The following is a 56,873-nucleotide window of genomic DNA, read 5'->3' on the forward strand; positions in this document are numbered from 1 at the left end:
GTCGTCAGACGCTGGTCGGTGCTGAGGTCGTCGGCCGCGTGCAGCGGCGCATAGTCGAAGACGAAGAACGGGTCGATGTCGCCCGTGGGGTGCGGGGTGTGCACGAGGTGCTCCTGGGAGGAAGAGGGGGGTGGGGCGGGTGCCCCGGGGCGCGGTCGGACATCGCTGGCCCCCTTCCTCTCAGGTGAGCACGCCCGGCGCGTGCTCGTGGTGCTCCGGAGTCTGCCGCGCCCGGGTCGGGCGCAGCAACGGGTTTTCGTCCCCCGGTCAGGACAGCGAGCGCTCCGCCTGCTCCTCCTCCGGGATCTCGTCCTCGAGCCGCTGCAGGACGGTCTTGCCGAGGATCGCGACGACGACCAGCCCGACGAGCACGGCGACGAAACCGAGCCAGCCGCTGCCGGTCGCGGCGAAGACGACGTAGCCGAGCAGCGCGATGACGGCGCCGGAGATGGCATACGGCAGCTGGGTCATGACGTGGGTGATGACGTTGCAGCTCGCGCCGGTGCTGGACAGGATCGTCGTGTCGCTGATCGGGGAGCAGTGGTCGCCCCAGACCGCGCCGGCGAGGACCGCGCCGAAGGCCGCGAGGAGCAGCTCATCGCCCCCGCTGACGTTGACCATGATGTCGCCCGCGATCGGGAGCAGGATCCCGAAGGACCCCCACGAGGTGCCGGTGGAGAAAGCCATCGCGCCGGCGAGGACGAACATCACCGGGATCAGCCACTGCGGCGCCATGTTGGCGCTCTCGACGAGACCACCGAGGTATTCGCCGGTGCCGAGCTGACCGATGAGGTCACCGAGGATCCACGCGAGCAGCAGGATGTAGACCGCCGGGAGCATGGACTGAATCCCGCTCCAGACGCCGCGTCCCAGGGTGCTGGTGGAGAACTTGGGGTTGGAGGAGGTGTAGCGCACGTAGTAGTAGAAGGCCGACGCGAGCCCGAGCACGGCGCCGTAGATGAGCGCCTGGGTGACGTCGGTCGAGGCCATGATGTCCAGGACGCCGACGCCGCTGCCGGCGACGTAGTCCTCGGCGGTGACCGTGCCGCGGTAGCCGGTCCAGACGATGCCGCCCAGCACCCCGGCGACCAGCAGCAGGAACGGGATGACCAGCGCGCGCTTGTGGCCGGGGGAGTGGACCGGGAGGTCCTCCGCGATCTCGCCGGGGATCTCCTCGCTGTCGTCGTAGGTCTCGCCCTCGGTGATCGCACGCCGCTCCTGGCCGCGCATCGGGCCGAAGTCGATCCCGAAGACCACGACGATCCACACGAGCAGCACCGCCGCGATCGCGTAGTAGTTCATCCCGGCGGCACCGAGGAAGGCGCCGACGTCGCTCACGGTGAGCGACGAGGCGGCGACCAGCGGGGCCATGATGCCGATGATGCTCGCGCCCCAGCTGGAGAAGGGGACGAGCACCGCCACCGGCGCGGAGGTGGAGTCGATGAGGTAGGCCAGCTTGGCGCGGGCGACGTGGTGCCGGTCGGTGACCGGGCGCGCGACCTGTCCGACGGCGAGGGCGTTGAAGTAGTCGTCGATGAAGATCGCGACGCCGAGCCCGGCGCCCAGCGCCTGCGCACCACGGCGGGTCCGGATGCGCTGGATCGCCCAGTCCGAGAAGGCCTGGCTGCCGCCGGACATGAGGATGAGCGAGGCGATGACGCCCAGCGCCAGGGTGAAGACGAGGATGTAGACGTAGTAGGTGTTGACCGCGCCCTCGGCCCAGAAGATGCCGGCGACGCCGGTCCACACCAGGCGCAGCGTCTCCAGCGGGTTGAAGTTCGCGACGAGCAGCGCGCTGGCGAGCACGCCCGCACCAAGGCTCAGCAGCACCTTCTTGGTCGCGATGACCAGCGCGATCGCGATGATCGGCGGCAGCAGCGTCAGGATCGGCAGGTCCTCGGTCATGGTGCCTCCTCGACGGCGGTGGTGCCCAGGGTAGACCCGGTCTAGACGTCGGCGCCGCGTCGACCACGGAGTTTCGCGCGGACGGTGACGGCGAGCACGACGGCGAGGATGCCGTAGAGCACCCAGGTGATCCAGCTGCTCACCAGCACCGCGTAGTCCCCGTTGGAGGACAGCAGCGCCTCGCGCAGCGAGCTCTCGGCGAGCGGCCCGAGCACCATGCCGATCATCAGCGGCGCGAGCGGCACGTCGTAGCGGCGCATGACGAAACCGACGACGCCGATGAGGAGCAGCAGGTAGAGGTCGAACTGGGCGGCGGAGAGGGCATACACCCCGAGCCCGCAGAAGACGGTGATGCCGCCGTAGAGGTAGGGCGCGGGGATGAGCAGCAGCCTGGCCCACAGCTGGGCGAACGGCAGGTTGATGACGAGCAGCACCACGAGCGCCACGAAGAAGCTCGCGAGCAGCGACCACACCAGGTCCGGTGCCCGGTCGAAGAGCAGGGGACCGGGCTGCAGGCCGTACTGCTTGAAGGCCGCGAGCATGATCGCCGCGGTCGCGAGACGGGCAGTCCCAGGGCGAGCAGCGCTCCCATCGCGGTGCCGGTGGTCGCGTTGCCGGCGGCCTCCGGTGCGGCGAGCCCACGGATCGCGCCCTTGCCGAACATCGGCCGCGGGCGCTTGCGGTCGATCCGTCGCTCGACGTCGTAGGCCATGAACGTGGGCACCTCGGAGCCGCCCACCGGGATGATGCCGAAGGGGAGGCCGATCGCCGTGCCGCGGGCCCAGGCGGGGGCGGCCTCGCGGAACTCGGCGCGCGAGAGCCACGCCCGCCCGCTGGTCTTCATCGCCACCGTCTTGGGGTCGCGGCGCACCCGCGAGGCGATGTGGAAGACCTCGCCGAGCGCGAGGACCGCGACCGTGACCGTGACGATGGAGATCCCGTCGAAGAGCTCGGGTATGCCCAGGGTCGCGCGCTCGGTCGCCGAGACGGGGTCCATGCCGACGGTCGAGATTCCCAGCCCGACGACCAGCGCGGAGATGCCCTTCACGGCGGAGTCACCCACGATGGAGGAGGTCGCCACGAAGGCGAAGAGCGCCAGCGCGAAGTACTCCGCCGCCCCGAAGCCGGCCGCGAAGTCGGCGAGGGACGGGGCGAGGAAGACCACCACGACCGCGGCGCAGAAGCCGCCGACGAAGGCCCCGAGCGCTGCGGTGGCGAGGGCCTGCGGTGCTCGCCCGTCCTTGGCCATCCGATGGCCCTCGAAGGTCGAGGCGATGGCCGAGGCCTGACCGGGGGTGTTCATGAGGATGGCCATCGTGGAGTCGCCGAAGAGGCCGCCGAAGTAGACGCCGGCGAACATGATGAAGGCCGCGGTCGGCTCCAGCGCGAAGGTCATCGGCAGCAGCAGGGCGACGGCCATCGAGCTGCCCAGGCCGGGCATGACGCCGACCGCGGTGCCGAGCAGGCAGCCGAGCACGACCCAGAGCATGTTCATGGGGGTGAGGGCCCCGGCGAAGCCGTCCATGAGCAGCGACAACGACTCCATGTCACATCCCTCCGAGCAGGAAGCCGGCCGGGAGGTTGAGCCCCAGGCCCTGGGCGAAGGCCAGGTAGATCGCCGAGGAGACGACGAGCGCGAGCGTGGCGTCGAAGAGCGCCCGGGTCGAGCCGATCCCGCGCGCCACGCACCAGAAGAGCACCGCGGCCGCGACGATCCAGCCGAGGACCTCGATCGTCAGGGCGAAGACGAGGAAACCGCCGACGCACCACGCCACCGCCCGCCAGTCGGTGAAGGTGCGCCATCGCGCGGTCCCGGGGTCCGTGGGGTCCCCGTGGTCGGTGTCCACCGGCTCGGGAGAGCGCAGGTAGTGCAGCACGAGCAGCGCGCAGAGCGCGTAGCCCGCGACGATGAGGATGTTGGGGAAGAAGCGCGGTCCGGGGAAGTCGGTGCCCTCGGGCACCTCCATCGTGAGGACCCCGACGAGCAGGTAGGTCGTCCACGCGGCCAGCAGGGCCGGGACGACGAGGCCGGAACGGCCGTGCCAGAAGCCGCGCTCGGTCACAGGCCCAGCTCCTCGATCAGCGCCTCGTTCTGGCGCGTGTCCTCCTCGATGAAGTCCACGAGCTCAGGCCCGGTGAGGAAGACGTCGGTCCACCTGTTGCGCTCCATCGCCTCCTGCCACTCCGGGCTCTGCGCGGTCTCGGTGACGATGGCCTCCAGCTCGGCGAACTCCTCGTCGGTGATGCCCGCGGGGGCGAGGAAGCCGCGCCAGTTGGTCATCGACACGTCGTAGCCCTGCTCGATGAGGGTCGGGAGGTCGATGCCCTCGATCCGCTCCGGGGAGACGACGGCAAGGCCGCGCATCCGTCCCGCCTCGATCTGGTCGGCGAACTCGTTGTAGCCGGACACCGCCGCCCGCGCGTCCCCGGAGGAGAGCACCTGGATGGCCTCGCCGCCGCCGGACTGCGGCAGGTAGGTGATCTGCGTCGGGTCGATACCGGCCCGGATGGCGAGGTCGGCGACGATGAGGTGGTCCAGGCCGCCGGCCGAGCCACCGGTGAAGGGGAAGCCGCCCGGGTCCTGCTCCCAGTCGACGATGAGGTCGTCGATGGTCTCGTAGGGGGAGTCCGCGGGGACGACGATGATGTCGTACTCCTCGCTGACCCGGGCCAGCGGGCGCACGTCGGTCAAGGCCACCGGGGAGTCGTTGAGGGCGATGGCGCCGGTCATCACGGTCCCGGTCGTGAGCAGGTTGCTCGCCTGCCCGTCCAGCGTCGAGAACTTGCCCAGCCCGATGGTGCCTCCCGCGCCCGGGATGTTGAGCACGGTGGCGTTGTTGACGATGCCGTCGGCCCGCATCGCGGCCTGCTGCTCGCGGGTGAAGGTGTCCCACCCCCCGCCGGCGCCGGCGGGGGCGATGAGGGTCAGGGTCGAGCGCAGGTCGGAGTCACCGTCCTGGGCGGACTGCGCCGACAGGGTGAACGCCGAACCGATCACCAGGGCCGCCACGACGGCATACACCAGCATCGGCCACCGTGGTCGTCCGCCGCTGCGCACCTGTTCCCCGCTCATCCTGCTCCTTCGCTGGTCAGCGCCTCAAACTACTATCACTGACGCAGCGTCAACTGACAAGCAACAGGACGGGGAGCCGCCATGACCGTAGTGCTCGCGTGGACCACGACGCCGGAGGGACAGGCCGCGCAGGAGACCGCGGTCGCCGAGGCGCGACGGCGCTCACTGGACCTCGTGGTCGTGCCGATGCAGGAGGGGAGCCCCGAGGTGGCGGCCGAGGGCGTCGAGGTGCGCGTGCACGCCCCCGACGAGCGCGACCGCGACGTCGTTGGGGACTTCCTCGACATCGCCGCGGAGGAGGACGCCTCCCTCATCGTGATCGGCGTCAAGCACCGCTCGGCGATCGGCAAGCTCATCCTCGGCTCCTCCGCCCAGCAGATCCTGCTCGAGGCGGCCGCCCCCGTGCTCGCGGTGAAGGCGCCGCGCTGAGAGGACCGCTCTGGCTCGGGGTCCTGGTCGCCGCCGGGGTGCTGGCGCAGGGCTCGGTCAACCTGCTGCGACCGGTCACGTCGTACAAGCTGCTGGCCCTCGGCGCCGACGGCCTGACGGTCGGTCTCGTCACCGCGGTCTATGCCCTGGTCCCGCTCGTGGCGGCGCTCGCGCTGGCGCGCCGGGCCGATCGCACCAGGCGGCTGCTGCGGGCGGCGGGCGCGGCGACCGTGGTGCTCGGCACCGGTGGCGCCCTGCTCGCCCTGGCGGACGGTGTCCTCCTGGTGGTGGCCGGGACGATGGTCCTGGGGGTGGGCCACCTGCTGTTCACCCTCGCGGGGCAGGCCGCCATCGCGCGCTACTCGCGCGACAGCGAGCTCGACCTCGGCTTCGGGTGGTTCACCGCGTCCTACTCGCTGGGCCAGGCGTTGGGGCCGCTGCTCGGGGGCGCGCTGGTGGGCCCGGCAGCCGGAAGTGCGGGGGACCGGCTGGCCCGGGTGGACCTGGCCCTCTGGGTGGGCACCGGGGTGGCCCTGCTCGCGCTCCCGCTGCTCACCGGGTGGCTGTCCCGCACGAGCTGGGTCCTGGTGTCGCTCGTGGGCGCCGCGCTCGCGCTCGCGCTGCCGCCGCTGGTCCTCGACCGCTCGCTGCTCGCCGCCGCGTGCCTGGCGGTCGGCGGCCTCTTCCTGGGCCTGGGCCAACCACTGACGATGACGCTGATCTCGACCGGCGTGCCGACGCAGTGGCGGTCCCAGGCGCTGGCGGTGCGCCTCGTCGGCAACCGGGTCGGCCAGGTCGCCGTGCCGCTCCTCGCCGGCCTCGTGGCCGCGCCGCTCGGCCCCGCGGCGGCCATCTGGCTGAGCTGTGCGCTGCTGGGTGGTTCTGGCGCCTACCTCGAGCTCGCGCACCGACACCGGTGAGGCTCGGCTGACCGCGCGTGCTCACCTACCGGTGAGTCGTGACACAGTGGACCGGTGGCCGCGCTGACGACGGATGCCGTCCTGACCCTGCTCCAGGAGGTGGCGGACGAGGCCATCACGCCGCGCTTCCGTGCGCTCGCCGACGACGAGATCGGCTCCAAGAGCCACCCCGGTGACCTGGTCACGGTCGCCGACCGGGAGGCGGAGGTGCTCATCACCCGGGAGCTGCGGGCCGCCTACCCGGACGCCGTCGTCCTCGGCGAGGAGGCCTTCGCCGACGACCCGGCCAGCATGGACGCCTTCCGTGGCGCCGAGCACGCCTTCACGGTGGACCCGGTCGACGGCACCCGCAACTTTGTCCACGGCTCACCGGACCACGCGGTCATGGTCGCCGAGACCCGGGCCGGCACGACGGTCCGGGCCTGGATCTGGCAGCCGCAGCACCGCCTGGCCTACGTCGCCGAGCGGGGCGCGGGGGCGACCCGCAACGGCGAGCGGCTCCCGCCGCTGCGACCCGGCACCGACCCGGCCCGCTGGCGGGTGCACACCTCCGCCCGGCGGCAGGTCGGCGAGTCGCTCGGCGGCACCGCGCCCATGGCGCTCACCTGGGTGAGTTGCGGCATCGACTACCCGAAGCTCGCGGAGGGGGCCTGCGACGCGCTCGTCTACCACGGGACGCGTGCGTGGGACCACGTGCCCGGCGCGCTGCTCGTCCACGAGGTGGGTGGTCTGGTCGCGACCGACGAGGGCGAGGCATATACCCCGCGCAGCGACCCGCGCGGGATCTTCGCGACCGCCGGCCAGGCGGTGCTGGACCGGCTGCGTCAGGTCTCCTGAGAGCGTGGCGGTTCATGCTGGGCTGTGTCGTGCTCGGTGGTGTCGTGCACGGCTGCCCGCAGCGCGAGCTCCCGCGCCAGCGTCGTCACCTGCTGCTCCAGCTGGCGCATACGGCGGTAGGAGGCCGCGACATATCCCAGGAAGACGACGGTGAGGCCGTAGAGCAGCAGGTCCGCGCCCCGGCCTACCCCGAGCAGCTGGGCCACCTGGGTGAGGACGCGGGGGAAGAGGATCGCCACCGCCGCGAGCACGACGAAGGCCACGAGCAGCAGCCGCCGCACCGCCTGGTGCCGCACCCCGGCGGTCGAGCGGGTGAGCATCGCGGTCACGACGACGACGCTGACCAGCAGCACCAGCTTGATCACGGGTTGGTCGAGCACGTCAGCGCCTCGCTCTCGTCGGTGTCACGGTCGTGGGCGTCACTGCGGTCCATGTCAACGCGGTCGATGTCACTTCAGGATGGTGTCGACGAGGATGTTGACCGAGTTCATCAGCGACTGCCCTTGGCCCGGCTGTAGTCGGTGTAGAGCACGTGCACCGGGTGCTCGGCCCACGGCAGCCGGGTGCGACCGAGCTGCAGGACGATCTCGGTGGCGTGGGCCATGCGGTTCTGGCGCAGGTCGAGCCGGGTGGCGGCGTCGCGGCGGATGACCCGCAGCCCGTTGTGCGCGTCGGTCAGCTTCATCCCGGTCTGCTGGTTGGTCAGCCAGACCGCAGCCTTGAGCACGAGCTTCTTGAGCACCCCCGGGCGGGTGCGGTCGTCGAGGAAGCGGGAGCCGAAGACGATCGCGAGGTCCTCGTCCCGGGCACGCTGCACCATCTGCGCCGCGTCGGCCGGCCGGTGCTGCCCGTCGGCGTCGAAGGTGACGAGGTATGCCGCGTCCGTCGCGTCGAGGACGTAGCGCATCCCGGTCTGCAGCGCGGCCCCTGGCCGAGGTTGAACGGGTGCTGCACGACCACGGCACCGGCCTCCCGGGCGCGCTCGGCGGAGGCGTCGTGGGAGGCGTCGTCGACGCAGACGACGTGGGGGAACAACGCCCGTGCCTCGCGTAGGACCTCCTCGACCACCTGCGCCTCGTCGAACAGGGGGATCACCAGCCAGGCGTCCTCCTGCACGGGCGATAGAGTCATGGCTGCATTGTCCCCCACCGCTACCCCTGGGAGTCCCGTGACGACACGCATCGTCGACAGCGCCGATGTCGCGGACAGCGCGAGCATCGGTGACGACAGCTCGGTCTGGCACCTCGCGCAGGTGCGCGAGGACGCCGTCGTCGGCGCCGGGTGCATCGTGGGGCGGGGGGCCTACGTCGGCACCGGCGTGCACCTCGGGGACCACTGCAAGCTGCAGAACTACGCGCTGGTCTACGAGCCGGCCAGGCTGGGCCACGGGGTCTTCGTCGGTCCCGCGGCCGTGCTGACCAACGACACCTTCCCCCGCGCGGTCAACCCGGACGGCTCACGCAAGGACGCGAGCGACTGGGACGCCGTGGGCGTCACCGTGGGCGACGGGGCCTCGATCGGGGCCCGCGCCGTCTGCATCGCCCCGGTCGAGATCGGCCCGTGGGCCACCGTCGCCGCGGGGGCGGTCGTCGCCAAGGACGTGCCCGCCCACGCCCTGGTCGTCGGCGTCCCGGCCCGGCAGGTCGGGTGGGTGGGACACGCCGGCCGCCCGCTCGAGCCGAGCGGCACCCCGGGGCAGTGGCGCTGCCCGCAGACGGGGACGACATACCTCGAGAGCGACGGTGCCCTGCGCCGCGCCGGGACCGATGAGGAGACCACATGACCGAGCAGCCCATGATCCCCGCGGCCAAGCCGCTGATCGGGGAGGACGAGCGCGCGGCGGTGGACCGGGTGCTGCGCTCGGGGATGGTGGCCCAGGGGCCCGAGGTCGCGGCCTTCGAGGGGGAGTTCGGCGACCAGCTCGTCGCGGGGCGCACCTGCGTCGCGGTCAACTCCGGCACCTCCGGGCTGCACCTGGGGCTGCTCGCCTGCGGGATCGGCGCCGGCGACGAGGTGATCGTGCCCAGCTTCACCTTCGCGGCGACCGCCAACGCGGTGGCGCTGACGGGGGCGACTCCGGTCTTCGCCGACATCAGCCCGGACACCTTCAACCTCGACCCGGAGTCGGTGCGGGCCGCGCTGACCGACCGGACCGCCGCGGTCATGCCGGTGCACCTCTACGGCCACCCGGCGGACATGGACGCCTTGCGCGCGGTGACCGCCGAGCACGGCGTCCAGCTCTTCGAGGACGCGGCGCAGGCGCACGGGGCGACCTACCACGGCACGCCGGTCGGCCGGTTCGGTTCGTTCGCGATGTTCAGCCTCTACCCGACGAAGAACATGACCTCGGGCGAGGGCGGGATGGTCGCCTGTGCCGACGAGGAGATCGCGCGGGGGGTGCGGCTGCTGCGCAACCAGGGGATGGAGAAGCAGTACGCCAACGAGGTCATCGGGCTCAACAACCGGATGACCGACATCCACGCGGCCATCGGGCGGGTGCAGCTGACCAAGGTCGGCGCGTGGACGGAGGCGCGGCAGGCCAACGCGCGCTGGCTCGACGAGCACCTCGCCGGGGTGGACGGGGTCGTGGTGCCGCCGGTGCGGGAGGGGTGCACGCACGTCTACCACCAGTACACCGTCCGGATCGACGGGGCCACGGGCGAGCAGCGGGACGAGGTGGTCGCGGCGCTGCGCGAGGAGCACCACGTGGGGTGCGGGGTCTACTACCCGACGCCGAACCACGAGCTGGTGTCCCTGGCACGCTTCGCGCCGGCCGGGGAGCTGCCGGAGACGGCGCGGGCGGCCGCCGAGGTGATCAGCCTGCCGGTGCACCCCTCGCTCACCGAGCAGGACCTGGAGCGGGTCGCCGACGCGGTCGGGGCCGTCGTCCGCGCGGGCGCGGGAGCCGGCGCGTGATGGAGGACGGCACGACGATCCGGATGGGGCTCATCGGGCTGGGCTCGATGGGGCGGCACCATGCGCGGGTGATCCGTGAGGTCGAGGGGATGGACCTGGTCGCGGTGGCCGATCCCTACGGCGACAAGCACGGGGTGGCCGGGCCGCTGCCGGTGCTGCCCGATGTCGAGGCGCTCATCGGCGAGGGCATCGACGCCGCGATGGTGGCGGTGCCGACCTATCTGCACGAGGAGGTCGCACTGGCGCTGGCCGAGGCCGGTGTCCACACGATGGTGGAGAAGCCGATCGCCGCGACCGCGGAGTCGGGGGAGCGCGTGGCCCGCGCGTCGAGGAGGCCGGGCTGGTCGGGGCGGTGGGTTATGTCGAGCGGTGCAACCCGGCGCTCCGGGAGATGCGGCGGCGGATCGAGGCGGGTGAGTTGGGCGAGGTCTACCAGATCACGACGTCCAGACAGGGCCCGTTCCCCGCGCGGATCGCCGACGTAGGCGTGGTCAAGGACCTCGCGACGCACGACATCGACCTCACGGCGTGGATCGCGCAGTCGCCCTACGTCAGCGTCGCCGGCCAGGTGACGCACCGGTCCGGTCGCGAGCACGAGGACATGGTGGTGGCGACCGGTCAGCTCGAGAGCGGCATCATCGTGTCGCACATCGTCAACTGGCTCTCACCCCGCAAGGTGCGCGAGACGGTCGCCACGGGGGAGAACGGGTCGTTCGTCGCCAACACCCTCTCCGGCGACCTGACCTTCGTCGCCAACGGCGACGTGCGCAGCGAGTGGGACGGCGTCTCGGTCTTCCGCGGGGTCTCCGAGGGCGACTCGATCCGGTATGCCATCGCTCGCCGGGAGCCGCTGCGCGTGGAGCAGGAAGGCTTCCGGGACGCCCTCTGGGGCCGCGACTCCGACATCGTGTCGATGGCCGACGGGGTGCACACCCTCAGGGTCGTGGAAGCGGTGCTGGAGTCCGCCGCGACCAACCGCACCATCGCTCTGTGACCACCCCACCCCTCATCCCACCGGGCGTCGCGCATGGTTGCTCCAGACCCGACCGGACGTCGCCGATGGTTGCCCGACGCGCCTTTCTGGACAGAGGATTCTGGGGTCCGTTCCCCAGGAACCTCTGTCCACTTCCTGTGTCCTCCGGCGACTGTGAGTGGTTGAACCGTGCGTGAGCGCAAGCCTCTCGTCGTCCTGGCGTCGCGGATCTACGCCCCCGAGGCGGCGGCCGCGACCTTCCGGCTGTCGGCGTTGGTGCGTGCCCTCACCGATCGCGCCCGGGTCCGCGTCCTGACCACGACGCCGCCCCCGGCTCTGCGCCCACCACGGTCGACGCTCGGTGGGGTCCAGGGCAACCCGGCGCGACGCGCGGTGGGGGGTGAGGGCCAGCAGGAGGAGGGGCGCGCCAGCGCGGAAGGGGTGGAGGTGTCGCGGTGGCCGGTGCTGCGCGACGCGACCGGGTATGTCCGTGGCTACCTGCCCTACCTGTCCTTCGACCTGCCGCTCGCCCTCCGGCTGTTCACCGGTCCACGCCCCGACGTGGTCGTCGTGGAGCCGCCGCCGACGACGGGCGCGGTGACTCGGGTCGCGCTAGCGCTCCGAGGCGGGATCCACGGGCGAGGGATCCCCTACGTCTACTACGCAGCCGACGTGTGGTCCGACGCGACGGCCTCGATGGGTGCACCTGCGCCCGTGGTCGGGCTGATGCGTGCGGTGGAGCGCTACGCTCTGCGCGGGGCGGCGCACGTCGTCGCGGTGAGCGACGGGGTCGCCGAGCGCGTGCGGGCCCTGGCCGGACCCGGGGCGCCGGTGACGGTCGTGCCCAACGGGATCGACACCGACGTCTTCACCCCGGACGGCGAGGTCCACGCGGACGCGCCTGAGACGGCATACCTCGTGTATGCCGGGACCGCCTCGGAGTGGCAGGGCGCGGAGGTCTTCGCCGAGGCGATGCGCGAGGTCGTGCGCGCCGTCCCGGGCGCGCGGCTGGTCTTCCTGGGGCAGGGCTCGTCCTGGCCCACGCTGGAGCGGATCGCCGCCGAGCTGCCGCCCGGGACGATCGAGCTGCGTCCGCTCGTGCCCCCGGAAGAGGCCGCCGCCTGGCTGCGCGGGGCCGCCGCGGCGCTGGTGAGCGTCCGACCAGGGGTGGGATACGACTTCGCCTATCCGACGAAGGTGGTCGCGGCGCTGGCGTGCGGGGCGCCCGTGGTCTTCGCCGGGCCGGGACCGGCCGCGGCGGACGTGCGCGACCACGGGCTCGGGGCGGCCGTCGAGCACGAGCCAGGGGCCGTGGCCGCAGCGATGGTGGCTGCCCTGCGCGCCTCGCCGGACGAGCAGGAGCGCGCCCGCCGGGTGGAGTGGGTCCGGGAGCACCGGAGCCTCTCGGCGACCGGTGAGGGCGCGGCCAGGATCGTGCTGGAGGCAGGTCTGTCAGGCCCGGGTGGCAGGCTCCCCCCATGGGACAGGTCGACGACGAGCTGAGTGGTTTCGCCCTCGGGATGCCCGGGGCGTGGCGGGACTCGCCGTGGGACGACGGCGACGTCGCGAAGGTCGGCCCGGGGGAGCGGGGCAAGATCTTCGCCTTCCTCGGTCCGGGCCGGCTGGGGGTGAAGTGCGGGCTGTCGCGGGAGGAGGCCGACGAGTGGCTCGACCGCTTCCCCGACGACGCGACCGTCATGGCCTACATCGGTCGCAGCGGGTGGAACGACCTGCGGACGGACGGGGCCATCCCGGTCGAGGAGTTGAAGGAGGCGATCGAGGACTCCTATGACATGGTGGTCAGCAGGATGCCGAGGAAGGACCGACCATGACCAGGTGGGGCAAGGAAGGCGAGCGGCCCGGTGCGCCGAAGGCCGAGGACCAGCTGACCGACCAGGGCGTGACGAAGCGGCGTCCGTCGGCGGCGACCACGGCCCGCGCGGTCCAGAGCTGGGTCGACCAGACGATCGACCAGGCGCAGCGGCAGGGCACCTTCGACGATCTGCCGGGAGCCGGCAAGCCGCTGCGCGACGTCGACACGCGCAACGATCCCGACTGGTGGGTCAAGAGCCTGATCCAACGGGAGCAGCTCGACCTCTCCGGCGCGATGCCCGGTGTGATGCAGCTGCGTCGGGAGAAGGCGGCCTATCCCGAGGCGCTGTTGCCGCTGCCGGACGAGGCGGCCGTCCGCGCGGCGGTCGAGGACTTCAACGCGCGGGTGCTCGCCGACCGCCGACGCCCGCACGCCGGGCCGACGTCGCCGCCGGTGGTGGGACGGCTCGACGTCGAGGAGATGGTGCAGGCCTGGCGGGAGGCCCGCACCGCAGGCTGAGGGCGTCCGCGCTTGGCTGGTCCTCTCCGGTGACCCGGGTGCAGACACACCGAGCGCATCGCGGGGCACCCGGTGGCGCTGGGGAGGGGATTGCTAACCTGAGCGGCACGCCACGCGGGGTGCCCACTGGGCTGAGAGGGAGACGATCCCGACCCGTCGAACCTGATCTCGATCATGCGAGCGGAGGGATCGTGGCCGTGCCGGCGATGGCACCCCTTTGTGTCTCGCGGAGGATGCCATGAGCTTCGCCGCCGAGCAGCGCGAGCGCTGCGACCACCTGTTCCAGGCCTTCTACGACCATCCCTACCTGCGCTCGCTCGCCGACGGCGGCGCCAGCCGGGAGAGTGTGCTGCACTACGTGGCTCAGGACCACGCATACCTCACCGCCTTCATGCGCGGCTATGGGCAGGGCATCGCGCTGAGCCCCGACCGGGAGTGGGTGGCTTGGTTCCGTGACCAGATCACCTTCCTGCTCGAGGATGAGACACATCCCCACCACGTGCTGTGCGCGGCCTTCGACGTCGACTACGCGTCCGTCACCGCCGCCCGGATGGCGCCGACCGCCCAGGCCTACATCAACCACATGATGCTGGCCGGGCGTGACAGCCTGGGGGTGCTCATGGCGGCACTCGCACCCTGCCCGTGGACCTACATCTGGGCAGCCCAGCGTCAGCAGGCGGAGGCTCCCGTGGCGGCGGACAACCCGTTCCGGGGGTGGTGGGAGTTCTACGCCGACGCGGGGGAGATCCTGCAGGACTTCACCGACCGCCTGGACCGGCTCGCCGAAGAGGCCGGCCCGGCTGAGCGGGCGAGGATGGCCCAGGCATTCGAGGACAGCTGCCACCTGGAGATCAGATTCTGGCAGATGGCCTGGACCCAGGAGACCTGGGAGGACTCGCTGAGCCTCGGGCGGGCGGTCGCTCTGACCTGACCGGCGCTCATCGGGGAGGGACGCGCCGACTGGCCGGCGCATACCGTGCGGCCGGTTGGCGCATACCGTGTTGCCGGTCGGCGCATACCGTGCGGCCGGTCCGTCAGGGGTTGTGGTGCTGTCGCCAGGCGTGGTGCACGGGGCCGGGGCCGTGGCCGATGGCGAGGTCCCGGCCGCGCTCCAGCGCGCCGGTGAGCCAGTCCTTGGCGTCGGTCACGGCCTCGATCCAGGTGTCGCGCACGGGGACCAGCGCGGTGATCGCCGAGGAGAGGGTGCAGCCGGTCCCGTGGGTGTGGGGGGTGTCGACGCGCGGGGTGCGCAGCTCGGTCAGGCCGTCGGCGTCGGCCCAGACGTCCACCGCGTCCCCGTCGGCCAGGTGGCCGCCCTTGAGCAGCACCCGTTCGGCGCCGAGGTCGCGCAGCGCGAGCGCCTGGTCGCGCATCGTCGCCACGTCACCCGCCTGGGCCTCCGGGTCGAGGCCGAGGAGCACGGCCGCCTCGGGGAGGTTCGGGGTGATCGCGGCCACGTGCGGCAGCATCGAGCGCACCTCCTCGATCGCGTCCTCGTCGAGCAGACGGGAGCCCGCGGTCGAGACCATGACCGGGTCGAGCACCACGCGCGGCAACGAACCCGACCGGCACAGGTCGCCCACGGTGCGCGCCACCTCCGCGGTGCCGAGCATGCCGATCTTGGTCGCAGCGACGTCCAGGTCCGCCACCAGGGTCTCCACCTGCTCCTGCACGAAGGCGGCCGGCACGGGGAGCACCCCGGTCACGCCCTGCGTGCTCTGCGCGGTGAGCGAGGTCAGGACCGCGCAGCCGTAGGCCCCCAGCGCCGCGAAGGTCTTGAGGTCGGCCTGGATGCCCGCGCCACCGGAGGGGTCCGACCCGGCCACGGTCAGCACGATCGTCGTCATCGCGCGGCTCCCACCTGGTCTGCCAGGTCGCGGGCAGCCACCTGCGGGTCGTCGGCCGAGCAGATCCCGCTGACCACCGCCAACCCGTCCACCCCGGTCGCCAGGACCGCCGCGGCCCGGGCGGGGTCGATGCCGCCGATGGCCACGGACGGCAGCGTCGCGGCGGCCACCAGCTCGGCGAGGCCGTCGACCCCGACCGGCGTGGCGTGGTCGACCTTGCTGGGCGTCGCCCACACCGGTCCCAGCCCGAGGTAGTCCACCGTGCCCGCCGGCAGCTCGGCGGCGGCCCGCACCTGCTCCGCGGACGTGCACGACAGCCCGAGGTATGCCGTGTCGCCGAGCATCGCGCGCGCCGCCTCGGGAGCGAGGTCGGACTGGCCGACGTGGGCACCGTCGGCGCCGATGCGCTCCGCGAGGTGGACGCGGTCGTTGACGATGAGGGGGGCGGCAGACCTCGCGCCGTCGAGCGCGCGGCGGGCGAGCAGCCCGAGCGCGAGGAACTCCTCGTCCGAGGCGTCCGGGTCGCGCAGCTGGACCACCGTCGCGCCACCCGCCACGGCGGCCCGGATGGTCGTGGAGAGGCCGTGGCGCCGCGTCATACCCGTGTCGGTCACGAGGTAGAGGCTGAGGTCGAGCGGGGCGCGGCTCATGCCAGCCGCACCCGCTCAGCCAGCGTGTCCGCCTCGAGCACGGCGAGTTCGTCCAGCAGCGCCACCGCGAAGCTCCCCGGCCCGGCCGACGCGGCGGCGGCACCGTCCGCGGCCACCGTCAGCGCTGCCGTGGCGGTCGTCGCCGCGAGCAGCGGGTCTGGCTCGACCGCCGCCGCGGCCGCCATGAGGGCGCCGAGCGCGCAGCCGACCCCGGTGACCCGGGTCAGGAGCGGGTGGCCGTTGTGGACCTCGACGCATCGAGTCCCGTCCGTGAGCCGATCCACCGGGCCGCTCACGGCCACCGCGCACCCGTGGGTCCCGGCCAGGGAACGGGCCGTGGCGAGACTGTCCTCGGTGCTGTGGGTCGCGTCCACACCGCGGCCTGCGGACCCACCGCCGAGCGCGAGGATCTCCGAGGCGTTGCCGCGGATGATCGCCGGTGCCGTGGTCCCGAGCAGCTCGTGGGCGATGCTGGTGCGCCAGCCGAGCCCCGCGGCGACCGGGTCCAGCACCCACGGGGTGCTCGCCGCGTCGGCGGCGGCGACGGCGAGGCGCATCCCGTCGGCGGTGCCCTCCGAGGGAGTCCCGAGGTTGACCAGGAGGCCCTCAGCCAGGGCGGCGAAGTCGGCGGCCTCGTGCGGGTTGTCGACCATCGCCGGAGCCGCACCGGCGGCGAGCAGCAGGTTGGCGCTCAGCGGCGCGGCCACGATGTTCGTGAGGCACTGGGTGAGCGGTGAGGCCTCGCGCAACGAGGCCCAGCAGGCGGCGAGACGGTCGGGGCGGACGGGTTCGGACGTCATCGACGTTCCCTTCGCTAGTACGAGCTAGATCAGGTTCGACGGGTGTGATCTCAGCCGCACAGCGGCACCCCGCGTCGGGACTCAGGCTACCGCGGCGACACCGGGACCGGCTCTCCGGGCCCCACCCGCCACCGGCTCGGTTCAGCGCGACAGCAGCGTCTGATCGAGCACGGCGGCGGCGCGGCGGCCGTCGTGGTGGCGGCGCGCCCAGGCGGGACCGTGCGCAGCCAGCCGGGTATGCCCGTCCCGGTCGGACAGGACGCCCCGCAGCGCCTGCTCGAGTGACCCGGCGTCGGCCTCGACCACCGGCACCACCCCGTCGCCGCCCAGGTCACGGTCGGCGCGGGCCATGCGCTCCTGCACCCCGGGCGCAGGTGCGCGACCGCGAGCCGCCCGGCGGCGAGCGTCTCGGCGAGGAGCACGCCGGGGTTGCCCAGCACCACCTGGTCGACCACGACGTCGGCGTCGGCGACGAAGGCCGCCATCTGCTCGTGCGGCACCCCGGAGAGCCGGCGGTACTCCACCAGGCCGGCCGACTGCAGCCCCTCCAGCACCTCCTCGACCACCTCGGTGCCCTTGAGCCGCGGGTTCGACGGCGCGTGCAACACGACTGGCCGCTGCCGCTCCAGCACCGGCCGCGACCCCGCCCCGGCGAACCGGTCGACGTCGACCACCAAGGGCAGCCAGGTCGCCTCCGGGAGCACGTCGAGCAGGTCGGGGGTCGAGACGAGCACCGGCCCGTCGTAGGACGCGAGGTCGCGGGTGTTGCGCTCGACCACGGCCTGCAGCGTGCGCAGGTAGTCGTCCCAGTCACCGTCGAACGGGCTGTGCGGGTAGGCCTCGGCGTGCTGGCGCAGGTCGCGGATCTCGCTGCCGTGGTAGACCACCGCGTGCCGGACTCCGGCCGCGTCCAGCGCCGCCGCGTCGTGGAGCATCGACCCCGCGTGCAGGTCGCCGAGCACCGGTCGCCCGGACTCGAAGAGCACGTGCGTGGCCTCCCGCAGCACCCGCTCGCCGTGGATAGCGCGGACGTGCCCGCGCTGCGCGAGCACCGACAGCTCGTGGTCGGCCGGGAAGCGGAAGGACGACGCCGTCAGAGATCTGGCCGCCACGAGGTTCTGCGCCGCCACGTCCGGAAGATGGTCGGCGGCTGCGCGGGCCCAGGCATACCCCTGGCCGGCGGTGTTCCACGGCCCGACGTAGAGGCGGCGCGCCGCGGCGGGCATCGGCACGAGCCCGCGCAGCTCGGCGTCGGCGCGCCGGCGCACCGGGAGGGTGGCGAGCTCGCGCACCGGGCGGGGCGTCGCAGCGAGCGCGCGCCAGGCGAGCCGCCGCAGGTTGACGGGTGGGTCCACGCCCGCAGCCTACGATGGAGCCCATGACCAGGCTGCCCGCATGATCCGGTTGCTGCGGGCGCTGCGTCGCCTGCTGCCGCTGCTGCCGCCGAGCACCCGCTGGTTCCTCATCGGCTTCGCGGTCGCCTCCAGCGTGCTCGCCGTGGTCGACATCCTCGCGCTCTCGCTGCTGGCGCTCACCCTCGCTCCGATGATCCAGGGCAACCCGGTGCAGCTGCCGCTGCTCGGGGCGGTGCCGCCGGAGCGGTATGCCTGGCTGCTCGGCTCGATCTGCGCGCTCGTCGTCGCCAAGGGGCTGGCGACGATGGCCCTGCAGTGGGTCGTGGCGAAGCGGCTGGCCGCCTACGACCTCGTCATCGGCGACCGGCTCTTCGGCGCCTACATCCGCGCGCCGTGGACCGAGCGGCTGCGGCGCAACACCTCCCAGCTGGTGCGGCTCGCCGACGTCGGCATCGCCAACACCACGACCGGGCTGCTGCTGCCGGCCGCCTCGCTGCCGGCCGAGGTGGCCACCTTCGGCGCGGTGCTCGTCGTGCTGCTCGTCGCCCAGCCGCTCACCGCGCTGGTCACCTTCGCCTACCTCGGCGGACTCGCCGTGCTCATGTACCTCGTCATCTCCCCGCGGGCGGTCGTGGCCGGGCGCGTCGGCCGGGACTACTCCTTCAAGGTCGCCGGGCTGATGACCGAGATGATGGGCGCGCTCAAGGAGGTCACGCTGCGCGGCAAGGCGCAGGAGGTGGCCGACGAGGTGCACGCCCACCGGGTGCACGCGACCCGGGCACGCTCGCACCTGATGTTCCTCAACACCGTCCCGAAGTTCGTGACCGACACCGGGCTGGTGCTCGGCTTCGCGGTGGTCGGGGGAGCGGCCTACCTCCTCGGCGGCGCGGACCAGGCCTTCGAGGCGGTCGCGCTCTTCGCGGTGGCCGGCATGCGGATGATCCCCAGCGTCAACCGCTTCCAGTCGATCATCACCCAGACCGCCTCGACGCTGCCGCACGCCGAGGCGGTCATCACCGACATCCAGGACGCCCAGGGCTATGTCAAGCGGCCGAGCGGCTCGGCACCGAGCCGCTGCCGGAGGAGCCGCGGCTGCTCGCCCTGCGCGAGGTCGCCTTCACCTACCCCGGCTCCGCCGAGCCCGCGCTGCGCGATGTCGACCTGGACGTCCCGCTGGGCTCCTCGGTCGCGCTCGTCGGGGCCAGCGGGGCCGGGAAGTCGACGCTGGTGGACGTCCTGCTCGGCCTCCTCACGCCCTCGGCGGGGGAGATCCGGGTGGACGACGCGCCGCTGCCCGAGGTGCTCGGCGCGTGGCGGGCGCGGGTGGCTACGTGCCGCAGGAGGTCAACCTCTTCGACGGCACCATCGCCCAGAACGTCGCGCTGACCTGGGGCGACGACATCGACGAGGGCGCGGTGACCCGCGCGCTGGAGCGGGCCCAGCTCCTGGACGTGGTGACCGAGCGCGGTGGCCTGGGGGTCCGGGTCGCGGAACGGGGGCTGGCACTCTCCGGCGGGCAGCGGCAGCGGCTCGGCATCGCGCGCGCTGTATGCCGACCCGCTCGTCCTCGTGCTCGACGAGGCGACCTCGGCGCTGGACACCGCGACCGAGGACGCGGTCGCCACCGCGATCCGCGAGCTGCACGGGGAGGTCACCGTCATCGCGGTCGCCCACCGGCTCTCCACGGTCCGGCACAGCGACCAGGTGTGCTTCATGAAGAACGGCACCATCGTGGCGCGCGGCGACTTCGACCACGTCGTCGCCGCGCACCCGGAGTTCGCCACCCAGGCGCGGTTGTCGGGGCTGGCATGAGCGGGACGGGCACGAGCGGGGCCGACACCCCCGGGGCGGGCACGAGCGGCACCGACCTGGCTGATGCGCGCGGCTGGCTGCCGTCGGTGGACGTCGACGTCGTCGTCGCGGTCCACGACCTGGCCCGTCCCGTGTGGCGGGTGGTCCACTCCGCGCTGCACGGCGCCGACCTGCGGGGCATCGTCGACGGCGGGCCGCGGGTCAGGGTGACCGTGGTCTGCCACGAGGTGGACGAGCACGCGGTGCGCCGCGCGGTGGAGGAGGGGCTCGCCGGGCAGGGCGAGGAGGCCGCCGAGCTCGCCGCGCACGTGCGCTACCTCGCGGTGCGGGACGGCCTGCGCAGCCCCGCCGGGCCGTTCAACGCCGGCCTCCTGGCCGCCGACGGGCGCTACGTCAGCATCATCGGCTCCGACGACCGGTATGCCTCCGGCGCACTGCCGGCATGGGTGCGGCTCGCCGACGAGGTGGGCTCCGCGTGGCTCATGGCCCGACTGGAGACCGAGGACGGCGAGCAGGTCCGCACGCCGCGCACCCGCCCCGGCCGCAGCCGGGACCTCGACCTCGTGGCCGACCGGCTGGCCTACCGCACCGCGCCGCTGGGGCTGCTGCGGCGGGAGACGCTCGACGGGCTCGGCCTGCTCGACGGCGACGGCCCGCTCACGCCCGGCCTGCAGACGGGCGAGGACGTCGAGCTCTCGCTGCGCCTGTCGGCCTCGGGCGAGCGCATCGACCTGGCGCGCGAGGCGCCCGCCTACGTCATCGGCACCCGCGGCGAGGGCCGCACCACTGCCGCGAGACGTCCTGTCGCCGACGAGCTGGCGGCGCACGCGCGGCTGCTCGACCTGCGCTGGGTGCGGGCGCTGCCCGAGCCCGCCCGCGAGGCGATCGCCGTCAAGACCCTGCGCATCCACGTCCTGGGCGCCGTGCGCCGCCGCCCTGCCCCGCTGGACTGGGCACCCGGGGAGGCGGCCCTCGTCCGCGGACTGACCCGCGACCTGCTGGCGATGGCGCCCGGCACGCCGCGTGCCCTGCACCGCGCGGACCGGGCACTCCTCGACGCGGTGCTCGTGGCCCGCGACACCGACGCCCTCGCGGCCGCCGCCGCGGCCCGCGGCGAGGCTTCGCGCTGGGACATCCTGCTGACACCGGACCCGCGCGACAACCTCGCCCCGGAGTCGACGGTCCGGGCCCACGCCGAGGCCGCGGTCGACGACGCGGTGGCGCGCGTCCGCGCCGGGCTGGGCCGTCGGCATACCCTCCACGACGCGCAGCGACCGCGGGTGCTCGTGCTCTCCTTCAGCCCGATCGCCCGCGACGCCCGGGTGCTCAAGCAGGTGCGCCACCTGTCCCGCGAGTTCGACGTCGTCACCTGCGGCTACGGCCCGGCACCGGAGGGGGTGCTCGGGCACGTCGAGGTGCCGGCCGACCGGCAGAACACCCTGGACGGCCGGCTCATCACCGTGCACAGCTACCGCGCCGCCTACGCAGCGCAGGCAGGGGTGCGGTGGGCGCTGCGGCACCTGCCCCGGGGCGCGGCCGACGTCGTGCTCGCCAACGACCTCGACGCGGTGCCGCTCGCGCTGTGGCTCGCGCCACGCGCCGGTGTCCACGCCGACCTGCACGAGTTCTTCCCGCTGCTGCACGAGGAGGACGAGGCGTGGCTTCGGCGCATCTCGCCCTACCAGGAGTGGCTGTGCCGGACCTACCTGCCGCGGTGCGCCTCGGTCACCACGGTGAGCGGGCGGATCGCGCAGGAGTATGCCGACCGTTTCGGCGTGGACGTCGGCGTGGTCACCAACGCCACCCCCTACGCCGACCTCGCCCCGACCCCCGTCGGGTCGCCGGTGCGGCTGGTCCACTCCGGCGCGTGCCTGCGCAACCGGCACCTGGCGGTCATGACCGAGGCGGTCGTCGCTGCCGCGGCGCAGGGTGCCCCGGTGACCCTCGACCTCTACCTCACCCCCAACGACCCGGGGCACCTCGACGAGCTGCGCGCGGCGGCCCAGGCCAGCGGCGGGGTCGTCCGGGTGCACGACCCGGTGCCCTACGCCGACCTGCTGGCGGTCCTCAACCGGCACGACGTGGGGATCCACGTGCTGCCGCCGCTGTCGTTCAACAACAGGCACGCGCTGCCCAACAAGATCTTCGACTACGTCCAGGCGCGGCTCGGCATGGTCGTCGGCCCCAGCCCAGACATGGCGCACATGGTGACCGCACACGGGGTGGGGGTGGTCGCCGACGGCTTCGACGTGGCCTCGGTCACCGACGCGATCAGCCAGGTGGAGGCCGGCCGGGTCGCGCGCTGGAAGAACGCCGCGACCCGGGCCGCGCGGGAGCTCTCGGACGAGCGTCAGTCCCCGGCCTGGGTGCGCGCGGTCCGGGCGGTCGCCGACGCGGCGGGGAGCGGCCGTGCCGGCTGACCCTCGGCCCCGGCTCCTGATCATGGCCTGGAGCACGCTGCGCTCGGACGCCCGGGTGCTGCGCCAGATCAGGCTCTTCTCGTCCCGGTATTCCGTGACGACCCTCGGCTACGGCGAGCGCCCGACGGCGTCGTGGAGCACCTGCGCCTGCCCGACCACGTCGTCCACTGGCACAAGGACCGCCGGCTCCTCGCGTTGCGGCGGTTCGAGACGGCATACCGCGGCGCGCCGGTGACCGTCGCGGCGGCCACGTTGCTCGCCGACCAGGCGAAGTTCGACGTCGTGCTCGCCAACGACGCCGACACCCTGCCGCTCGCGCTCGAGCTGGCGCCCTACGGCGGGGTGCACCTGGATCTGCACGAATACGCGCCCCGCCAGAGCGAGGAGTCGTGGCGCTGGCGGCTCTTCGTCGCGCCGTACTACCGCTGGTTGCTGCGTCGCCACGGGCGCGAGGCCGACTCGGCGAGCACGGTGGGGCGCTGGCTGGCGCGGGAGTACCGTCGCGAGTTCGGCCTCACCTGCGCGGTGGTGCCCAACGCCGCGCCGTATGCTGACCGCACGCCGACACCGGTCGGCGCTCCGCTGCGGCTGGTGCACTCCGGGCTCGCGCGTCGGGGCCGCAGCCTGCACGTCATGGTCGACGCGGTGCGCTCCTGCCAGCGCGACGTCACCCTCGACCTCTACCTCATGCCCAACGACCCGACCTATCTGGAGCAGCTGCGGGCCTCGTGCGCCGACCTGCCGCAGATCCGCTTCCACGACCCGGTGCCGCCGGAGCAGCTGGGCGACGCGCTCGCCGCTGCTGACCTGGGCGTCTTCGTGCTGCCGCCGGTCAACTTCAACTACAGGTTCACCCTGCCCAACAAGTTCTTCGACTTCGTCCAGGCACGGTTGGGGATCGTCGTCGGGCCGAGCCCGGAGATGGCCGATCTGGTGCGGCACCACCGGCTGGGGGTGGTGCTCGACGACTTCACCGGCGAGGCGCTCGCCGCCGCGCTCGACGCGCTGAGCGACGCGCAGGTCGCGGACTTCAAGGCGGCCTCAGACACGGCCGCGCGGGAGCTCTCCGCGCAGGAGCAGGTCCGCGGCTGGGTGCGGGCGGTCGACACGCTCGCGGCGCGCGTCGGGGGGTAGCGCAACACGCCAGGGACGACCGGCGGCGGCCCAGGAGCGCCGGCCGGGTGGTGTGCGGATCAGCCCTCGAGAGCCGCGGCGAGGGCCGTGGCGTCGACCGGCTGCCCGTCGAAGGCCGATCCCGTGGTCCGCGCCTCCCACCTCTGCTCGGCGAGATCCGCGACCTCGTCGGAGAGCGGGTAGAAGTAGACGAGCGGCAGCACCTGGTCCAGATGCTCCAGGTAGTAGTCCACGAACTCGCCGACCTCCGCGTCCTGCTCCAGCGCGGAGGTGGAGACGTAGAGGAACAGCGGTCGGGTGAACGGCGCGTAGTCTCCGGACTGGGCGTTCTCCAGCGTCGGGGCGACGCCGTCGATGCTGACGTTGGTGATCTGGTCGCGCTGCTCCCCGTCGGCGGCGAGGTAGTTGCCGACGCCGAGGAAGGCCAACGCCTGCGGGTCGTCGGCGACCCAGCCGGTCAGCTCGGCCATGTCGTCGGTGGCCTCGTAGTCGCCGCGGATAGCGCCCGCCTCACCGCTCGTGCGATACGTGAAGTAGTCGAAGGTGCCGGACCCCTCCGGGCGACCGTAGAGCCCGATCTCCTGCTCCGGCCAGTCGTCGCGCACGTCGCGCCACGTGCGGACCTGCGAGTCCGGCTCCCAGATGGCCCGGAGCTCGTCCGTCGTGAGGTCGGTCGCGAAGGTGTTGTCCTCGTGCCGGATGACGGTCAGCGCGTCCAGGGCGATCGGCACCTCGACGAAGTCGACTCCCTCGTCCTCGCAGGCCGCGATCTGCTCGGTGGTGATCGCGGTCGACGCGTCGTTGATCACCGTCTCACCCGCGCAGAAACGGTCGAAGCCGTCACCGGTGCCCTCCGCGGCGACCTGGATCTCGAAGCGCCCCAGGTCGGCCATCTCCTCAGTGATGGGCGCCACGGTGGAGGAACCAGACACCTGGATGGTGCCGTCGGCGGGCGTGGCAGCGCCGCCATCACCGCTGCAGGCCGCCAGAGAGGCCAGCAGCACGGCCCCAGCCGCGGCGAGGGTCGAACTGCGCCAGTGGGTGTGTGTCGTGCCGCGGCTCATCGGGTCGGGTCCTCGTCCGTCATGGACCCCTCGGGCTCCGGTGCCTGCGGGCCAGGGTCGGAACCCGGCGTGACGTCGGTCGCCGTCGCGCTGCTGCGGTCGGCGCCCCAGCCGAGCTCGCGCAGCGCCTCCTCGAGGAAGGCTCTCACCTCGTCCCAGCGGATCCGGCTGTTGCGCAGGTGCTCCTCGAGCCGGTCGACCTCGAGGTGCTGCAGGGTGTGCAGGCCTTCCTCCTCCCGACGGGCACGGTAGGCCGCGAGCTCGGCGCGCAGGCGGCCGGCCGTCTCCTCGGCCTCGACCAGCATCGCCTCCAGCTCGCGGCCGAGGGCGTCGCTGTCGCGGGGGGTGGATCCGTCGGTGGCGGGCTGCGGGCTGGGGTCGGCGGTCATGGGTCCTCCGTCGGGTGGGCGGGGCGGTCGGGGGTCGCGTGCGCCGCGCGGCGGGCGCGACGCCGGGGCGGGTCAGAAGACCCAGGTGGTGAGGGCGATGAGGAGCAGCGGGAGCACCAGGAAGACGCCGAAGGTCCAGACGACGGCATACATCTTGCGCTCTGCGGAGCGGTCGGCGAGGATCGTCGCCCCGATCCGTGGCAGCGGGCGCAGGAAGGGGAGCCCGAAGATGATGAGCGTCGCCAGCACGTTGAAGAGCAGGTGCACGAAGCTCGCCTGCAGCGCCTTCTCGCCCTCGATGCCGGTGAAGGCGAAGGCCGCGATGAGGGCGGTGATGGTCGTGCCGATGTTGGCGCCGATCGTGAAGGGATAGATCTGCTTCAGCGAGAACGCGCCGGACCCGGCGAGAGGGACCGCTAAGCTCGTCGTGGTCGACGACGACTGGACCATCATCGTGACCATCGCCCCCGAGGCGATGCCGGTGACGGGGCCCCGGCCGATCGCGGCGTGGAGCACCTCCTTGGCCCGGCCGACCATGAGCACCTTCAGCAGCTGGCCGATCTTGTTGATGACGAGCAGGATGAGGCTGATCCCCAGGACGATCAGCACGAGCCCGGTGACGACGTCGGGCAGGCCCGGTAGCTCGACCAGGGCGACGACGAGCGCCGCCAGCGGTTCGATGACGGCAGAGATGGTGTCGCCGATGAAGGTGAAGACCGTGCTCACGATCCCGCCGTCGCCGCCGGCGCTGGCCCCGGCCAACCAGCCCGAGAGCCGGTCGAGCAGACCGAACATCAGCTCCAGGGGCAGCAGGATCGCGACCGCGAGCAGGTTGAAGAAGTCGTGGACCGTCGCGGCTGCGAAGGCGCGGCGGAAGACGTCTTTCTGCCGCGCCATCCCCAGGCTGACGATGGTGTTGGTCATCGTCGTGCCCATGTTGGCGCCCATGAGCATCGGGATGGCGACCTCCATGGGGAGCCACCGGCGACCAGCCCGACGACGACCGAGGTCGTCGTCGACGAGGACTGGGTGAGCGCCGTCGCCAGCAGGCCGATCATCAGGGCGATGAGCGGGTTGTCGGCGAAGGCGAAGAGCTCCTCGGCGCGGTCCCCGGTCGCGGTCTTGAAACCGTCGCCGATGAGACTCACCGCCGTGATGAGCAGGTAGACACCCAGGGCTACCCCGATCCAGTCGCGCCGCTGGGCCGCAGCGCCGGACAGCGGGATGAAGTCGAGTGGACTGCGCGCGGGCAGATCCTCGGACGGTTGCTGCTCGATTCGCTGATCGAGGTGCTCCTCGACGGCGGTCGTCCCGGTGTGGTCGGACATCGTTACCCTCCATGCACGGTGGCCTGGTCCCAGCCGACCGCCCCGCCGCAGACGGGAGGGACACGGCGGGCAAGAGGGTGATGAACGACCGGTGAATGTTGGTGTCAGGGGTGCAGCCGGGCGCCCTCGAGGACCTTGTCGACGCCGTTCTCCGGGCCGTGCACGGCCAGCCCCATCAGGTCCAGGTCGGTCCCCGCGACTGCCTCGACGACCGCGCGGTGGCGGCATCGTGTCCCGTGGCGAATATGTCGTCCAAGTAGACGGCGAGCGGGAGACCACGCCGCACCGCGCGCTCCCGAGCGGCGCGCAGCGTGTGCGCGGACGCCTCGAAGACGAGCACCGGCATACCGAGGATGGCGAGGTAGGTCTGCCCGTCGGCGTCGACATCGTCCTGTCCCACGAGCTCGGGGCAGGCCGCGGCGACGCCTGGCGAACGGCGGCGAGAGCAGGTCGTCGGTCATGCATCCAGGGTGTGAGGGTTGGGTCGGGCCGTCTTGCACGTCCTTGATCCCGGCCGCGCGGTCTCAGCGGTGGGAGCGCTGGTAGCGCAGGGTGCGGAAGTGCCGCGTGAAGTGGGCCTGGTCGGAGAAGCCGGCGTCGACCGCGACCTGCCCGGCGGGCAGACCGGTGAGCAGCAGCCGGCGTGCGTGGTCGCGGCGACCGTGCACATACCGGTGCGGTGGTATGCCGTAGCTCGCCGAGAAGGAGCGCACGAGGTGCGGGACGCTCACCTGTAGCTCGGTCGCCACGGTGGTCAGCAGGTCAGGACCGAGCGGGTCCGCGCGAGGCAGCTCTCGGCGTCGACGAGGTCGTGCCGCAGGAGTGCGTGGTCGAGCCAGGAGATCCCCGACCGGAGGACTGGGTCGCCGAGGAAGGGGCGTCGACCGCGCCCGACCAGCTCCGGGGCGAGCTGGTCCTCGGCGAGGTAGAGCACCCGTTTGGCGAAGCGCCCTCGGTGAGAGCCCGACCGTCGTGGGGGACGTGCGGTGGCAGGACAGTCACTCCCGCGCGCGGCTGCGCCTGGCCCGCACGCCGGTCGAGGGCGTAGCCGATGGCGCCCCGGTCCACGACCAGGACGGTCCACGTGTCGTGGGTGTGCGTCGGGTAGGCGTGGTCCTTCCAGGCGGCGTGGAAGACCTCCTCCGCCCCGCGCAGCCCGGGCCGAAAGGCCCGCACGCGGTCCGGGGCTGGCTCCATCGCTCGATCCTCGGGGCAGCTCAGCAGCCAGCCGCCCGGCCACCATCCAGTGCGTCCAGCACCGCTGCTGCGGCGTGCCCATCGCCGTAGGGCGCGGCCTCGGTGGGCGCGGGGCCCGGGCGGGAGGCAGCCTCGCGCACGGCGGGGCCGGGCTCGGCGAGGACGTTCCAGCCGAGCTGGACCGTCTCGACCCACTCGGTCTCGGTGCGGACGGTCGTGCAGGGGGTGCGCAGGGCGAAGGCCTCCTTCTGCAGGCCGCCGGAGTCGGTGATGACCCCGCGGGCCTGGCTGACCGCGCCGACCAGCTGCGGGTAGGGCAGCGGGTCGCGGGTGGTGAGTGCGCCCCCGTCGAGGTCGAGCCCCTGCTCGGTGGCGCAGGCCCGCAGCCGCGGGTGGGCGAGCAGCATCACCGGGTGATCCACCTGCTGCAGCGCCTCGACGATCGCGCGGAGGCGAGCCGGGTCGTCGGTGTTCTCCGCCCGGTGGATCGTCGCGACGGAGAAGCCGGCCGGCGGCATACCGAGCATGTCGAGGACGGCACCGGTGTCGGTGAGCTCGTCGCGGACCCGCAGCAGGACGTCGATCATGACGTCGCCCACGACGACGGTGCGCATCGCGAGACCCTCGGCCGCGAGGTGGTCGCGCGCACCGCGGTGGGGGCGAGCAGCAGGTCGGCGGCGTGGTCGGTCAGCACCCGGTTGTGCTCCTCCGGCATCCGGCGGTTGAAGGAGCGCAGCCCGGCCTCCAGGTGCGCGATCGGCAGGTGCAGCTTCACCGCCGAGAGCGCCCCGGCGAGCGTGGAGTTGGTGTCGCCGTAGACGAGGACCCAGTCGGGACGGTGCTCCAGCAGCACCTCGTCCAGCGCGGCGAGGATCGCGCCGGTCTGGGCCCCATGCCCGCCCGAGCCGACGCCGAGATGCACGTCGGGGTCGGGGATGCCCAGGTCGGAGAAGAAGACGTCGGAGAGCATCGGGTCGTAGTGCTGACCGGTGTGGACGATGACGTGCTCGACGTCGCGCGCTGCGCACTCACGGGCGATCGGCGCGAGCTTGACGAACTGCGGCCGAGCACCGACGACGGAAAGGACCCTCACCTGAGCGACTCCAGCCACCCTGCGATGGCACGCCGGAAGTCATCCATCACCCGGGGAGCAGCTGCGGCAGCTTCTGCGACGATGGCGATGTCGACGGACTGGCTCACGATCCGTTCCGTGGCCAGCCGGGCTACCGGATCGGCGGGGAGCGACGGATGACCCATGCCATCACCGAGCAGGCCCAGCAGGTCGCTGGTCAGGCCGACGAGGTCACCGCGCGTGCTCCCGGTATCCCAGGCGACGGCGAGATCCACGTCACCGGGGGAGTTGTCGGTGGGCTCCGCGGCGCTGCCGAACAGCACGACCAGAGCGAGCCCGTGCCGCTGAGCAGCGTCGGCGAGCGAGCCGTCAGTGAGCGCCCGACGCAGTCGTGCCAGAGCTGCAGCCCCGTCGCGCGTGTGCGTCATCGACATGGCTGCCAGCCTAGAGCCTGCCCTCGAGGCGTCGCGATAGCGTGGCCCGCGTGCGGGTCCTGGTGGTGACGACGTGGTGGCCGACCTCGTCGTCACCGGCGACCGGCGTCTTCGTCGCGCGTGACGTCGCCGCGCTCGCGACGCGGCACGACGTGCGGGTGCTGCACCTCGTCGCTCCCGGGCTGGCGGGACGACCAGATGCTCGCCCGGACGGCGAGCTCGCGGGGATGGTGCTGACGGAGTCGGTCGTGCCGGTGGAGCAACTGGTCATGGACGTCAAGCGGCCGGATCACGTGCTGCGGGCGGCGCGGCGGGTGCGGGAGCTGTCCAGGGGCGCTGACCTGCTGCACACGATGGCCATCTCGTCGCTGCTGCCGCTGGCGGGCTGGCGGCCCTCGGTGCCGTGGGTGCACACCGAGCACTGGTCCGGGCTGCTGGCTCCGGAGACCTTGACCCCGGCCCTGCGCGTGGCCCGCCGCGCCGTGCGACCGATGCTCGCGCGGCCCGACGTCGTGGCCGTCGTGGGCGAGGAGCTCGCGGCGGGGATGCGCCGCCTGCGCTCCGGCCCCGTCGAGGTGGTCCCCAACATCGTCACCGTGCCGGCCGAGCTGGCTCCCCGGAGACGACCCGACGCCGACCTCGCCGGGCGCGGGGTGCTCGAGATCGTCGGCGTGGGCGGCCTCATACCTCGCAAGGACCCAGTGCGCGCGGTCGAGACGGTCGCCGCCCTGCGGACCCGGGGGATCGCCGCGCGGCTCACCTGGATCGGCGAGGGCCCGCTGCGCGGGGAGGTCGAGCTGCGGGCGGATGCGCTCTACGTGCCGGTGCGGCTGCCCGGCGGGGTCCAACCGGAGGAGGTGCCGGGGCTGCTGGGGGAGAGCGACGTCTTCCTGCTGCCGACGCGCGCGGAGACGTTCTGCCTGGCCGCGGCTGAGGCGCTGGCGGCGGGTCGCCCCGTCGTGGTCGGTGACACCGGCGGGCCGCGGGAGTTCGTCGGTCCGCCCAGTGGGGCGCTGGTCCGCCCCGGTGCGGCGCCGGAGGCGTGGGCCGACGCGGTGGAGCAGGTATGGCGTGACTCCCGAGGCCTCAGTGCTGAGGAGATCTCTGGTCCGGTGGCGCGGCGCTACGGCCCGGAAGGCTATGCCCAGCGGGTGGACGGGATCTATCGGCGGCTCGTGGGGAAGGGCGGAGCGGTGGCCGGTCGTGGGTCAGGCGAGTGCCCTCCCGCTCAGGGCACCCGGGAGCAGCCCCTCGTCGACCTGGTGATCGCGCTGCACTCGGCCGATCGGCAGGTCGGCCGCGCGGTGCGCTCGGTGCTCGACGGCTCACCTGGCGTCGACGTGCGGGTCAGCGTGGTGGCCCACAACCTGGCGTTGAAGGACGCCCGCGCCGCGCTCGGAGGCCTGGCCGACGACTCCCGGGTGCGGGTGCTCGAGCTGGCCGACGGCATACCGAGCCCGAGCGGACCCTTCACCCTCGGTCTGGACGCCGCCACCGCACCCTGGACGGCGATCATGGGGTCCGACGACACGCTGGCCCCGGGGGCGCTCGCCGGGTGGCTGGCGGCGGCCGATGGCCTCGACCCTCAGACGCCGGTCGTCGTCGTGCCGCCGCTGCGTCTGGCGGGGCGACGCGTGCCGACGCCGCCGGTGCGTCCGGTGCGGCGTCTGCGGCCTGGGGGGCTGGATCTCGTGCGCGACCGGCTCAGCTATCGCTCGGCACCGCTCGGGCTGCTCTCGCGCGGCGCGCTCGCGTTGCCGGGCGCGCGGCTGCTCCCTGGTGCGTTCGTCGGGGGCGACGTGCCGATGGTGACCGCGCTGTGGTCGCAGGCGGAGGTCAGGTATGCCGCAGCCGCCCCCGCCTACGAGATCCACGAGGACGCCGGTGACCGGGTGACCTACGACCCGCGGCCGATGGCGCAGCAGCTGGCCAGCGTCGATGCGTTGTGGGACCTGCTTGTCGGCCAGCAGTTGACGGCGACGCAGCGGCGTGCCGTGGCGACGAAGGTGCTGCGGATCCACGTCTTCGGCGCGATCCTCACCCGCGCCGACCCAACCTGGTGGACGCCCGCGGAGCGCGAGGAGCTGGCCCGGGTGACCCGGCGGGTGCTCGCCGAGGCACCCGGCTGCGCCGACCCGCTCAGTGTGGCTGACCACGACCTGCTGGCCGCGATCCTGGACGTCTCGGTGCCGGCGGATCGGATGATCGAGCTGGCCCGGGCCCGGCGCCGGCACGGGCATCCGCGGACGCTGCTGCCGTCGTCGTGGCGGCACGCGCTGCACCCGGAGGCCCCGCTGCGCTTCATGGCTGCCTCGCTGATCGCCTCGCGTCGGTGAGTCACGCCCGCGCTTGAGCGTCGCCTCCACCTGAGTCTCGTCACGCTCGTGCGCCTGGTGGGGACACAGGCGTGGGCGGGAGAACGCCTGTGTCACCAGCAGAGGCACAGGCATAACGCATCGGCCGTCCCGATCGGCGCAGCCCCGGCCAGTGAGGGCATATCGCGCGGCCGGTCACGGCATTCCGCGCGGCCGGTCACGGCATTCCGCGCGGCCGGTCCCGACACCGCGCGGCCGGTCGGTCAGGGGGCCGAGGTGGCGGAGGCGGGGAAACGCTCGTCGAGCCAGGCCACCAGCTCGGTCTCCACCTCGTCGCGGTTGACCTCGTGCAGCACCTCGTGGCGGGCGTCCGGCCAGATCCGGGTGGTCACGTCCTGCAGGCCGACGTCGCGGAACATCGCGGCGACCTCCTCGGTCCCGGCCGCGCCGCCCACGGGGTCGACCTCGCCCGCGACCAGGTGCACCGGCAGGTCCCGCGACATCTGCGCGGCCACCGACGGCTGGCTCACCCACCGCAGCCCGGTGAGCAGGTCGCGGTAGAAGCCGGCGCTCGCGGTCGCCCCGGACAGCGGGTCGGCCTCGTAGGCGTCGACCTGCGCGGTGTCGCGCGACAGCCAGTCCGAGCGGGTGCGGTTGGGGCGGAACTGCGCGTTGTAGGGCCCCATCGTCAGCGCCGTCATGAGGTGGCTCGCCGCGCGCGGCCCGCGCAGCCGCGCCTCGAGCGAGGCGACGGTGAGGCCGAGGTTCCCCAGGAGGCCGGGGGCACCGGCGGTGCCGGAGAGGACCAGCGCGGCGAGCCGCTCGCCGTAGCGTGCGGCGTAGGCGCGGGCCAGGAGCGAGCCCATGCTGTGCCCGAGCAGCACGATGGGCACGCCCGGGAGGTCGGCCTCGATGCGGTCGGTCAGCGCGAGCAGGTCGTCGACGACCGCGGCGAAGCCGCCCTCGTCCGCCAGGTGCCCGAGCACCCCGCGCTCACCCCGCCCCGACACGGTATGCCCGTGGCCCCGGTGGTCGGGCGCGTAGACGGCGTACCCGTGGTCGGTGAGGCGCTGGGCGAGGTGGTCGTAGCGCGCGGCGTGCTCGACCATCCCGTGGGCGATGAGCACGACCGCACGCGGCGCCTCCTCGGGCAGCCAGGTGGTGACGTGCACCGGGGTGCCGTCGGGGGTGCGCAGGACGAAGGAGGAGGCATCGGGCATACCCCCATGATCCCCGATGAGCGGGCGCCGAGCACGGCGGGGAGGCAGCACGCCGGACCCGTATCCTGGGCCGGCAGGGATCGCCGACCAGGACGGGACGCAGGTATGAAGATCGCGGTTGTCGCGATGGGCAAGATCGGGCTGCCGCTCGCGGTGCAGTTCGCCGACGCCGACCCCGCCCACGAGGTGGTGGGGATCGACGTCAACCCCGACACGGTCGCGGCCATCAACGCGGGCCGCGAGCCCTTCCCCGGGGAGGCGCACCTGGCCGACAAGCTCGCGACCCTGGTGCCTGCCGGGCGCCTGCGCGCCACGACCGACTACGCCGACGGCATCCCCGGCGCGGACGCCGTGGTGGTGGTCGTGCCGCTCTTCGTCGACGACGTCACCGGCGCCCCCGACTTCGGCTGGATGGACTCCGCGACACAGAGCCTGGCGCAGCACCTGACCCCAGGCACGCTCATCTCCTACGAGACCACGCTCCCGGTCGGCACCACGCGTGGCCGGTGGAAGCCGATGATCGAGCAGATCAGCGGGCTGACCGAGGGCGACGACGGTGGCTTTCATCTCGTCTTCAGCCCCGAGCGCGTCCTCACCGGCCGCGTCTTCGCCGACCTGCGGCGCTATCCCAAGCTGGTCGGCGGACTCACCGAGGAGGGCACCCGGCGCGCGGTCGACTTCTACGAGGCGGTGCTCACCTTCGACGAGCGCGACGACCTGCCCCGCCCCAACGGCGTCTGGGACATGGGCAGCGCCGAGGCGGCCGAGATGGCCAAGCTCGCCGAGACCACCTATCGCGACGTCAACATCGGCCTCGCCAACCAGTTCGCCCGGTTCGCGGACAGCGCCGGCATCGACGTCCACCGGGTCATCGAGGCGTGCAACTCCCAGCCCTACAGCCACATCCACACACCCGGCATCGCGTCGGCGGCCACTGCATCCCGGTCTACCCACGGCTCTACCTCTCCACCGACGCGGACGCGACCGTCGTCCGCAGCGCCCGCGAGGCCAACGCCGCGATGCCGGAGTATGCCGTCGCCCGCACCGAGGCGCTGCTCGGCTCGCTGGAGGGCCTGCGCGTCCTCGTGCTCGGCGCGTCCTACCGCGGCCGCGTCAAGGAGACCGCCTTCTCCGGGGTCTTCGCCACCGTCGAGGCGTTGCGGGGACGCGGCGCGCAGGTGCTCGTCCACGACCCGATGTATGCCGCTGACGAGCTCGCGGCCCTCGGTTGGGAGCCCTACGCCTGGGTGCCGGGCGAGGCCGGCGACCCGGTGGACGTCGCGATCGTGCAGGCCGACCACCCGGAGTACGCCCAGCTGTCTGCCGCCGACCTTCCCGGGCTTCGGGTGCTGCTCGATGGCCGCCGCGCCACCGACCCCGCCAGGTTCACCGGGGTGCCCCGCCTGACCATCGGCGGGGGCGAGCCGGTCGCGGGATGACGCGCCGTCCCGGGGGCCGGTCGTGGGCGCGCCGCCGATGAGCGAGGGTGTCGGCTGGCTGACGGTGCTGCCGGGGACGCTCGCCCTGGCGGTCCTCTGGGTGCTGCCGGGGTATGCCGTGCTGCGGGCCCTCGGTGCCCGCGGTCTGCTCGCGCTGGGCGCCGCCCCGGCGGTGACGACCGGGATCGCCGGGGTGCTCGCGATCGGCTACGACCTGCTCGGCGTGCCCTGGACGCTGTGGACCTCCGCGCTCGGCGCCCTGCTCGCCGCGGTCGTCGCCGGGCTCGTCGGTGCCGCGCTCGGCACGACGCGCGACCCCAGCGGGGTGACGGTCGCGGGCGAACGGGCGCTGCGGCATACCGACCGCGGCTGGCTCGCCCTCACCTGGCTGCTCGGCGGCGGCGTCCTCGCGGCCACGATGACGACCGGGATGGGCCGGGCGGACCAGCCGCCGCAGGCGTGGGACGCGGTCTTCCACCTCAACGCGCTGTGGTTCGTCCGGGAGACCGGCAACGCGAGCTCGCTGGGCGGGCTGGCGCCGATGTATGCCGAGCAGGCGGCGCCGTTCTACCCAGCCGTGTGGCACGCGCTGGTGGCGATCGCGCCGGGCTTCGCCGGGGTCACCGAGGCGGCCAACGCCTCCTCGCTCGTCCTCGGGTCGGTGATCTGGATCGCCGGCCTCGTGGCCCTGGCGCGGGTGGTCTGGCCGGCCCGCGCCCTGCCGACCGTCCTGACCCCGGTGCTCGCCGCGACCTTCGTGACCTTCCCGGCCGTCGCCGTCTCCATGCTCGCGGTGTGGCCCTTCGCGCTGTCGACCGCGTGCCTTCCGGGCACGATCGCACTGCTCATCGCGACCCTGCGCGGCGTCCTGACCTGGCGGATGCACCTCTCGCTGGCGCTGGGCCTGGCCTGGGCCGTCGCCGGGGTGGTCCTCGCCCACCCCTCCGGCCTGTTCTCGCTGGCGCTGCTGGCCCTCCCGCTCCTGGCGGTCCTGCTCGTGCGTCAGCTGCGGCGGCAGTTCCGCCTCGGGCGGCGGGCGGTCGCGATCGGCGTGGGCGTCGGCGGCGCGCTGGGGGTGCTGGGCGTCGCCGCCTTCCTGCTGACCTTCCCGCCGGTGCTCTCGATCATGGACTACCAGCGCGGCGGGCAGGAGTCCTACCTCCCGGGGATGGGGTCGCTGGCCATCGACCACCCGCTGGTCTACGTCTACAAGATCACCTCGGTCAACCTCGTCGTCACCCTGCTCGTCTGGCTCGGGATCGCCCTCTCGGTGCGGTGGCGCCATGCGCGCTGGCTCGTCGTCTCCCTCGTCGCGGCGGTGGTGCTCACGCTGCTCGCGGCCGGGCCGCCGGAGCAGCCGCTGCGGGTGCTCGCCGGGTTCTGGTACACCCAGGCCTCCCGGATCAACCAGCTCGTGCTCATCCCCGCGATCATGCTGGCCGCGGGCGCGGCGGGTGGCTCTGCGGCCGGCTGACGCGGGTCCTCCGGGTGCGGGTGGAGTGGGTCGCCGCCGGGCTCGTGGTGGCGCTCGTCGTGCTCACCTCGGGGCTGCGCTGGACCAGCCAGGTGCAGGTCATGGCCTCGACCTACACGGCATACCCCATCGCCTGGGGGACGATGCTGGAGCCGGAGGAGATCGCGATGATCGACCGGGCCGCCGACACGCTGCCGCAGGACGCGGTGGTCCTCGGGGAGCCGGTGGCGGGCTCGCCCTACCTGCTGCACCGCGCCGGCGTCGACGTCGTCTTCCCCCAGCTCAGCCCGATCCCCGACAGCCCGGCCCGGACGGTCCTGGAGGAGCGTTTCGATGAGTGGGCGCGCGACCCGGCCGTCTGCGCGGCGGTGCGCGAGCTCGGGGTCACCCACGTGTATGCCGACTCGCTCGACTACTACGACGACCTCAACGCGAAGTACGAGAGCCGCACCCAGGGGCTCTACCTGCTGGACCCCGACGGCGGCAGGGGCAGCGGCGGCGCCGACGAGGCGGGCGCCTGGACGCTCCTGGACGAGGGCGGCCGTGCCTCGATCTGGGAGTTCAGCGGCTGCTCGTGACCATGGCGAGGACCGCCCGCACCTGTGGGTCCTCGTCCTGCGCCAACCTGTCCCGCGCCTGCGCCGGGGTGTTCGGGTGCACCGCCACCCACCGGCGCACCACGGCGACGGCGTCCCCGGCGAGCCGGTCCAGCAGATCCGGGCCGGCCCAGGCGTTGCGCGCCAGGGCGACCCGGACCCGGGTGTCCTCGTCCTCGGCGAGGGCGTGCAGCAGCTCGGCCGGCGCGTGCCGGTGCGCCGCCGCACTGGCCCGGATCCCCGGTCGAGGGTCGCGTGCCAGCGCGGCGAGGCGGCGCACCGTGGACCCGGTCACCTCCGGCGAGCGGAAGGTCGACACCGGCGCCCCGTCGAGGGCGGCCACGTGCAACCGCCGGCGCTGCTCGTCGGTGAGGAAGGTGACGCAGGACATCCCCGCTCCTCAGGAGTCGGCGCGGGTGTTGACCTCGTAGGAGGTGTTGATCGACTCGAAGAAGTTGACCAGCTGCAGGGTGTCGTTGGCCGCGGCCATCCACTTGGCCGGGTTGGCGACGCCGTACTCCGGCTCGAAGCCCAGCTCCTCCAGCCGCCGGTCCGCGAGGTAGCGGACGTAGGTGTTGATGTAGTCGGCGTTGAGCCCGAGGATGCCGTTGGGCAGCATGTCCCGGTTGTAGGCCTCCTCCATCTCCACCGCGTGCAGGATCATCCCGCGGATCTCGTCGGCGAACTCCGGCGTCGCGACGTCCGGGTTCTCCTCGAGCACGGTGAGGATGAGGTTGATGCCGAACTTCAGGTGCAGGCTCTCGTCGCGGACGATCCAGTCGATGAGGGACCCGAAGTTGCGCAGCAGGTTGCGCTGCCGGAAGCTCAGCGCCACCATGAAGCCGGAGTAGAACCAGATGCCCTCGAGGATGACGTTGTAGGCGACCAGGTTGCGGACGAAGTCCTGCTTGCCCTCCGTCGTGGAGATGTCCAGCGTCTGCTCGGTCATCCGCTTGATGAAGCGGACCTCGAACTCCTCCTTCGCGGCCATCGATGGCACGTCGACGTGCGAGTTGTATGCCGCCTCCCGGTCGATGGGGAAGGTCTCCAGCACGTACTCGAAGCTCATGCAGTGGTTGGCCTCCTCCCACATCTGCTTGGCGAGGTAGAGGTGGCACTCGGCCGCGTTGACGTAGGGGTAGACGCCGAAGGCCAGCGCCTTGTTGACCAGCAGCTCGTTGGGGTTGAAGTAGCTCATGAGGAAGGTGAGCGCGTGCCGCTCGTCCTCGCTCATCCGCTCGAAGTCGCCGAGGTCCTCGCCCAGCTGCACCTCGTTGGGGAACCAGGTGTTGGCGACGGCCTGGTCGTAGAGCTCCATGGCCCACGGGTAGGTGACGGGCTTGAGCAGCAGGCCCTCGCGGATGCCGGTGCCGAGGATGCCGTTGCCGGCCTCGGTGCCGTTGCCGGTGGTGGTCGTGTCGAGGGTGTCGGTCATGGGGTCGTCTCCTCCGGGAGGTCTGGTCGGCGGGTGGTCACTGGCAGGAGTCGCACTGCAGGCGCTCCATCGGGTCGATCGGGCACTGCTGGCCGTCGACCTCGTCGACGACAGGCAGCTGCTCGACCTGCGGCGGCGCTCGACGACGGGGGCCGGGGTCGGGGTCGCCGAGGGGCGGGCGGCCGCACCGAAGCCGGAGCGGGCGGGCGCGCTGCCGCTCGCGCCGAAGCCGCGCCGGGCACCGCCACCCCCTCCGCCGGTGGTCGGCTGGGCCGCCTTGTTGACCTTCACCGTCGACTGCTCGGCAGTGTGCCGGGGCATCATGTGCAGGTAGTAGGTCGTCTTGACGCCCATCCGCCACGCGGCGGAGTAGAGCTCGGCCATCGAGCCGACGTCGCGGCTCGCGAGGTAGATGTTGCGGCTGATCGCCTGGTCGATCCATTTCTGGGCGCGGGCGGCCACGTGCAGGAAGGCGTAGGGCGAGAGCTGGAAGCTGGTGCGGTAGATCTCGGTCAGCTCGGCCGGGACCCCCTCCACCTTGGACAGGTCGCCCTGGTGCCGCAGCAGGTCCTCGCGCACCTGCTCCCACAGGCCGAGCTCGCGCAGGTCCTCGACGAGGTTGCGGTTGACCTCGAGGAACTTGCCGGCGCTGGTGGCCCGGCTGAAGATCTGGCTGAACTGCGGGTCCAGCCCCGGCGTGGTGCCCGCGACCAGGCCGATCGAGGCGGTCGGGGCGATGGCCATGAGGGTGGAGTTGCGCATCCCGCCGCGCACCTTCTCGCGCAGCACGTCCCAGTCCATGGTGCTGCTGCGGTCGACCTCGACGGTCAGGCCACGGTCGGCCTCCATGAGCCCGATGGTGTCGACAGGCACCAGGCCCTCGCTCCAGCGCGACCCCTCGAAGGTCGGGTATGCCCCGCGCTCACGGGCGAGGTCGGCGCTGGCGTCGATGGCGTGCCAGGAGACGAACTCCACGAGCCGGTCGATGAGGTCGTAGGCCTCCGTCGAGTCGTAGGACATCCCGAGGCGCTCCACCACGTCGGTGAAGCCCATCACGCCCAGACCGAGCGCCCGGTTGAGCTCGTTGGACCGCTCGGACTCGGGGACCGAGCTGATGGTGATGTCGATGAGGTTGTCCAGCTGGCGGACGGCGAGGCGGGCCGAGTGGGCCAGCCGGTCCCAGTCGATGCTGACCTCGCCCTCGCTGCGCCGTCCGTGGACGTGCCGCGAGAGGTTGATCGAGGCGAGGTTGCAGACCGAGACGTTGTCACGGTCCTGCGGCAGCGTGATCTCGGTGCACAGGTTGGAGGAGTGGATCGTCCCGGTGTTGTTGTTGAGCGCCCGGGTGTTGATCGAGTCCTTCCAGGTCAGCCAGGGGTGGCTGGTGGTCTGCAACGAGACGAGGATGGCCTTCCACTGCTCCCGCGCCCGCAGCTTCTTGTGCCGCAGCGTCCCCGCCTTGGCCTGTGCGACGTAGCCGGCATACCGGGCGGAGAAGTCGGCACCGGTGGCCTCGACCAGGTCCGGGGTCTCCAGCGGGTCGAAGAGGAACCACTCGTCGTCGGCGGCGACCCGCTTCATGAACTCGTCGCTCAGCCACACCGCGGTGTTCGCGGTGCGGGTCCGGCGGTAGGGGTCGCCGGAGTTCTGGCGCAGATCCAGGAAGGCCGGGAAGTCCAGGTGCCAGTTCTCCAGGTAGAAGCACAGCGCGCCGAACTTCTTGCCGCCGCGGCTCACCGCGCGCAGGGTCGAGTCGATGGTGTGCATGAAGGGGATCGGCCCGGTCGAGGAGGTGTTGTTGGAGCGGATCGGGCTGCCCTCGCAGCGCAGCTTGGAGACCGACATCCCGATGCCGCCGGTGCCCTTGGTGAGCCACATGACGTCGCGCACGCTCTTGGCGATGTGCTCGATGTCGTCCTCCATCTGCATGACGAAGCAGTTGGAGAGCTGGCTGTAAGCAGTCCCGGCGTTGACGAGCGTCGACCCGGCAGCGAGGTACTCCAGCCGGGACATCGCGTCGTAGAACTGCAGCGCGGCGGTCGTGGGGTCGGCCTCGTTGAGGGCCAGGCCCATCGCGACGCGCATCCAGAAGAACTGCGGCGTCTCGAGCACGGTCTTCGCCGGGTCGGAGTCGTTGAGGGCATACCGGGTGCGCAGCGTCTGGGCCCCGATGTAGCGCAGCAGGTCATCGCGCGAGGGGTCGAGCGCGTCGGCCAGCACCTCGAGGTCGAAGAGCTCGGTCAGCCGGGGGTCGAGCAGGCCGGTCCGGACGCACGGGCGATGGTCCCGGGGAAGTACTGCCGGTGCTTGGCGGCGATGACCTCGGGGTCGTCCTCGCCGAGCAGGTCGCGGGTGTCGCCGAAGACCGCCTTGTACATCGTCTTGACCAGCAGGCGGGAGGCGATGGTGTCGAATGCCGGGTCGTCCTTGACGTTCTGCAGCGCGACCTGGATGACCGCCTCGTCCAGCTGCTCGCTGGTGATGCCGTCGAAGAGGGTGATCTCCAGCTCGGACTGCAGCTGGGTGGCCCGGACGACCGCGTCGTCCAGGCCGCGGGCCGCCGCCTCGATGGAGCGGGCGATCTCGTGCCCGTCGTAGGGAACTCGGGTGCCGTCGCGCTTGACGACGGTGGTGGTGCTGGCCATCGGTTCACCCCTCGTGAACTCGGTCCTGCTGCGAGAGGCGCCCGCGCCGGAGGAGGGGGAGGGGTATGCCGTGGGTCCCGCGGTCCTCGCGGGTCGCCACTGCCAGCCCCAGACCGTCCCTCGCGGTCACGAGCCACGCGCGCCATCGGGGCGCCCGTGCACTGGCAGGTCTTCGGACTCACGGGCGCCCGGTCGGCTCTCGCCTCCCGGTCCTACTGGTCGCGGCTTCCCACGCCCCCTCAGGGGCGCAGTGCCTGGATGCGACGGTCGTTCCCGTTCACCGCTGCGGGGCAGTCCCGGGTTCTCACCGGGTTCCCTCTTGCGACGACCACGACCCACGGGAGCCCCGTAGACCGCAGCCGAACCAGCTGCGTGCGCCACTATATACAGAAGAATGACACGGATGTAACCCCACATCTTGTGAATCCCACCGAGCGGCGCGTGTGGTGGCCCTCTGCCCACCGAGCGCTGCTGGTGGTGGCCCGCGGCACGCCTGACACACTGACCTGCGTGGAGTTCTACAGCGCCTACGACCAGGGCTTCGCCCGCATCGCCGCCTGCACCCTGCCGGTGGCGCTGGCCGACCCGGCCACCAACGCCGAGCGCACCGTCGCCCAGCTGCGCGAGTGCGACGCCGAGGGGGTCGCCGTCGCGGTCTTCCCCGAGCTCGGGCTGACCGGGTATGCCATCGACGACCTGCTCCTGCAGGACGCCGTCCTGGACGCCACGGTCGACGCGCTGTGGTCGGTGGTCGAGGCGAGCCGCGACCTGCTGCCGGTCGTGGTGGTCGGGGCGCCGCTGCGGCACCGCAACCGGCTCTACAACTGCGCGGTGGTGATCCACCGTGGTGCCATCCTCGGCGTGGCGCCGAAGTCCTACCTGCCGAACTACCGCGAGTTCTACGAGAAGCGGCACTTCGCTGCGGGAGCCGGGACCGACGGCCAGACTATTCGGCTGCCGCGCGCGAGCCACGCGGACGCGGTGGAGGTGCCCTTCGGCCCGGACCTCCTCTTCCGGGCGGTGGACCTGCCCGGGCTGGTCCTGCACGCCGAGGTCTGCGAGGACCTCTGGGTGCCGGTCGCCCCGTCCTCCGAGGCCGCGCTCGCCGGCGCGACGGTGGTCGCCAACCTCTCGGGCAGCCCGATCACGGTCGGCAAGTCGGCGGAGCGGCACGCGCTCGCGGCGCAGGCCAGCTCCCGCCTGCTCTGCGCCTACGCCTACGCGGCGGCGGGGGAGGGGGAGTCCTCGACCGACCTGTCCTGGGACGGGCAGACGATGGTGCACGAGCTGGGCCGGCTGCTCGTGGAGTCCGAGCGCTTCGCGCAGGGCCCGCACCGCAGCGTCGCCGACGTCGACCTCGTGCGGATCCGGGCCGACCGGGCCCGGCAGGGCAGCTTCGACGACAACGCGCTCGCCCTCGGCGACCGGGTCACCCGCTTCCGCACCGTCGACCTCGTGCTCGACCCGCCGCGGACCGACATCGGCCTGCGCCGCACCGTCGACCGCTTCCCCTTCGTCCCGGACGACCCCGCCGACCTCGCGCAGGACTGCTACGAGACCTTCAGCATCCAGGTCACCGCGCTGGCGCAACGCCTCGGCGCCATCGGCGACCCGAAGGTCGTCATCGGGGTCTCCGGCGGCCTGGACTCCACCCACGCCCTCATCGTCGCGGCCCGGGCGATGGACCGAGCCGGGCGCCCGCGCAGCGACATCCTGGCCTTCACGATGCCCGGCTTCGCGACGAGCGACCACACCAAGGACAACGCGACCGAGCTCGCGACCTCGCTCGGCGTGACCTTCGAGGAGATCGACATCCGGCCGATGGCGCGCCAGATGCTCGAGGACCTCGGCCACCCCTTCGCCGACGGCGAGCCGGTCTACGACGTCACCTTCGAGAACGTCCAGGCGGGCCTGCGCACCGACTTCCTCTTCCGCGCGGCCAACCAGCGCGGCGGCATCGTGCTCGGCACCGGCGACCTCTCCGAGCTCGCGCTCGCTGGTGCACCTACGGCGTCGGCGACCAGATGTCGCACTACACCGTCAACTCCGGGCTCGCCAAGACGCTCATCCAGCACGTCATCCGCTGGGTCGTCGAGGAGCAGATGTTCGACGAGGTGACCGGGCGCGTGCTCACCTCGATCCTCGACACCGAGATCACCCCCGAGCTCGTGCCCGCCGGCGAGGACGGGGCGGTCCAGTCCACGCAGGAGAAGATCGGGCCCTACGAGCTGCAGGACTTCACCCTGCACCACGTCATCCGGTTCGGTATGCCGCCCAGCCGGATCGCCTTCCTCGCCTGGCACGCCTGGCGCGACGTGGAGCGCGGCCCGTGGCCGCCCGGCTTCCCGGCGGAGGGCCGCAACGCCTACGACCTGCCCACCATCCGGCGCTGGCTGGTCCTCTTCGTCGAGCGGTTCTTCGCGTTCAGCCAGTTCAAGCGCTCGGCGCTGCCCAACGGGCCCAAGGTGTCCTCGGCGGGCGCGCTCTCGCCCCGGGGCGACTGGCGCGCCCCGTCCGACGCGAACGCCCGGGTCTGGCTGGAGGAGCTCGAGCGGCACGTCCCGCGCGGCTGACGTGCGCCCAGCAGGATCCCTCCGCACGCACCGTTCGTGCCCGCATACCGTGCGGCCGCCGGTCGGTATGCCCGCAGCCGCGCCGGTCGGGCGTGGCGGTTTGACGCATCGTCCATGCCGGGGAATAAGGTTAGGCATAATCCTCGCTTATCGATGAGCAGGCACACCGACCGGGTGCCTGCTCGCATCGTGACCCGACCGAAAGCCGCGCACCCCATGCCGCAGAGCCAGCAGGACGCCCCGCTGATCGTCGAGGGGCCGCTGTCCGACAACGAGCGCCTCAAGCGCGAGAGCGACTACCTCCGCGGCACGATCGCGGAGGACCTGCGCGACCAGATCACCGGTGGCTTCGGGCCGGACAACTTCCAGCTCATCCGGTTCCACGGGATGTACCAGCAGGACGACCGTGACCTGCGGTCCGAGCGATCGCAGCAGAAGCTCGAACCGCTGATCAACGTCATGCTCCGGGCCCGGATGCCCGGCGGGGTCATCACCCCCGAGCAGTGGCTCGTCGTCGAGGACTGGGCGCAGCAGCACACGATGTACGGCTCGGTGCGGCTGACCACGCGGCAGACGTTCCAGTACCACGGCGTGCTCAAGCCGGACATCAAGGACACCCACCAGGCGATCAACGCCGCGGGCATCGACTCGATCGCCACCGCCGGCGACGTCAACCGCAACGTCCTGTGCTCCAGCAACCCGCTGGAGTCCGCGCTGCACGCGGAGGTCTACGACTGGGCCGCGCGCATCTCCGAGCACCTGCTGCCGCGCACCCGGGCCTACATGGAGATCTTCCTCGACGGGGAGAAGGCGAAGAGCACCGAGGAGCCGATCCTCGGGAGCACCTACCTGCCGCGCAAGTTCAAGACCACCGTCTCGCTGCCCCCCAACAACGAGGTCGACGTCCACGCCAACGACCTCAACTTCGTCGGGATCGTCGAGGACGGCGAGCTCGTCGGGTGGAACGTCCTGGTCGGTGGCGGGCTGGCGATGACCCACGGGGACACCGCGACCTACCCGCGCAAGGCCGACGACCTGGGCTTCGTCCCGCTGGAGCACACCCTCGCGGTCGCCGAGCACGTCGTCACCGTCCAGCGCGACTGGGGCAACCGCACCGACCGCAAGAACGCCAAGACGAAGTACACCCTCGACCGCGTCGGGACCGACGTCTTCAAGGCCGAGGTCGAGCGCCGCGCCGGCGTCACCTTCGAGCCCTCCCGGCCGTACGAGTTCACCTCCCGCGGCGACCGCTTCGGCTGGGTCAAGGGACACGACGGCAACTGGCACCTGACGGTCTTCATCCTCAACGGCCGCATCAAGGACCGTCCCGAGGCCCCGATCAAGACCGGGCTGCGACGGATCGCCGAGGTCCATCAGGGCCACTTCCGGCTGACCGCCCACCAGAACCTCATCATCGCCGGCGTGCCCCCGCGGCAGAAGCGCGTGATCGACCGCCTCGCCCGCGAGCACGGCCTCGTCGACGACACCACCACCCCGCAGATGCGCAGCTCGATGGCCTGCGTGTCCTTCCCCACCTGCCCGCTGGCCATGGCGGAGTCCGAGCGCTTCCTGCCCGGCTTCGTGCGGCAGGTCGAGGGGCTCCTGAACAAGCACGGCATACCCGAGGACCACATCGTGCTCCGGGTCTCCGGCTGCCCCAACGGCTGCTCCCGCGCCATGCTCGCCGAGGTGGGTCTGGTCGGCAAGGGCCCGGGGAAGTACAACCTGCACCTCGGCGGCAACCGGATCGGGACCCGGGTGCCCAAGCTCTACCGCGAGAACATCAGCGCCGAGGCCATCCTCGACGAGCTCGACCACCTCATCGGGTCCTGGGTCTCCGGGCGCGAGGAGGGCGAGGGCTTCGGCGACTTCCTCATCCGCACGGGCGTCGTGGCCGAGGTCATCGTCTCCCGCACCGACTTCCATGCATGACCAGCCGAGAGGACGAATCATGACGGCTCTGGCCAGGAACGACGACTGCTGCGCCCCCGCCCCGCTCATGCCGCACGACCTGGACGCCGCGGCGCTCCGGCTCGGCGGCCGCAGCGCCCAGCAGCGCGTCGACTGGGCGATGGACCACCTCCCCGGCGGGTATGCCGTCACCTCCAGCTTCGGCGTCCAGTCCGCGGTCATGCTCCACCTCGTGACCCGCCGGGTCCCGGACATCCCGGTCCTGCTCTTCGACACCGGCTACCTCTTCCCGGAGACCTACCGCTTCGTCGACGAGCTGACCGACCGTCTGGGCCTCAACCTGCACGTCTACCGCTCCCCGATGTCGCCCGCGTGGCAGGAGGCGAGGTTCGGCCGGCTCTGGGAGCAGGGCGTCGACGGGATCACGGAGTACAACCGGATCAACAAGGTCGAGCCGATGCAGCGCGCCATGAACGAGCTCGGCATCAACACCTGGTTCAGCGGGCTGCGCCGCGAGCAGTCCGACGGCCGGGCCGACCGGCAGACCGTCGAGCTGCAGAACGGCCGGGCCAAGGTGCACCCCATCGTCGACTGGAGCAGCCGCGACGTGCACCGCTACCTCACCGAGCACGACCTGCCCTACCACCCCCTCTTCCACGAGGGCTACCTCAGCATCGGCGACACGCACACCACCCGCCGGGCGCAGGACGAGCTGGATGAGGAGGGCACCCGCTTCTTCGGGCTCGTCCGCGAGTGCGGTCTGCACGTGGAGCAGGGCTGACATGACGATCACCAGCACCGTCCCCCAGGGCGCGAGCCCGCTCTCGCCCGACCAGCACCAGCGGTTCTTCGAGCTCGCGGCCTCGCTGTCGCCCATGCAGAAGGTCTGGCTCAGTGGCTACCTCGCCGGCAGCGCCGAGACCGGGGCCCCGGCCGGGGCCGCCCCGGCCGCCGCCGCCGAGCCGGCCACCCTCACCGTGCTCTACGGCTCGCAGACCGGCAACGCCAAGCACGTCGCGGCAGAGATGGCCTCGGCGGCCTCGGCCCGCGGCCTCACCGTCGCGCTGACCGACATGGCCGACTTCAAGCCCACCCAGCTCAAGCACGAGAAGTTCCTCACCGTCGTGGTGTCGACCCAGGGCGAGGGGGATCCCCCGGAGACGGCGGAGAAGATGCACGCCTTCCTGGCCTCCAAGAAGCGCCCGACCTCACCGGACCCGGGTCAGCGTGCTCGGTCTCGGCGACTCCAGCTACGAGTTCTACTGCCAGGCCGCGGTGGACTTCGAGGACCGGCTCCGCGCGCTGGGGGCCCAGGTCGTCGCCGACCGGCTACTGCTGGACGTCGACTACGAGGACCAGGTCCCGGGCTGGATCGAGACGACCCTGGACGTCTTCGAGCCCGAGCTGACGGCGGTGACCCCCGCCGGCGGGACCGTGGTGCAGATGCCCGGGCTCTCGGCGGCCGCGCCGACGGCATACTCCAAGCGCAACCCGTTCACCGCGGAGATCTCCGAGGTGCAGAAGATCACCGGCCGGGACAGCACCAAGGACGTCCGGCACGTGGAGATCTCGCTCGAGGGTTCCGGGCTGACCTACCGGCCCGGCGACTCGCTCGGCGTCTTCTTCCACAACGACACCGAGGCGGTGCAGGCCATGCTGGACGCGCTCGGCCTGGACGGGGGAGCGGAGGTCACCCTCGGGGAGCAGACCAAGACGCTGCGCGCCATCCTGACCGAGGACCTGGAGCTCACCCAGTCCTACCCCGGCTTCGTCGAGAAGTACGTCGGTGCCGCGGCCGAGCCGGTCGAGGCGCTGGCCGCGCTGGTCGAGGACAAGCCGGCGCTGCGGTCCTTCCTCGAGCAGCGGCAGATCTACGACGTCGTGCACGAGCACCCCGCCCGGATCACCGCCCAGCAGCTCGTCGACTCGCTGCGCAAGATGCAGCCGCGGCTCTACTCCATCGCCTCCAGCCAGAGCGAGGTCGAGGACGAGGTGCACCTCACCGTCGGCGTCGTCGAGTGGCACGGCTTCGGGCGGGCCCACCTCGGCGGGTGCTCCGGGCACGTGCGACGGGCCCAGGAGGGCGAGGAGGTGCGGGTCTACGTGGAGCCCGGGGACCACTTCCGGCTCCCGCAGGACCCCTCGGTCCCGACCATCATGATCGGCCCCGGCACCGGCATCGCGCCGTTCCGCGCCTTCCTGCAGGAGCGCGAGGCGCAGGGCGCCGACGGCGACAACTGGGTGATCTTCGGCAACCCGCACTTCACCCAGGACTTCCTCTACCAGGTCGAGATGCAGGCCTACCTCAGGTCCGGGCTGCTGACCCGGATGGACGTCGCCTTCAGCCGGGACCAGGCGGAGAAGGTGTATGTCCAGCACCGGATCTCCCAGCACGGGGCCGAGGTCTTCGACTGGCTGGAGCGCGGGGCGCACCTCTACGTCTGCGGCGACGCCACCCGGATGGCCAAGGACGTGCACGCCGCCCTCGTCGAGGTGGTCGCCGAGCACGGACGGATGGACGCCGAGGCGGCCGAGGACTACCTGGCCGCGCTGCGGGACGGCAAGCGCTATCAGCGGGACGTCTACTGATCAGATCCGCCGGGCGCCCGGTCAGGCCGGCCGCGGGTCCGTGCGCACCCCTCCAACCCCAGGCGCCCCACTCGTCCCTCGATGCCAGGAAATGCCGATCTGCCCACGCCATAGCCTGCGCGGATCAGGATTTCCCGGCAGGTCGTGACTGGTGGGGTGAAGGGGGCCGGCGAGGGATCGTCGGGCGAAGGCCGCCGCGACGCCGCGCCGCAGTTCTTCAGGCCGGCCGCGGGGCATACATGATGATCGCGACGCCGGCGAGGCAGACGAGGGCGCCGGTCACGACCCACCGGTCGGGCACGAAGCCGTCGACGGCCATGCCCCAGGCGAGGGACCCGGCGACGAAGACCCCGCCGTAGGCCGCGAGGATGCGGCCGAAGTGGGCATCGGGCTGCAGCGTGGCGAAGAAGCCGTAGAGTCCGAGGGCGATGACGCCGGCACCGATCCAGACCCAGCCCTTGTGCTCGCGCACCCCCTGCCACACCAGCCAGGCGCCGCCGATCTCGGAGAGCGCGGCGAGCGCGAAGAGGACGAGGGACCGGAGCACGATCATCGGGTGACCTCCTGGGCCCGCATCAGGCCGCGACCCACTGGCCGCGCTGCGTGAGCACGTCCTTGAGGACGTCGGCCCGGTCGGTCATGATCCCGTCGACACCGAGATCGAGCAGGCGGTGCATCTCGACCGGGTCGTCGATCGTCCACACGTGCACGGACTTGCCGATCTCGTGCGCGGCGGCCAGCGTGGTCGCTGTCACCACCTCGATGCCGTGGTGGTGCGGCGGCACCTGCAGCGCATCGACCGAGCGCAGGGCCCGCGCGGCGACCGAGGCGCGGATGAGGGGTGGGAGCTCGGCCGCGGCGCGGAAGGAGGCGGTGCTGCGCTGGCCCGCCGAGGTCGCCACGGGCCGGGTCAGCCGCATGACGGCCGCGTCCCGGCGCTGGTCGGAGAAGCTGGTCACGCAGACCCGGTCGTGGGCGCGGGCGCGCTCGATGACGCGCACCAGCGGCACGATCGCGCCGGGGGTCTTGATGTCGATGTTGACCCGCAGGTCCGGGAAGCTCGACAGCAGCTCCTCGAGGCGCGGGACCGGCTCCTGCCCGCCGATCCTGGCCCGTGACACCTCCCGCCAGGACAGCTCCGGGATCGCGCCGCGCCGGTCGGTGACCCGGTCAAGCGTCTCGTCGTGGAAGGCCACGACCATGCCGTCCCGCGTCGCGTGCACGTCGGTCTCGACGTAGCGGTAGCCGAGGTCGACCGCCGCCTCGAAGGCGGCCATGGAGTTCTCCAGCCCGGCCGCGGCGGGGTCGAAGCCACGGTGGGCCATCGGGATCGGGCCGGGGTGGTCCAGGTAGGCCGTGCGCACCCTCCGAGGGTATCCGCCGGGCGGTCGGCCCCCGGTCACACGTCGCTGCGCGGCGGCTCGATCTCGGAGGCGACCGGACCCGACGGCACGAGCTCGCCCACGCCGCCCAGCACCTCGTCCGGCCGGAACGGGTAGGAGGCGAGGGTGTCGGTGCTGCTGATGCCGGTCATGACGAGCACGGTGTGCAGCCCGGCCTCCATCCCGGCGACGATGTCGGTGTCCATGCGGTCGCCGATCATGCCGGTGGTCTCGCTGTGCGCGCCGATGGTGTTGAGGGCCGACCGGAACATCATGGGGTTGGGCTTGCCCACGACATACGGCTCACGTCCGGTCGCCTTCGTGACGAGCGCGCTGATCGCCCCGGTCGCCGGGAGGATCCCGTCCGCGCTGGGCCCGGTCGCGTCCGGGTTGGTGGCGATGAACCGGGCGCCGTCGGCCACGAGCCGGACCGCGGTGGTAATGGCCTCGAAGGAGTACTGCCGGGTCTCGCCGATGACGACGAAGTCGGGGTCTTTCTCGGTCATCGTGAAGCCGGCCTCGTGCAACGCGGTGATGATGCCGGCCTGCCCCACCACGTAGGCCGACCCGCCGGGCTTCTGGGTGGCGAGGAAGTCCGCCGTCGCCAGGGCGCTGGTCCAGATGCGCTCCTCGGGGACGGGCAGGCCCGAGTGGTGCAGCCGGGCCGAGAGGTCCCGGGCGGTGAAGATCGAGTTGTTGGTGAGGACCAGGTAGGGCGTGTGGCTGGCCTCCCAGTGGTCGATGAGGTCGCGCGCGCCGGGCAGCGCGCGGTTCTCGTGCACCAGGACGCCGTCCATGTCGGTCAGCCAGGCCTCGACGTCCTCACGGTTGCGCATGGTCTCAGCGTAGGGCCGCAGCGGCCCGGCGTCCGACGGTGCGCGACTGCAGCGGTGATGTCACCCGGCAGGGCGATTCCACGACATACCCGGTGCAGTCGCGAACTTCTGGGCCCCCAGCCCAGCATCCTCACCGTCAGCGCAGCCGCAGCGGGCCCGAGTCCGGGGGAGGGGGTGAGGGTATGCCGGTCTCGCCGAAGGGCTGGACCCCGCGCTCGGAGCGCGCCACCTCGGCGCTGGGTCGCCAGCGGGTGGGGAAGGTCGCCCGCGCCGCCTCCCGGGTGAGCGTCACGTCGTCCAGCGGTCTCGCCGAGGCGACAAGCACGACGTTGCCGTAGCGCTTGCCGGTGGCGACCTCGCGCAGCACCAGCTGGCCCACGTGCGGCAGCGACTGGCGCAGCGTGGCGCCCAGGCGGGCGACCCACCTCAGCCCGGGCAGGTCGGCCCCGTTGACGAGGACGAGACCCTCCGGCGCGAGCACGCGTGCCAGCTCCGCGGCGAACGACCCTCCCGCGAGCGCGCCCGGCACCCGGCCCTCGTCGAAGGCGTCGACCACGACGACGTCGGCCGAGCCGTCGCGCAGCCCGCCGATCCCCTCCTGCCCGGTCTGCGGCCGCACCCGGATGCGGTGGCCGCGCGGCAGCGGCAGCTCGCGACGGACCAGCTCGATGAGCGCGGCGTCCGGCTCCAGCACGATCTGCGGGGAGCCCGGGTGGGTGCGGTGCACCCAGCGGGCCAGGGTCATACCGGCGCCGCCGACGTGCGTCACCGCGAGCGGCGCCGGGTCGGGTCGCAGCGCGCGCAGGACGAGGGCCAGGTGCTCGACGTACTCGAAGACGAGGAGCTCGGGGTCGTCGAGGTCGACGTAGGACTGGGGGTGCCCGTCCCGGAGGACCGTGGCGCCGCCCCGCTCGTCCCGGACGATCTCCACCTCAGATGTCGCGGAAGGTCTGGATCTGCGCCCCGAGCGCGTTGAGCCGGGTCGCGAGGTCCTCGTAGCCGCGGTTGATGACGTAGACGTTGCGCAGCACCGAGGTGCCCGGCGCCGCGAGCATCGCCAGCAGGATGACCACGCCGGGACGCAGCGCCGGTGGGCACATGATCTCGCCCGCGCGCCACTTGGTCGGCCCCTCGATCATGACCCGGTGCGGGTCCATGAGGTGCACCTTGGCGCCGAGGGTGGTGAGCTCGGTGAGGTAGATCGCACGGTTCTCGTAGACCCAGTCGTGGATGAGCGTGGACCCCTGCGCGCAGGCCGCGATGATCGCGAAGAACGGCAGGTTGTCGATGTTGAGGCCGGGGAAGGGCAGCGGGTGGATCTTGTCCAGCGGTGCCTTGAGCGGACCCGGCTTGGTGGTCAGGTCCACGAGCCGGGTATGCCCGTTCGCGCTGGCGTACTCCTCCGACAGGTGGCACTCGAAGCCCATCGTCCCCAGCACGGCCAGCTCGATCTCCATGAACTCGATCGGCACCCGGCGGACGGTGATCTCGCTGCCGGTGACGACCGCGGCTGCCAGCAGGCTCATCGCCTCGATGGGGTCCTCGGAGGGGGCGTACTCGATGTCGGTGTCGATCTCCTCGACCCCGGTCACGGTCAGCGTCGTCGTGCCCAGGCCCTCGATGCTCACCCCGAGCTGCTGCAGGAAGACGCACAGGTCCTGGACCATGTAGTTGGAGCTGGCGTTGCGGATGACCGTCGTGCCGGTGTGCCGGGCCGCGGCCAGCAGGACGTTCTCGGTGACCGTGTCGCCGCGCTCGGTGAGCACGATCGGCCGGGTCGGGGACACCGCGTCGTCCACGGTGGCGTGGTAGCTGCCGGTGGTGGCGGTGACGTCCAGGCCGAAGTGCCGCAGCGCGATCATGTGCGGCTCGACGGTGCGGGTGCCGAGGTCGCAGCCCCCGGCATACGGCAGCTCGAAGGTGTCGAACTCGTGCATGAGCGGGCCGAGGAACATGATGATCGTCCGGGTACGACGCGCCGCGGCCTCGTCCATCGAGTCGAGGTCGATCTTCTCCGGCGGCACGATCTCCAGGTCGGAGGAGTCCGGGAGCCAGCGGATCTTGTAGCCGATGCTGGTGAGCACCTCGGTGATCCGGTTGACTTCCTCGATCCGTGCGAGGTTGCGCAGCGTCGTGCGGCCCTTGTTGAGCAGCGAGGCGCACAGCAGCGCCACGGCGGCGTTCTTGGAGGTGCGGACGTCGATGCCGCCGGACAGCTTGACGCCGCCCTCGATGCGCAGGTTCTGCGGGATGCCGGAGGAGACCTGGACGATCTCGGAGTCCAGCTTCTCACCGATGCGGGCGATCATCTCCAGGGAGAGGTTCTGCTTGCCCTGCTCGATGCGCGCGACGGCGCTCTGGCTGGTGCTGAGCAGGTCGGCCAGCTCGGCCTGCGTGAGGTCCTTGTGGCGGCGGGCGTCACGGATGAGCCCGCCGATGCGGGAGAGGTAGCTCTCGGTCATCCGGCCACTGTAGATCACATATATGAGATATGCCTGGACGGGTGGGGTCGGTGCCGGAACCGCCGCGGTCGCGGCGTTGCGCTCCTGCCGTGACCGGCCGGCGCGTCCTACCCTGGGGGTGTGGTGAGCCGGATCTCCGACCAGCGTCCGCGGCAGCGTCCCGCGGCCGGCCAGGGTGCGCCCGAGCCGGGCGTCTTCGCCCGGGGCCTGCAGGGCATCCGCGCGGCCCAGGTCCGCTCCGAGCTGGTCCTCGAGGAGGTCCCCGCCCCGACCCGGCTCGCGCCGCACGCGGTGGCGCTGTCCGGGGAGGTCGTCCCCTCCCGGGTCGATGACGAGGACCCGATCGCCACCGGACGCTTCGTCGTCCTGCACGACCCCGAGGGGCCCGAGCCGTGGGAGGGCACCTGGCGGGCGGTGACCTACGCCAAGGCGCAGATGGAGCCGGAGGTCGGGCACGACCCGCTGGCCGGTCAGGCCGGGTGGTCCTGGCTCACCGACGCGTTGGACGACGCGCAGCTGGGGTGGTCCGCCGCCGCCGGCACGGTCACCTGCGTCACCTCGGAGAGCTTCGGGGCGCTGGCCGACCGGGAGCCGACCGTCGAGCTCGAGATCCGCGCGTCCTGGACCCCGGTCCTCACCGACGGGGACGAGGCCCGGGAGCTGGCCGCCCACCTCGGTGCCTGGGGCGACCTGCTCTGCACGCTCGCCGGGCTGCCGCCGCTGCCCGACGGCGTGGTGGCCCTCACCGGGGTCCGCCGCGACCGATGAGCCCCGACCTCACCGACGAGGACCCCAGCAGCGACTACGACCGCCTGGAGACCCCTCTCGAGGGGATCCCTGCGGTGGTGGACACCGCCGAGGGGCTGCAGCAGCTGATCACCGCCCTGGGGGCCGGGGAGGGTCCGGTCGCCGTGGACGCGGAGCGGGCCTCCGGCTACCGCTACGGGCAGAGGGCCTACCTCATCCAGCTGCGCCGGGAGGGGACCGGCACCTGGCTCGTCGACCCCATTGCCTTCGACGACCTCACCGCGGTCGACGGGGCGCTCGCGGGGACGGAGTGGGTGCTGCACGCGGCCACCCAGGACATCCCGTGCCTGGCGGAGGTCGGGATGCGCCCGCGAGCGCTCTTCGACACCGAGCTGGGGGCGCGGCTCGCCGGGCTGCCGCGGGTCGGGCTGTCCGCCGTGCTGGAGTACTACCTCGGCGTGACCCTGGCCAAGGAGCACTCGGCCGTCGACTGGTCCACCCGGCCGTTGCCCGAGCCGTGGTTGCGCTACGCCGCGCTCGACGTCGAGCTGCTGGTCGAGCTCCGCGACCGGATGGAGCGCGACCTGCGCGAGCAGGGCAAGCTGGACTGGGCGCAGCAGGAGTTCGCCGCGCTGTGCGACTTCACCGGGCCGCCCGGGCCGGACGAGCCGGACGCCTGGCGTCGGACCACGGGGGCGCAGCGGCTGCGCCGACCACGGTCGCTGGCGGCGCTGCGCGAGCTCTGGACGACCCGGGACGCCTCGCCCGGGAGCGCGACGTGCCCCCGGGGCGCGTGCTGCCCGACGGCACCCTCATCGACCTGGCCCACAGGATGCCGACGCAGGCCGCCGGCCTCGCCTCCGGTCGCAAGGAGTCCTCGCGGACCCGGCAGCGACGTGCGGAGCAGGGCCTGCTGCGTCACCAGAGTGCCTGGCTGGGCGCGCTCAAGGCCGCCGCCGCCCTGCCCGACGACGCCCTGCCCGAGCCCCCGCGGCGCGGCGACACCCCGCCGCCGCCCCGAGCCTGGGCCGAGCGGGAGCCGGCCGCCGCCGAACGCCTCACGCAGGTCCGGGCCGACCTGTCCGAGCTGTCCGAGCGGCTCGAGATCCCGGTCGAGAACCTCATGACGCCGGACGTGGTGCGGCGGATCCTCTGGAAGCCTCCCGCGGAGATGGGCGACGGGTCAGGGGACGGAGACACCTCAGGGTCTGGCTATGGCTCAAGGCACGGTGACGGAGATGCGGCGGACGCGGTCGACCGTGCGGCGGCGGAGCTGGGAGCCCGCCCCTGGCAGCGCCAGCTGGTGGTGCCGATCCTCCTCGCTGCCCTGGAGGCCCACCCCTCCTGACCACCGAGCGCCGCCCACGGTTGCCCGGCGTCAGCGGGCAGAGTGCTCGTGCACCAGCTCGACCACCCGGGTGAGCACCGTCGGGTCGGTGTCGGGCAGGACTCCGTGGCCCAGGTTGAAGATGTGTCCCGGCACACCATCCGCTCGCCCCTCGTCGACGATCTCGCGCACTCGGGCGGCGAGCGCCTCCCACGGGGCGAAGAGGAGGGCCGGGTCGAGGTTGCCCTGGACGGCATACCGTCCACCGGTCCTTGCCGCGCCGTCGGACAGGCTGACCCGGTAGTCGACCCCGATGACGTCGCGCCCGCCTGCGCCATCGCTGGCAGCAGCTCGCCGGTGCCCACGCCGAAGTGGATGCGCGGCACGCCGAGGTCGCCGATCCCCTCCAGCACGGACCGGCTGTGCGGCTCGACGTGGCGCAGGTAGTCGGCGCGGGAGAGGTGGCCGGCCCAGGAGTCGAAGAGCTGCACCGCGCTCGCTCCGGCCTCGACCTGGACCCGGAGGAAGGTCCGCGAGATCTGTGCGAGTCGGGCGCACAGGTCGCTCCACAGCTGCGGGTCGCCGTGCATGAGCGCTTTGGTCCGCTCGTGGTTCTTCGACGGTCCGCCCTCGACGAGGTAGGACGCGAGGGTGAAGGGGGCTCCCGCGAAGCCGATCAGAGGCGTATGCCCCAGCTCGCCGACGAGCAGCCGCACCGATTCCGCGATGTCAGGGACGTGCTCCGCTGTGAGCTCCGGCAGGCGGTCGAGGTCGGCCCGGGTCCGGATCGGCTCGGCGATGACCGGGCCGGTCCCCGCGACGATGTCGAGGTCCACCCCGACGGCCATGAGAGGCACGACGATGTCGCTGAAGAAGATCGCCGCATCGACGCCATGGCGGCGCACCGGCTGCAGCGTGATCTCGGTGACCAGCTCCGGGGTGCGGCAGGCGGTGAGCATCGGCACGTCGCGCCGCACCTCGCGGTACTCCGGCAGGGACCGCCCGGCCTGACGCATGAACCACACCGGGGTATGCCCGACCGATTGCCTCCGCGCCGCGCGCACCAGCACGCTGTCGGCGGGGCTCGGGGTGAGATCGGTGGAGGATGCGGCAGGGGAGGTCACCGCACGAGTCTCGCACGGCATACCTGATCCGGACGGGGGCAACCAGTCGCGACGCTCGGTGGGGCCAGGGGCAACCATCCGCGACGCCCGAGGGGCTACTGCTGCTGTGCCGACCCCTCATGCTCCGGCGTCTGCCCGTCCCTGGCCTGCGGTGCGCTCGGGGCGGCGCTGCGGGCGGACGACGCAGCATGGCGCCGGCGCCACCACCAGAGCACCGGTACGAGGATCACCCCGAGCACGACCAGGAAGGGCAGCAGCGCTCCGAGCAGCGTCAGCAACACCGTCACGGACGCGGCGAAGGCGTCCCAGCCCTGCTGCAGTCCGGCGACGAACCCGGTGTCGGGCCGCGCCTCGTCGAGGTCCTGCGACGCCTCGGCGAGGTGCAGCGTGATCGTGGACCGGGCGACGTCGTCGGCGAGCACCTGCATCCGCGCCTTGAGCGCATCGAGCTCGGCCTCGCGGGTGGACAGCTCGCGCTCCAGGCCGGCGATCGACTCGACGTCAGGGGCCTCCTCGACGAGGTCCCGCAGCCGGGTGGCCCCGGCCTCGAGCGTGGCGATGCGGGCCTCGACGTCGCGGTACTCCGTCGTCACGTCGTCGGCGCTGCTGCTGGAGGACTGCACCTGACCCAGCTCGCCCAGCGTCGCCACCACCGGGTCCAGCTCGGCGGAGGGGACGCGCAGCACGAGCGACCCGTAGCCACCACGGTCCTCGGTGCCCGGCCGCACGTCCTCGGAGGAGACATAGCCCCCGGCGCCCGTCACCGTCGCGCGGGCGCGGGTCACGGCGGCGTCGACCGCCTCGACGACGACCTCGAGCTCGACGCGGCGCACCATCAGCGGCGCCTCGCCGTCCGTCGCGACGGAGCCCTCGCCGATCTCCGCAGCGGCCTCGGCGGCGCGGCTCCCGGCTTCGTCGCCACCCTCCTGCGCGGCGGCACCCTCCACCCCCTCCTCCGCGTCGGCGGCATAACCGGAGGCGGCGTCCTCACCCGCGTTCTGCGCGCCGCTGTCGGCACTGCTGCACCCCGTCAGCAGCGCCAGCAGCACCGCCACCACGGCTGCCACGATCGTCCTGGTGCCCATCGGCTCGCCTCTCCTGATCGAACGCCCGCACGGCGACCCCCTGCGGATCGACGGTGCGACGGGAGCCACCGACGGGGTCGTTCCGCCGCGGCGGTCACGATCGCGTCACGATGACGACGGCGGGGTCACGGGCCGGTCACGCCGGCCCGGGTGAGAGGCTGGAGGTATGACGTCCTGGCTGGTCATCGGTGGCGGGATCAGTGGGCTCACGGCGGCGCTGGCGGTGCTCGAGCGCGAGCCGACCGCCCGGGTCACCGTGCTGGAGGGCAGCGACCGCCCTGGCGGCAAGCTGAGCGGTGCGCGGGTCGCCGGGTGCGAGGTGGACGTCGGGGCCGAGGCCGTGCTGGCCCGGCGCCCCGAGGCCGTGGAGCTCGCCCACCAGGTCGGATTGGGAGACGAGCTCGTCCATCCCACCTCAGCCGGGGCGCAGGTCTGGAGCCGGGGCCGCATCCACCCGCTGCCGCGGCGCACCCTCATGGGGGTGCCCGCGGACCCGAGGGCGCTCACCGGGCTGCTCACCGGCGACGAGGTCCGCCGTGCGGCGGCCGAACCAGCCGGCCGGGTCGAGGCCGACGACGTGAGCGTGGGGGAGCTCGTCAGCGGGCGGATGGGTGGCGCCGTGACGCAGCGACTGGTCGAGCCGTTGCTCGGGGGCGTGTATGCCGGGCACGCCGACCTCATCTCGGCCCGGGCCGCCCTGCCCGCGCTGCTGCGCGCCGCGCAGGACGGACAGCGGCTGCAGGACGCGGCGTCCGGGATCCTGCCCGCACCCACCGACGGCACCCAGTCAGTGGGCACGGCACCGGTCTTCGCCACGGTGCGGGGC

General features: G+C 72.6%; 43 protein-coding genes, 14 pseudogenes and 3 riboswitches (2 of these 60 only partly in view). Of the genes and pseudogenes, 25 read left to right on the top strand and 32 right to left on the bottom strand.

Annotated elements, in window-relative coordinates:
• From BJF80_RS11900 to BJF80_RS11920, 5 genes and pseudogenes are all read right to left on the bottom strand, one after another.
• Positions 1 to 104, bottom strand: the beginning of a protein-coding gene (locus tag BJF80_RS11900) for a serine protein kinase RIO (RefSeq protein WP_075813890.1). It extends 757 nt beyond the left edge of the window; 104 of the gene's 861 nt are visible here — the first part of the coding sequence; it begins with the start codon at positions 102 to 104; its stop codon lies beyond the left edge, outside the window.
• A gap of 163 nt (positions 105 to 267) precedes the next feature.
• Positions 268 to 1,905, bottom strand: a complete 1,638-nt coding sequence (locus BJF80_RS11905) for a Na+/H+ antiporter NhaC family protein (RefSeq protein WP_075813892.1) — start codon at positions 1,903 to 1,905, stop codon at positions 268 to 270.
• Between the two features lie 41 nt (positions 1,906 to 1,946).
• Positions 1,947 to 3,451: pseudogene (locus BJF80_RS11910) on the bottom strand (tripartite tricarboxylate transporter permease).
• A 1-nt stretch (position 3,452) separates the two neighbouring features.
• Positions 3,453 to 3,968 carry a tripartite tricarboxylate transporter TctB family protein gene (locus BJF80_RS11915; protein WP_075813894.1) on the bottom strand — a complete coding sequence of 172 codons (516 nt, stop codon included), beginning with the start codon at positions 3,966 to 3,968 and terminating at the stop codon, positions 3,453 to 3,455.
• Positions 3,965 to 4,978 carry a Bug family tripartite tricarboxylate transporter substrate binding protein gene (locus BJF80_RS11920; RefSeq protein WP_075813896.1) on the bottom strand — a complete coding sequence of 338 codons (1,014 nt, stop codon included), beginning with the start codon at positions 4,976 to 4,978 and terminating at the stop codon, positions 3,965 to 3,967. Before BJF80_RS11920 ends, BJF80_RS11915 begins: the two co-directional genes overlap by 4 nt.
• 72 nt (positions 4,979 to 5,050) lie before the next feature.
• On the opposite strand from BJF80_RS11920, the pseudogene BJF80_RS11925 reads away from it, so the two are divergent.
• The 3 genes and pseudogenes from BJF80_RS11925 to BJF80_RS11935 all read left to right on the top strand — a co-directional run.
• Positions 5,051 to 5,407 (top strand): annotated as a pseudogene (locus tag BJF80_RS11925) (universal stress protein); the annotation flags it as partial.
• Positions 5,408 to 5,445: 38 nt separating this feature from the next.
• Positions 5,446 to 6,327: an MFS transporter gene (locus tag BJF80_RS11930; RefSeq protein WP_237767583.1), complete on the top strand. Its 882-nt coding sequence runs from the start codon at positions 5,446 to 5,448 to the stop codon at positions 6,325 to 6,327.
• Positions 6,328 to 6,381: 54 nt separating this feature from the next.
• Entirely contained in the window at positions 6,382 to 7,164 is a 783-nt protein-coding gene (locus tag BJF80_RS11935) for an inositol monophosphatase family protein (RefSeq protein WP_237767584.1), read from the top strand.
• Here the strand turns inward: BJF80_RS11935 and BJF80_RS11940 are convergent.
• Both BJF80_RS11940 and BJF80_RS11945 read right to left on the bottom strand, forming a co-directional pair.
• Positions 7,152 to 7,544, bottom strand: a complete 393-nt coding sequence (locus BJF80_RS11940) for a DUF2304 domain-containing protein (RefSeq protein WP_022923771.1) — start codon at positions 7,542 to 7,544, stop codon at positions 7,152 to 7,154. The two genes, BJF80_RS11935 and BJF80_RS11940, sit on opposite strands and share 13 nt — an antisense overlap.
• A 69-nt stretch (positions 7,545 to 7,613) precedes the next feature.
• Positions 7,614 to 8,295: pseudogene (locus BJF80_RS11945) on the bottom strand (glycosyltransferase family 2 protein).
• Here BJF80_RS11945 and BJF80_RS11950 point away from each other — a divergent pair.
• The 7 genes and pseudogenes from BJF80_RS11950 (at position 8,294) to BJF80_RS11980 (ending at position 14,316) form a co-directional block, all read left to right on the top strand.
• A complete protein-coding gene (locus BJF80_RS11950) occupies positions 8,294 to 8,947 on the top strand; it encodes an acyltransferase (protein ID WP_202817207.1) in 654 nt (217 codons plus the stop codon). The pseudogene BJF80_RS11945 and the gene BJF80_RS11950 overlap by 2 nt on opposite strands.
• Positions 8,944 to 10,080, top strand: coding sequence for a DegT/DnrJ/EryC1/StrS family aminotransferase (locus tag BJF80_RS11955; RefSeq protein ID WP_075813902.1), 1,137 nt, complete (start codon positions 8,944 to 8,946; stop codon positions 10,078 to 10,080). Before BJF80_RS11950 ends, BJF80_RS11955 begins: the two co-directional genes overlap by 4 nt.
• Positions 10,080 to 11,074 (top strand): annotated as a pseudogene (locus tag BJF80_RS11960) (Gfo/Idh/MocA family protein). The gene BJF80_RS11955 and the pseudogene BJF80_RS11960 overlap by 1 nt, the downstream one beginning before the upstream one ends.
• A gap of 168 nt (positions 11,075 to 11,242) precedes the next feature.
• Positions 11,243 to 12,556: a glycosyltransferase gene (locus BJF80_RS11965; protein ID WP_075813904.1), complete on the top strand. Its 1,314-nt coding sequence runs from the start codon at positions 11,243 to 11,245 to the stop codon at positions 12,554 to 12,556.
• Complete coding sequence (locus BJF80_RS11970) at positions 12,532 to 12,885, top strand: MmcQ/YjbR family DNA-binding protein (RefSeq protein ID WP_022923777.1); 354 nt, start codon at positions 12,532 to 12,534, stop codon at positions 12,883 to 12,885. Before BJF80_RS11965 ends, BJF80_RS11970 begins: the two co-directional genes overlap by 25 nt.
• Positions 12,882 to 13,385 carry a DnaJ family domain-containing protein gene (locus BJF80_RS11975; protein WP_075813906.1) on the top strand — a complete coding sequence of 168 codons (504 nt, stop codon included), beginning with the start codon at positions 12,882 to 12,884 and terminating at the stop codon, positions 13,383 to 13,385. Before BJF80_RS11970 ends, BJF80_RS11975 begins: the two co-directional genes overlap by 4 nt.
• A gap of 105 nt (positions 13,386 to 13,490) precedes the next feature.
• Positions 13,491 to 13,592, top strand: a riboswitch (TPP riboswitch).
• A gap of 31 nt (positions 13,593 to 13,623) precedes the next feature.
• Positions 13,624 to 14,316 carry a TenA family protein gene (locus BJF80_RS11980; protein ID WP_022923778.1) on the top strand — a complete coding sequence of 231 codons (693 nt, stop codon included), beginning with the start codon at positions 13,624 to 13,626 and terminating at the stop codon, positions 14,314 to 14,316.
• A 103-nt stretch (positions 14,317 to 14,419) separates the two neighbouring features.
• Here BJF80_RS11980 and thiD read toward each other — a convergent pair whose 3' ends face one another.
• The 4 genes from thiD to BJF80_RS12000 all read right to left on the bottom strand — a co-directional run bounded on the left by thiD (position 14,420) and on the right by BJF80_RS12000 (position 18,037).
• Positions 14,420 to 15,232 (bottom strand): bifunctional hydroxymethylpyrimidine kinase/phosphomethylpyrimidine kinase, encoded by an 813-nt coding sequence (thiD, locus tag BJF80_RS11985; RefSeq protein WP_075813908.1) that lies wholly within the window; start codon positions 15,230 to 15,232, stop codon positions 14,420 to 14,422.
• Entirely contained in the window at positions 15,229 to 15,882 is a 654-nt protein-coding gene (gene thiE, locus BJF80_RS11990; protein ID WP_075813910.1) for a thiamine phosphate synthase, read from the bottom strand. Before thiE ends, thiD begins: the two co-directional genes overlap by 4 nt.
• On the bottom strand, positions 15,879 to 16,682 hold the full coding sequence (gene thiM / locus BJF80_RS11995) for a hydroxyethylthiazole kinase (protein ID WP_075814008.1): 804 nt from the start codon (positions 16,680 to 16,682) through the stop codon (positions 15,879 to 15,881). The genes thiE and thiM overlap by 4 nt, the downstream gene beginning before the upstream one ends.
• Positions 16,671 to 16,764: riboswitch (TPP riboswitch) on the bottom strand. It overlaps the preceding gene by 12 nt.
• A 4-nt stretch (positions 16,765 to 16,768) precedes the next feature.
• Positions 16,769 to 18,037 carry a hypothetical protein gene (locus BJF80_RS12000; RefSeq protein WP_075813912.1) on the bottom strand — a complete coding sequence of 423 codons (1,269 nt, stop codon included), beginning with the start codon at positions 18,035 to 18,037 and terminating at the stop codon, positions 16,769 to 16,771.
• Between the two features lie 393 nt (positions 18,038 to 18,430).
• Here BJF80_RS12000 and BJF80_RS20315 point away from each other — a divergent pair, with 393 nt between their 5' ends.
• The 3 genes from BJF80_RS20315 (at position 18,431) to BJF80_RS12015 (ending at position 23,403) form a co-directional block, all read left to right on the top strand.
• Positions 18,431 to 19,423, top strand: coding sequence for an ATP-binding cassette domain-containing protein (locus BJF80_RS20315; RefSeq protein WP_237767597.1), 993 nt, complete (start codon positions 18,431 to 18,433; stop codon positions 19,421 to 19,423).
• Positions 19,424 to 19,845: 422 nt separating this feature from the next.
• Positions 19,846 to 22,269: a glycosyltransferase family protein gene (locus BJF80_RS19110; protein WP_187344368.1), complete on the top strand. Its 2,424-nt coding sequence runs from the start codon at positions 19,846 to 19,848 to the stop codon at positions 22,267 to 22,269.
• 132 nt (positions 22,270 to 22,401) lie between these two features.
• Positions 22,402 to 23,403, top strand: a complete 1,002-nt coding sequence (locus BJF80_RS12015; protein WP_083673647.1) for a glycosyltransferase — start codon at positions 22,402 to 22,404, stop codon at positions 23,401 to 23,403.
• A 59-nt stretch (positions 23,404 to 23,462) separates the two neighbouring features.
• Here BJF80_RS12015 and BJF80_RS12020 read toward each other — a convergent pair whose 3' ends face one another.
• The 10 genes and pseudogenes from BJF80_RS12020 to BJF80_RS12050 form a co-directional block, all read right to left on the bottom strand.
• Complete coding sequence (locus tag BJF80_RS12020) at positions 23,463 to 24,467, bottom strand: PstS family phosphate ABC transporter substrate-binding protein (protein WP_075813914.1); 1,005 nt, start codon at positions 24,465 to 24,467, stop codon at positions 23,463 to 23,465.
• Entirely contained in the window at positions 24,464 to 24,856 is a 393-nt protein-coding gene (locus tag BJF80_RS12025; protein ID WP_075813916.1) for a hypothetical protein, read from the bottom strand. Before BJF80_RS12025 ends, BJF80_RS12020 begins: the two co-directional genes overlap by 4 nt.
• Before the next feature lie 72 nt (positions 24,857 to 24,928).
• A complete protein-coding gene (locus tag BJF80_RS12030) occupies positions 24,929 to 25,828 on the bottom strand; it encodes a Na/Pi symporter (RefSeq protein ID WP_237767585.1) in 900 nt (299 codons plus the stop codon).
• The gene (locus tag BJF80_RS20320; protein WP_237767598.1) at positions 25,777 to 26,184 is read right to left on the bottom strand and encodes a Na/Pi cotransporter family protein; all 408 of its coding nucleotides are present in this window, start codon (positions 26,182 to 26,184) and stop codon (positions 25,777 to 25,779) included. The genes BJF80_RS12030 and BJF80_RS20320 overlap by 52 nt, the downstream gene beginning before the upstream one ends.
• Before the next feature lie 104 nt (positions 26,185 to 26,288).
• Positions 26,289 to 26,584 (bottom strand): annotated as a pseudogene (locus BJF80_RS12035) (DUF2000 family protein).
• Positions 26,585 to 26,708: 124 nt separating this feature from the next.
• Entirely contained in the window at positions 26,709 to 26,915 is a 207-nt protein-coding gene (locus tag BJF80_RS20330) for a helix-turn-helix domain-containing protein (RefSeq protein ID WP_237767586.1), read from the bottom strand.
• 23 nt (positions 26,916 to 26,938) lie between these two features.
• Positions 26,939 to 27,118: a hypothetical protein gene (locus BJF80_RS20335; protein WP_237767600.1), complete on the bottom strand. Its 180-nt coding sequence runs from the start codon at positions 27,116 to 27,118 to the stop codon at positions 26,939 to 26,941.
• 80 nt (positions 27,119 to 27,198) lie between these two features.
• A pseudogene (locus BJF80_RS20340) lies at positions 27,199 to 27,381 on the bottom strand (AraC family transcriptional regulator); the annotation flags it as partial.
• Between the two features lie 20 nt (positions 27,382 to 27,401).
• Positions 27,402 to 28,474, bottom strand: a pseudogene (gene wecB / locus BJF80_RS12045) (non-hydrolyzing UDP-N-acetylglucosamine 2-epimerase).
• Positions 28,471 to 28,776, bottom strand: coding sequence for a hypothetical protein (locus tag BJF80_RS12050; RefSeq protein WP_143554098.1), 306 nt, complete (start codon positions 28,774 to 28,776; stop codon positions 28,471 to 28,473). Before BJF80_RS12050 ends, wecB begins: the two are co-directional and overlap by 4 nt.
• A gap of 161 nt (positions 28,777 to 28,937) precedes the next feature.
• Here BJF80_RS12050 and BJF80_RS17860 point away from each other — a divergent pair, with 161 nt between their 5' ends.
• On the top strand, positions 28,938 to 31,223 hold the full coding sequence (locus BJF80_RS17860) for a glycosyltransferase family 4 protein (RefSeq protein ID WP_143554099.1): 2,286 nt from the start codon (positions 28,938 to 28,940) through the stop codon (positions 31,221 to 31,223).
• A gap of 242 nt (positions 31,224 to 31,465) precedes the next feature.
• On the opposite strand, the gene BJF80_RS12070 is transcribed toward BJF80_RS17860, so the two are convergent.
• Positions 31,466 to 32,422 (bottom strand): alpha/beta hydrolase, encoded by a 957-nt coding sequence (locus tag BJF80_RS12070; RefSeq protein ID WP_075813920.1) that lies wholly within the window; start codon positions 32,420 to 32,422, stop codon positions 31,466 to 31,468.
• Positions 32,423 to 32,527: 105 nt separating this feature from the next.
• Here BJF80_RS12070 and BJF80_RS12075 point away from each other — a divergent pair.
• Together BJF80_RS12075 and BJF80_RS12080 are read left to right on the top strand one after the other, a co-directional pair.
• Positions 32,528 to 33,861: pseudogene (locus tag BJF80_RS12075) on the top strand (nucleotide sugar dehydrogenase).
• 37 nt (positions 33,862 to 33,898) lie between these two features.
• Positions 33,899 to 35,913 (top strand): annotated as a pseudogene (locus tag BJF80_RS12080) (DUF6541 family protein).
• Here the strand turns inward: BJF80_RS12080 and BJF80_RS12090 are convergent.
• The 3 genes and pseudogenes from BJF80_RS12090 to BJF80_RS12100 form a co-directional block, all read right to left on the bottom strand.
• Entirely contained in the window at positions 35,897 to 36,322 is a 426-nt protein-coding gene (locus tag BJF80_RS12090; protein ID WP_083673650.1) for a hypothetical protein, read from the bottom strand. The pseudogene BJF80_RS12080 and the gene BJF80_RS12090 overlap by 17 nt on opposite strands.
• Positions 36,323 to 36,331: 9 nt before the next feature.
• Positions 36,332 to 37,366 carry a ribonucleotide-diphosphate reductase subunit beta gene (locus tag BJF80_RS12095; RefSeq protein ID WP_075813926.1) on the bottom strand — a complete coding sequence of 345 codons (1,035 nt, stop codon included), beginning with the start codon at positions 37,364 to 37,366 and terminating at the stop codon, positions 36,332 to 36,334.
• A gap of 37 nt (positions 37,367 to 37,403) precedes the next feature.
• Positions 37,404 to 40,011: pseudogene (locus BJF80_RS12100) on the bottom strand (ribonucleoside-diphosphate reductase subunit alpha).
• 161 nt (positions 40,012 to 40,172) lie between these two features.
• Positions 40,173 to 40,379: riboswitch (cobalamin riboswitch) on the bottom strand.
• A 142-nt stretch (positions 40,380 to 40,521) separates the two neighbouring features.
• Here BJF80_RS12100 and BJF80_RS12105 point away from each other — a divergent pair.
• The 5 genes and pseudogenes from BJF80_RS12105 (at position 40,522) to BJF80_RS20885 (ending at position 47,084) form a co-directional block, all read left to right on the top strand.
• Positions 40,522 to 42,584 (top strand): annotated as a pseudogene (locus BJF80_RS12105) (NAD(+) synthase).
• A 153-nt stretch (positions 42,585 to 42,737) separates the two neighbouring features.
• Positions 42,738 to 44,516 carry an assimilatory sulfite reductase (NADPH) hemoprotein subunit gene (cysI, locus tag BJF80_RS12110; RefSeq protein WP_237767587.1) on the top strand — a complete coding sequence of 593 codons (1,779 nt, stop codon included), beginning with the start codon at positions 42,738 to 42,740 and terminating at the stop codon, positions 44,514 to 44,516.
• Positions 44,517 to 44,535: 19 nt separating this feature from the next.
• Positions 44,536 to 45,276 carry a phosphoadenylyl-sulfate reductase gene (locus BJF80_RS12115; protein ID WP_028130792.1) on the top strand — a complete coding sequence of 247 codons (741 nt, stop codon included), beginning with the start codon at positions 44,536 to 44,538 and terminating at the stop codon, positions 45,274 to 45,276.
• A 244-nt stretch (positions 45,277 to 45,520) separates the two neighbouring features.
• Positions 45,521 to 45,640, top strand: a pseudogene (locus BJF80_RS20880) (hypothetical protein); the annotation flags it as partial.
• 82 nt (positions 45,641 to 45,722) lie between these two features.
• A complete protein-coding gene (locus tag BJF80_RS20885) occupies positions 45,723 to 47,084 on the top strand; it encodes a diflavin oxidoreductase (protein ID WP_202817209.1) in 1,362 nt (453 codons plus the stop codon).
• Positions 47,085 to 47,301: 217 nt separating this feature from the next.
• On the opposite strand, the gene BJF80_RS12125 is transcribed toward BJF80_RS20885, so the two are convergent.
• The 5 genes from BJF80_RS12125 to relB all read right to left on the bottom strand — a co-directional run bounded on the left by BJF80_RS12125 (position 47,302) and on the right by relB (position 51,764).
• Positions 47,302 to 47,637 (bottom strand): YnfA family protein, encoded by a 336-nt coding sequence (locus tag BJF80_RS12125; protein ID WP_075813930.1) that lies wholly within the window; start codon positions 47,635 to 47,637, stop codon positions 47,302 to 47,304.
• 22 nt (positions 47,638 to 47,659) lie between these two features.
• A complete protein-coding gene (locus tag BJF80_RS12130) occupies positions 47,660 to 48,448 on the bottom strand; it encodes a glycerophosphodiester phosphodiesterase family protein (protein WP_083673651.1) in 789 nt (262 codons plus the stop codon).
• Positions 48,449 to 48,483: 35 nt separating this feature from the next.
• A complete protein-coding gene (locus BJF80_RS12135; RefSeq protein ID WP_075813932.1) occupies positions 48,484 to 49,302 on the bottom strand; it encodes an HAD-IIA family hydrolase in 819 nt (272 codons plus the stop codon).
• 136 nt (positions 49,303 to 49,438) lie between these two features.
• Entirely contained in the window at positions 49,439 to 50,233 is a 795-nt protein-coding gene (locus tag BJF80_RS12140; RefSeq protein WP_075813934.1) for a spermidine synthase, read from the bottom strand.
• 1 nt (position 50,234) lies between these two features.
• On the bottom strand, positions 50,235 to 51,764 hold the full coding sequence (relB, locus tag BJF80_RS12145) for a type II toxin-antitoxin system RelB family anti-toxin (protein WP_075813936.1): 1,530 nt from the start codon (positions 51,762 to 51,764) through the stop codon (positions 50,235 to 50,237).
• Between the two features lie 120 nt (positions 51,765 to 51,884).
• On the opposite strand from relB, the gene BJF80_RS12150 reads away from it, so the two are divergent.
• From BJF80_RS12150 to BJF80_RS20360, 3 genes and pseudogenes are all read left to right on the top strand, one after another.
• Positions 51,885 to 52,532 (top strand): DUF3000 domain-containing protein, encoded by a 648-nt coding sequence (locus BJF80_RS12150; RefSeq protein WP_075813938.1) that lies wholly within the window; start codon positions 51,885 to 51,887, stop codon positions 52,530 to 52,532.
• Positions 52,529 to 53,038: pseudogene (locus BJF80_RS20355) on the top strand (ribonuclease D); the annotation flags it as partial. The gene BJF80_RS12150 and the pseudogene BJF80_RS20355, both read left to right, overlap by 4 nt.
• 266 nt (positions 53,039 to 53,304) lie before the next feature.
• A complete protein-coding gene (locus BJF80_RS20360; RefSeq protein ID WP_237767588.1) occupies positions 53,305 to 53,859 on the top strand; it encodes a hypothetical protein in 555 nt (184 codons plus the stop codon).
• 30 nt (positions 53,860 to 53,889) lie between these two features.
• Here BJF80_RS20360 and hemE read toward each other — a convergent pair.
• Together hemE and BJF80_RS12165 are read right to left on the bottom strand one after the other, a co-directional pair.
• Positions 53,890 to 54,983: pseudogene (gene hemE / locus BJF80_RS12160) on the bottom strand (uroporphyrinogen decarboxylase).
• Between the two features lie 74 nt (positions 54,984 to 55,057).
• On the bottom strand, positions 55,058 to 56,047 hold the full coding sequence (locus BJF80_RS12165) for a DUF4349 domain-containing protein (RefSeq protein ID WP_075813940.1): 990 nt from the start codon (positions 56,045 to 56,047) through the stop codon (positions 55,058 to 55,060).
• 166 nt (positions 56,048 to 56,213) lie between these two features.
• Here BJF80_RS12165 and hemG point away from each other — a divergent pair, with 166 nt between their 5' ends.
• Positions 56,214 to 56,873, top strand: the beginning of a protein-coding gene (hemG, locus tag BJF80_RS12170) for a protoporphyrinogen oxidase (protein WP_075813942.1). The gene runs 759 nt beyond the window's last position; 660 of the gene's 1,419 nt are visible here — the first part of the coding sequence; the start codon lies at positions 56,214 to 56,216; its stop codon lies beyond the right edge, outside the window.

It is taken from the genome of Serinicoccus sp. CUA-874 (assembly GCF_001942225.1).
Taxonomy (GTDB): domain Bacteria; phylum Actinomycetota; class Actinomycetes; order Actinomycetales; family Dermatophilaceae; genus Ornithinicoccus; species Ornithinicoccus marinus.

Excerpts from the sequence above, each read along its gene's own strand:
- BJF80_RS19110 (WP_187344368.1), top strand. The coding sequence starts at position 19,846 with ATGAGCGGGACGGGCACGAGCGGGGCCGACACCCCCGGGGCGGGCACG.
- BJF80_RS12115 (WP_028130792.1), top strand. The coding sequence starts at position 44,536 with ATGACGGCTCTGGCCAGGAACGACGACTGCTGCGCCCCCGCCCCGCTC.
- thiD (WP_075813908.1), bottom strand. The coding sequence starts at position 15,232 with ATGACGACGATCGTGCTGACCGTGGCCGGGTCGGACCCCTCCGGTGGC.
- BJF80_RS11950 (WP_202817207.1), top strand. The coding sequence starts at position 8,294 with ATGGCTGCATTGTCCCCCACCGCTACCCCTGGGAGTCCCGTGACGACA.
- BJF80_RS11980 (WP_022923778.1), top strand. The coding sequence starts at position 13,624 with ATGAGCTTCGCCGCCGAGCAGCGCGAGCGCTGCGACCACCTGTTCCAG.
- BJF80_RS11920 (WP_075813896.1), bottom strand. The coding sequence starts at position 4,978 with ATGAGCGGGGAACAGGTGCGCAGCGGCGGACGACCACGGTGGCCGATG.
- thiE (WP_075813910.1), bottom strand. The coding sequence starts at position 15,882 with ATGAGCCGCGCCCCGCTCGACCTCAGCCTCTACCTCGTGACCGACACG.
- BJF80_RS11955 (WP_075813902.1), top strand. The coding sequence starts at position 8,944 with ATGACCGAGCAGCCCATGATCCCCGCGGCCAAGCCGCTGATCGGGGAG.
- BJF80_RS12165 (WP_075813940.1), bottom strand. The coding sequence starts at position 56,047 with ATGGGCACCAGGACGATCGTGGCAGCCGTGGTGGCGGTGCTGCTGGCG.
- BJF80_RS12020 (WP_075813914.1), bottom strand. The coding sequence starts at position 24,467 with ATGAGCCGCGGCACGACACACACCCACTGGCGCAGTTCGACCCTCGCC.
- BJF80_RS12095 (WP_075813926.1), bottom strand. The coding sequence starts at position 37,366 with ATGACCGACACCCTCGACACGACCACCACCGGCAACGGCACCGAGGCC.
- BJF80_RS12135 (WP_075813932.1), bottom strand. The coding sequence starts at position 49,302 with ATGCGCAACCGTGAGGACGTCGAGGCCTGGCTGACCGACATGGACGGC.
- thiM (WP_075814008.1), bottom strand. The coding sequence starts at position 16,682 with ATGACGTCCGAACCCGTCCGCCCCGACCGTCTCGCCGCCTGCTGGGCC.
- cysI (WP_237767587.1), top strand. The coding sequence starts at position 42,738 with ATGAGCAGGCACACCGACCGGGTGCCTGCTCGCATCGTGACCCGACCG.
- BJF80_RS11905 (WP_075813892.1), bottom strand. The coding sequence starts at position 1,905 with ATGACCGAGGACCTGCCGATCCTGACGCTGCTGCCGCCGATCATCGCG.
- BJF80_RS12030 (WP_237767585.1), bottom strand. The coding sequence starts at position 25,828 with ATGGAGGTCGCCATCCCGATGCTCATGGGCGCCAACATGGGCACGACG.
- BJF80_RS12090 (WP_083673650.1), bottom strand. The coding sequence starts at position 36,322 with ATGTCCTGCGTCACCTTCCTCACCGACGAGCAGCGCCGGCGGTTGCAC.
- BJF80_RS12125 (WP_075813930.1), bottom strand. The coding sequence starts at position 47,637 with ATGATCGTGCTCCGGTCCCTCGTCCTCTTCGCGCTCGCCGCGCTCTCC.
- BJF80_RS11970 (WP_022923777.1), top strand. The coding sequence starts at position 12,532 with ATGGGACAGGTCGACGACGAGCTGAGTGGTTTCGCCCTCGGGATGCCC.
- BJF80_RS12070 (WP_075813920.1), bottom strand. The coding sequence starts at position 32,422 with ATGCCCGATGCCTCCTCCTTCGTCCTGCGCACCCCCGACGGCACCCCG.
- relB (WP_075813936.1), bottom strand. The coding sequence starts at position 51,764 with ATGACCGAGAGCTACCTCTCCCGCATCGGCGGGCTCATCCGTGACGCC.
- BJF80_RS11975 (WP_075813906.1), top strand. The coding sequence starts at position 12,882 with ATGACCAGGTGGGGCAAGGAAGGCGAGCGGCCCGGTGCGCCGAAGGCC.
- BJF80_RS12025 (WP_075813916.1), bottom strand. The coding sequence starts at position 24,856 with ATGACCGCCGACCCCAGCCCGCAGCCCGCCACCGACGGATCCACCCCC.
- BJF80_RS20320 (WP_237767598.1), bottom strand. The coding sequence starts at position 26,184 with ATGTCCGACCACACCGGGACGACCGCCGTCGAGGAGCACCTCGATCAG.